Below are 57,671 nucleotides of genomic sequence, written 5' to 3'. Positions count from 1 at the left end.
ACGGACAACGCCCGGGCAATGCACAGACGCTGCTGCTGTCCGCCTGAGAGAGACAAGGCCGAGGTGTGGAGCCGGTCCTTCACTTCATCCCACAGAGCCGCTTTGCGCAGGCTGTCTTCCACGATATTGTCCAGCTCGGCTTTGTTTCTGACGCCATGATATTTCGGGCCGAAAGCGATATTGGCATAAATGGATTTATAGAATGGGTTGGGGCGCTGCCAGACCATGCCGATATTTTGCCGGAGGACGGTCACATCCGTATCCGGGGCGTTGATATTTTTGCCGTCGATCCAGATGTTCCCTGTCATGCGCGAGCCGGGAATCTCGTCGTTCATCCGGTTCAGGGCTCGAAGGAATGTCGACTTGCCGCAGCCGGACGGACCGATCAGCGCGGTAACCGAATTTTCGGTGAAGGTCAAATCAACGCCTTTAACAGCTTCATTTTGCCCATAGTAAATTTTAAGTTCTTCGGTGCGAAGAATATCCGTCATCTGTATGATCTCCAATTCTTATTTAATGGAAGTAAACTTGCGGTACAGTAATCTTCCTGCCCAGCGGGCGAGCAGGTTGAAGATCAGAACCATCAGAACGAGCACGGCGGAGGATCCTGCTGCAATTTCGGCCGCATCCGGGGAGAGTCCTTCGCTGTTGACTTTCCAGATATGGACAGACAGCGTTTCTGCCGGACGCAGCGGGTTGATCGGCGAATGCAGGCTGGTCGGATTCCAGTCCGTAAAATCCAGCTTCGGCGTCGTCAAGCCCGCGGTGAACAGCAGGGCGGCGGCTTCGCCAAAGATCCGGCCGGCAGCAAGGATCGTGCCTGTAATAATCGCTGGCAGAGCCACAGGGAGCAGGATGGACGTTATAATTTTCCAGCGGGACAATCCCATTGCAAGCCCGGCTTCTTTCTGCTCTCTTGGCACGTTGCGGAAAGCCTGCTCGGTCACGCGGACCATGAGCGGCATATTAAAAATAGTCAGAACCAGCGCGCCCGACAATACGGAAAATCCGAAGTTAAACGTATTAACCAGCACCAGGAGACCAAACAAACCGACAACGATGGAAGGGAAGGAAGACAGCACCTCAACAACAAGGCGAATGGAAACCGTAATCCGGCCTTCCTTGGCGTATTCGGCCATATAGATCCCTGCTCCGATTCCCAGCGGAATCGTGATAATCAGGGTCAGAATCAGCAGATAAACCGAGTTGAACAGCTCAGGTCCAATCCCGCCGCCGGCTTTGATCGTTTCCGGTTCTGCCGTGAGGAAATGCCAGTCGATATGGCTGATCCCTTTGACGAGAATGTACCCCAGCATGCCGACCAGAAGTGCAATAATGAGTGCGGAGAAGGCAATAATAACAAATGTAGCGATCCGGTCTTTCAATTTTGCGCTCAAATTTTAGTCCTCCTTTCAAGCAGACGCACAACCAGAACAAAGACGAAGGTCATCAGCAGCAGAATGAGCGCCATGCTCCACAGCGCGTTATTCTGCACGGAGCCCATGACGGTATTGCTCATGTTCAGCGTAATAACGCTGGTCAGAGTGGAAGCCGATTCAAACAGCGAGCTTGGAATATGCGGGGCATTCCCGATTACCATCTGTACGGCCAGGGCTTCACCAAATGCGCGCGCCATGCCGAGCACGACCCCGGTCAGAATGGAAGGAAGCACGGTTGGAATAACTACCCCGGAAATGGTCTGCCAGCGGGTAGCGCCAAGTCCGTAGGAAGCCTCCTTCAAGTTGCGCGGCAGGGAGGCCAGTGCGTCAGTAGCGATGCTCGTGATCGTCGGCAGAATCATGATCGACAGGACGATGGAGCCGGCTGCGACGCCAATCCCCTGGCCGGGAAAAACGCTGCGCAGAAACGGAACCAGGACGCTGAGGCCGATAAAGCCGTAAACAACGGAAGGGATGCCGGCAAGCAGCTCAACTACCGGCTGAAGCACCTTCTTGCCCCAGTTTGGCGTAATTTCGGTCATAAACAACGCGGCACATACGCTGAGCGGGCTGGCGATGACGGCTGCAAGCAGAGACGTGACAAAGGAACCGAAGATAAAAGGCAGTGCGCCGAATTTATCGGAGTCAGGCTGCCAATTCTGCCCGAACAGGAACCCGGATAGACTTACGCCGTTAACGGCAAAGGTGGAAACTCCTTTACTAGCCACAAAATAAACAATAGAAACAATAATAACAATAAGCAGAGCAACGCAGAAGGTCGTATAGATGCGTCCGATCCATTCTTCAGCCCGGTGTTTGCGGAACAGAAGAGGAGTTTCTTGATTAGCTTTCATGAATGGAGGGGTCTCGTGATTAGCTTTCATGAATGGCCTTCTTTCTCATAATATTTAATAGGGAATCCAGTCCGCCCGAGACAAACGTGAAAATAGAGGTCGAAGGCTTGCGCCTTCGGCCTCCTGATGAGACGAACGGTTAACACATTATTTATTCGTGACGTTGCCGTCCTTATCGCGGGTAACGGTCATTTTGGATACAGGGATGTATCCAAGCTCAACTACGTCACCGTTTTGAACTTCATCGGATACCATGTAGTCCAGGAATGCCTGCGTAGCGGCGTCAGGATCGCCTTTTGTATACATGTGCTCGTAAGCCCAAACCGGATATTTACCGGAAGTCACGTTATCAGCAGTAGGATCTACGCCATCGTATTGAACGGATTGAACGGTGTCGTCAATGTACGAGAAGGCAAGGTAGCCGATTGCGCCGGGAGTTTCATTAACCAGCTTCTTAACAGTGCCTGAGGAATCTTCCTGGATGGAGCCTTTCAGGTCTTCCGTCTTTTGGCCCAGGGCATATTTCTCGAAAGTAGCGCGGGTACCGGAGCTGCTAGGACGATTGATAATAACGATACCTTGATCTTTCCCGCCTACGTCTTTCCAGTTTGTTACTTTGCCGGTGAAGATATCGACCAGCTGCTGTTTCGTCAGGTTTGTAACGCCAACTTCTTTATTAACTACGGCTGCCATAGCTACTACGGCAACTTGATGATCCTTAAGTTCTGCAGCTTTAGCCGCATCGTCGATCTTCTCTTCAGCGAATACGTCGGAGTTGCCGATTTGAACCTGGCCTTCGGATACCTGAGTCAGGCCGGTACCGCTGCCGCCGCCTTGTACTTGAATGGACACATCGCTGTTTGTTTCAGAGAACTTCTTGGCTGCCTGGTCAACAAGCGGCTGCAAAGCTGTGGAGCCGGAAGCGATAATGGAACCGCTCAGCGTAGATTCGGCAGAGGCAGGAGCAGATGAAGCTGTGTTGGCAGAACCGGAAGCGTTGTTAGAAGAGCTGCTGCCGGAAGAGCTGTTATTGTTATTGCCGCAAGCTGCCAGAGAAACGCTGAATGCAAGTGTAAGTGCAAGGACTGCGGATTTACCAAATTTCATGACTTAGGATTCCCCCATACTTGTATTTATTTTCTCGATAGAGTTCTCTTGTCCTCATCGATATTTTCATTATAGAAATCGTTCGTTTGACAGAAGTCAGCTAAATGTAAAATCAATAATAAAAATACTTCTATTTTATCTATGGGATTATAGAAAAAATGTATACTATAGAAAGAGCCGTAGAGGAAGAGGATAAAGAGAGGGGTGGATTCCTTGAATTTAATAAAATTGCAAATTCTAGTGTACATAGAGAAGTTTAAGAAGGTTACGGAGGTTGCCCATGAACTGCAAATGAAGCAGCCGACGGTCACTTTTCATATGAAAAGCCTGGAGGAGGAGCTCGGAGTCACCCTCTACCAAACCAGAGGCGGGCGGGTCTGGCTGAGTGAAGCCGGGAAAGCCCTCTACCCGTACGCGCAGAAAATGACCGCTCTTCTTGGGGAAGCCGAAAGAATGCTGGAGCAGTTTAAGAAGCCGGGGGCCGGCCTGATCAGGCTGGGAGCTGAGGATGCTTATGCGCCGCTGCTGCTGCGCGGTGTCCGGAGACTTGAACAGGCTTATCCGGAGCTGCGGATTGAGGTCCGCTTTGGAGCGGAATCCGAATTGGCTTCCCTGTTCAGCGAAGGTCTGCTCGACGCAGTCCTGATGGAGCAGAGCGCAGCGGGCAGGCTGCAGGGCCGGTTCGAAGCCCTGTTTGAGGATGAGCTTGTCATCATCTGCAGCAGGCATCATAAATGGGCCGGGGGGGGCGGCTTGACCGCTGACGAGATCAGGCAGGAAAGGTTTATCAGCTATGAGGGCTCCGCCTGCCTGAAGGCGGCTGTTTCGTCCTGGACGAAGGAGCACCGGATCGGGCTGCTGAGCATGACGGCCGTATCTTCCTTCACAGCCGCGGTGCAGGCCGTCAAGCTGGGTATGGGCGCCGCTTTCGCTGCCAAGAGGGCAGCCGAGGGTCTGGACCTGGACTTGGATCTGAACTTGGACTTGAATCTAGACTTTGACTCAGAAAGGGCAGACAAAGAAATAGCAGTGCTCCCGCTTGGGGAGACACTGCCTGTTCAATCTTTTACTATGGGATTATTGGCGCATGCCGGAGAGCCGGGGGCCGGGATTACAGCAGAGCTGTCCGAATGGATAAGAAGCTTGGCTTGAACAAGTTCAATTTCAGCTTCAGCCGGCGCCGGGGCGGCGCGCTTTTCTTATTCAGCGTAGACGCCGATCGTGCTGAGCATGATTTTCCCCGGTCCTCCGTTCAGGTAGAAGGTAATTGAAGATAATTTCGAAGGCTGAAACGCCGGGTTCTGCTCCGTGAATCTGTCAAAATCGAGCCGGTAGGTCTGAAAAATCGTCTCCGTATGCTGCTGGTATTTGCCGTCTTCAATTTTGTCGTCCAGCCACGGATTTATCGTAAATTTGCTGACCGGCAGAGGCTCGGCCGTCATAAATTCTGATAATGGAAGGCGGGCTTTGGCGCCGTCAGAGCTTTCGAGCTCCAGGGTAAGATCGGGGACTTTGGCCGCCGCTGTATCTTTGTCCTCCTCAAGCTGATAGTTCAAGTTGGCCATGGAGAAAGACAGTCCCGCCGCATGGGACAGCGCATAGTTAAACTGGCTGCTGTTGCCGGAGGTGCGCAGCGTCAGCTTGTATGCCGGCACTTCTGTATCCGTGCTGTCCGCACCGGAAGGTGCCTGCCACTCCAGGACGGCTCCGCGTTCTGTTTTGACACTGTTCTCCCGGTCACGGACCTGCTCCTCGCTCAGTTTAACACCGCTGGCTTCTGCAGTTCCCCCGCCCCGGATCGTGTTTACGTTGTAATCCTCTTCATAGTCAGCCAGGAGCGTGAGATGCCCGTCTTCATAACGGCTGAAGTAAGACGTAGCCGGCAGCCAATCGAGTCCTGAGCGGTAATCCCGGAACAGTTCGGTATATTCAGTCTTGCCGTGCAGGGTAGCTTCCATAAAGGCGGATACATAAACCTTGGCGATCTGGCGCTGGCTCTCCTCATTCATAATCCGGCTTCTGCTGAGCAGAATTCCGGTCGGGAAGCTTGCATCATAATGGCCCCAGCTTGTATTAAACTGGCTGTGATTCGCTCCGTCGACGTATAAAGTCGCCTTAAAGGCGGAGCTGCCTTTATCGAAGGTGGCCCGGCTGTACTGCCGGTCGCCGTAGAAATCACTGACATCCCCATCCTGGGCGCCCTGCAGGGAGAAATAATTGACGTTGCTGAGACGCGCCAGGTTATTGTCCACCTTCTTATCGGTAGGCGCTATCGCAGCCACGCTGACGATATGGTATTTGTCGAGATCTTCGAGCGAGTCCCCGCGCTGAAACCAGCGGAGCGGGTCCGCCGCCATCGCCACAGCCTGGCCGCCGCGCGAATGGCCGATCAGGCCGATCCGGTCAAAATCGACTTTATTGTAAAAAGGTGTGCTGCTGTCCGCGGCAAACTGGCTGATCTGCTGAAGATGCTTCAGCAGCAGCCAGGCCCGGGCTTTCATGTCATTGCCGGGGATGCCGGTCCAGGCGGAGTAATTGAAGAAATTCTCATCGACGGAGATAGCGATAAATCCCCGGCTGGCAAGCAGCTCGCCCAGATAAGCGTATCCTTCATCGGAGTAATCCTCCATTAAATGATTGCCGTGGACGATGAGAATAAGCGGAAAAGGGCCGCTGCCTTCCGGCATCCAGACTCTGCCGTTCAGGGGCAGCGATTTGGAGTCAAAGCCCCAGAACGAGGTCCGGGCATCGGACCAGTTCGTAAGGATCTTCGAGCCGTCCACTGAGACGGACCGAAGACCGGCATCCTCGCCGAACTCGCTCCGGTGCAGATCGGTGCCGCTGCCATAAGTGAAGGAGCGGTAAGAGACGGCACCGGGCAGCCCGGGATTGCCGGCGCTGATGGCCGCCGCCGGGCCTGCCGCCGGCTTTGCCGCCAGCGGCTCGCTGCCGCCGCTGTGCAGCGGCAGATACACAAGCGCTGCGCAGGCGGCCGCCGGCAGCAGAAAGCCGGCAAGCCTGCGCGACCACGCCGCGCGCGGCTTGAAGAGAAAGCCGGCGGCCAGGCCGGCTAAAGTGCCTGCGCAGGCGGCGAATACAGCCGCCGCAGCCGAAACGTCCCATCTTGCGCCTGAGTAGCGGAAGATGGTCAAGACGGCGCCGGCCGAATAGAGCCATGCCCCGGTGAACAGCCGGGGCAGCTTCAGGCCGGCCAGCGCCAGCAGCACGGCCAGCACATTGGCCGACAGGGCCATGGCCAGCGTGCCGCCGGCCGCAAAGACCAGCACGTCAAAGCCCGTTCCGCGGCCGGTAGGCAGCCCGAGCGCGGTTAACGTAAATGCGGCCAGCACCACGGCCCAAAGGCCGAATAATGCAGCCTGCCAGATGAAGGTATCATAGCGGTAGGTTGCGGCAATGCGGGTCCTCAGCCGCTGTCTGAGCGGCGGTTTAATAAGGGGGATTTCTGGGTATAAGGGTTCAAATTGAATGTCCATAATTTCTCCTGCTTCTAGGCCATTTCTGCTTCTAGGCCATCTCTGGTTCAATGACTTCTATGTTTCTATGCTTATATGCTTCTTCTGCTGATGAACAGCAGGCTGGTTAGCCTAACATCTATTGTAACATGAAACAAATCGTCCGCTGACAGGAAATCATGGGATATGCTTATGGAGAGGACAGTCTGGGCCGCAGCGTCCGCGACATCCGCTCTTCCGGATTAGTCTCGGCGGGGGCGGTTCTGTTTTTTTTCATTTTCTTCTTATATAATAGAAGAGCCGATGGGTGCACAGAATAACAGGGGCTTGCCGCAGGTTTCAACAAGGCCTGGGTATCCTGGTCTTCATGCTCTCATAAGGCCCAGCCGGGTATCCGATCACGTGATTCCGGCCATTATTTATTTTACGAGCAAAAGGAGATCAATAAGATGAGTGTACATATCGCGGCCAAGCCGGGAGATATTGCGGAGACGATCCTGCTGCCAGGAGATCCGCTCCGCGCCAAATTTATCGCTGAAACGTATTTGACGGATGTGACCTGCTACAATGAAGTCCGCGGCATGCTTGGTTTCACGGGAACTTATCAGGGAACAAGAGTGTCTGTGCAGGGAACGGGCATGGGAACTCCATCCATTGCGATCTATGTTAACGAGCTGATCCGCGAATACGGCGTCAAGAATCTGATCCGTGTCGGTACCTGCGGCGGCATGCAGGAGCATGTCCGTGTGCGGGACGTTATTCTGGCCCAGGCCGCCTGCACGGATTCCAGCATGAACCGGCATGTGTTCGGCGGGTATGATTTTGCTCCGATTGCGAGCTTTGAGCTGCTGAAATCGGCTTACGAGCGCGGCGTGGAGAAGGGGCTCAAGATGCATGTCGGCAATATTTTCAGCTCGGACATGTTCTACCGTGATGACACCTCTGTAAGCGAGCTGCTGATGAAATACGGCGTGCTCGGCGTGGAGATGGAGACAACCGCGCTCTATACGCTGGCTGCCAAATATGGCGTTAAGGCGTTGACGATCCTGACGGTCAGCGACCATTTGATTACAGGTGAAGAAACCACCTCCGAGGAACGCCAGACTACTTTTAAAGAGATGATGGAAGTGGCGCTGGACACGGCCGTTCATCTGTAGGCGGGACGGAGTAATTTAAGAAAGCGGGGACAGGCGCGATGAGAATGGTGGATTTAATTGAGAAGAAACGGGATGGCGGCGAGCTGCTGACGGAAGAAATCAACTATATTATTGAAGGCTACACCCGGGGAGAGATCCCGGATTACCAGGTTAGCGCGCTGGCCATGGCGATCTTCTTCCAGGACATGAACGAGCGGGAGCGCGCCGATCTGACCATGGCGATGGTCAATTCCGGTGATGTGATCGACCTTTCATCGATCGAGGGCATTAAGGTGGATAAGCATTCCACCGGTGGCGTAGGAGATACAACCACCCTGGTGCTGGCGCCCCTGGTGGCGGCGCTGGATATTCCGGTTGCCAAAATGTCCGGGCGCGGCCTTGGCCATACCGGCGGAACCATTGATAAGCTGGAGTCCATCCCGGGCTTCCATACGGAGATCAGCACGCAGGAATTTGCGGATCTGGTCAACCGGTTTAAAATTGCTGTCGTCGGCCAGTCAGGCAACCTTACCCCTGCGGATAAAAAGCTGTACGCGCTGCGGGACGTAACGGCAACCGTGAACTCGATTCCGCTGATCGCAAGCTCTATCATGAGCAAGAAGATTGCCGCAGGCTCCGACGCAATTGTGCTGGATGTCAAAACCGGCTCAGGCGCCTTTATGAAGACGGCGGAGGATGCTGCAGAGCTTGCGCAGGCGATGGTGCGGATCGGCAACAATGTCGGCCGCAAGACGATGGCAGTTATCTCCGACATGAGCCAGCCGCTGGGCTGCGCAATCGGCAACGCGCTTGAGGTGCAGGAAGCCATTGACGCGCTGAAAGGGCAGGGGCCGGCGGACCTGGAGGAGCTGTGCCTGGCTTTGGGACGCCAAATGGTATACTTGGCGGGCAAGGCTTCATCGCTTGAAGAAGCGGAGGAGAAGCTGCGCGAAGCGATCCGCAGCGGCGCGGCGCTGGAGAAGTTCAAGCAGTTTATCGCCAACCAGGGCGGCGATCCGTCGGTTGTCGACCATCCGGAGAAGCTGCCGCAGGCCGCATACAAGATTGAGGTGCCGGCCAAAACGGACGGCGTCGTGGCCGAGATTATTGCGGACGGAATCGGAACGGCTGCGATGTGGCTTGGGGCAGGCCGGGCAACGAAGGAATCGGAGATTGATCTCGCGGTAGGCCTGATGCTGAACAAGAAGATCGGCGACCCCGTCAAAGCGGGCGATTCGCTGGTGACGATTCATGCCAATAACGAGGATGTTGAAGCCGTAACAGCGAAAATCTACGAATGCATCCGCATCGCAGACCATGCCGAGGCTCCTGTGCTGGTGCATGGCATCGTGATTGAATAATCAAAGACTGAATAATCAAAGATTGAATAATCAAAGACGGAATAAAAATGAAAGAGGCTGCGGCCCTGGCGGGAAGCAGCCCTGTATCTTAAACCTTCAAGAGCGTACAATGCCCGGCGGGCAGAGCGGTCTTGGAGGTTTTTTTAGGGATCAGAAGAGAATAATTCCGGCACAGGCGGAAAGGAACAGGATTTTTAAGGGGTGAATCTTATATTTGGTGACGGCGGCAAAGGAAGCGGCCCCGATCAGCAGCGTTGCAAAGGTCGTCCAGTTAAAAATAGCGCCCGCACTGCGGTCCGGAAAACCGAAATGGATGGCCGCATAGACGATAAGCCCTGTGATGATCGGCCGTAAGCCGTAGAAGGAGGACTTCACCCAGAAGCTGGAATGGAGCCTGTAGAAGCAGGCCGCAATGAGGATAACCACGATCAGCGATGGCAGAACGATGCCGGTCGTGGCCGCAATCGCTCCAGGCAGCCCGGCTGCCCGGTAACCGATCAGCGTCGCGCTGTTGGTTGCAATCGAACCCGGCGACATGCCGGACAGCGACACTGCTTGGCGGAGCTCCTCCCCGCTGACCCAGCCGAACCGGTTCGTTTCATATTGAATCATGGAAATGACGGCATAACCGCCGCCGAAGGACATAAATCCGATTTTGAGGAAGGATACAAACAGCTGCCACAATAACACAATGTCCACCCCTAGATGTAATATTCAATCACGCCGGTTTCAGCCTGGCCGGACGATGAGGTTTTCTCCGTTACCACCTTTAAGCCGAGCCATTTCTTGGCCCGCACAATGATGATTCCAAGGCCAAGCCCCGCCAGGATCATAAAGATGGGATTCCAGCCGGTCAGAAGGAGGACGGCAAGTGACCCGGCCGCAGCGGCCAGGGTGCTCCAGTCAACCAGAGCCGATTTGGCCATTCTGTAGGCAGCCGCACCAATAAAACCAAGCACAGCACCGTTAATGCCCTTCATGGCGGCTTGCACCTTGGGCACCTCCTGCAGGTAGCTGTAGAAGAAGCTAAGTACATATACAATCAAGAAGGTCGGAAGAGTGATGCCGAGCACGGCAGCAGCCGCACCGGGGATTTTACCGAGCCGGTAGCCGATAAAAGCGGAAGCATTTACGCCGACGCCTCCCGGGGCTGAACCGGCGATAGACAGCAGATCGCTCATTTCCGATTCGTCCATCCACTTTCGTTTGCCGGCCACTTCCTGTTCGATGACGGCCATCATGGCGTATCCACCGCCAAAGGTGGAAGGGCCGATTTTGAAGAAGACCCAGAATAACTCACCCAGCAGAAGCAGCTTCTGCGTTATTTTATTCTCCATGCTGTTCACCTCAGGCTGTTTTGTCCACGGCTTTCAGTATATCACCTTTCTGCCATTATGGTATTAACTTTCGCCCAGCAGCTGTAGTTTGGGTTCGGAACCTGCGCCCAAGTAGAAAATAATTGCGCTTTATCGGGGTTCTAGCATCGGAATTGGCGCAATTAACGGCGCGGGAATCTTCTTTTTGTTATTTTGATATTAAGGAGAATATGGCAAATTAGAATTCAACCTTCTATAATGGTGTTATCCGACAAGAATAATAAGAATAATGGAGCAGTGTATGAACAAAACAGGCCCTTTCATGTCTTCAGTCAAAAGAGCGGTGTATGACCGGATTGCGGTGCAGAAAGATATTTCCAAAGCCGAGCTGCTGGAGAGGTTCAAGCTGACGGGAAGCAGCCTCACAAGACTGCTCGAGGAGCTTATCCGCGAAGGCTGGATTATCGAAGCAGGCCTGGGGCAGTCAACCGGCGGCAGGAAGCCGATTCTTTACCGGATCAATCCGCTGAGGAGAGTTATTTTTGGTCTTGAAATATCAAGGCTTTATTCCTCGCTGGGCCTGTATGACCTGAATATGAACCCGCTTGCCTTCAGCAGATGGACGATGGACGAAACGATGACGCCGGAGCATCTCCTGGAACGGATTGCAGCGCGTATCGGCTCCATGCTCCTGGAGCAGGGGATAGACAAGAGCAGGGTTGAAGGCATCGGAATCGGGGCGGTTGGGCCGCTGGACAGGCAGAAGGGGATCCTTATCAATCCGCAGCATTTTCCGGCTGAGGGATGGCAGAACCTGCCGGTATGCGGCTGGCTGGAGCAGAGAACGGGGATTAAGGCTGTGCTGGAAAATGGGGCAAATACCGCCCTGATCGGCGAGCACTGGGCGCTGCGCGATGAGCGCATCCAGGATATGCTTTATGTGCATGCCGGTACCGGCCTTCGTTCGGCCATGATGTCCAGCGGCCAGATTGTCCATGGCGCCGTCGACAGGGAAGGCTCGATCGGGCAGATGGTCATTCAGACAGACGGCCACCGGCTGCACGATTCAGGCAACTACGGCGCGCTTGAGGCTTACGCTTCGGTTCAGGCATTGGAGAAGCAGGTGCGGGCCCAGCGCAGGCTGGGCCTGAACCGGCTGGACGGCCCGGAGAAGAAGGAGATGCCGGCGGACAAAATAAACTTCGACACTCTGACAGAAGCGCTCCGGCAGGGGAACAGGTTTGTAGAGGAGCTCTTTCTGCAATCTGCTGTCTATTTGGGCATCGGACTAGCCAATCTGATTAATATTCTCCATCCGGAAGCGGTAATATTGGGCGGGCCGCTGATTCACGCGCATCCCGGTTACTATGACAAGGTGATCTCGGCTGCAAAGGACAAAATCTATTATTATCCCGAATATCAGCCTTTGTTCGTTAACGAAATGCTGCAGGAGAACGCGGTATCGACCGGAGCGGCGCTTCTCGTGTTTAAGCAGATGTCTCTGGAATAAACGGCTTACTGCAGAACCACACCGAGCCGCTCATACAGCTGATTGCGCTGCTGAACCGCCCAGGGCTGGCCGGGCTGCGATTCCAGCAGGTCAAGCAGCAGGTCGTGAAAATCCTGAATCATAAAGCCCTCCGGCAGCGCCGGCTGCTGCAGCAGCTTTGGAAAATCATACTCCGGCAGGGCAGCCCCGCCGTCCGCCGCCTGCTCCATCCAGCTGATCCAATCCTCCAGCTTCAATAGCCCTGCCCTCCACAAATCCAGCTGCAGGCTGAGACAATCCTGAAGCGTCCCATATCCGGCTTCGTCCTGAAATCTCCGGCAGAGCCGGACCGCAAGCTCGTAGAACGCCCGGACAGCGGCCAGTTCAGCGCCTTCAAGGCTGCTGATGCCGAATTCCAGCCGGGAGAGAAAATCCTCCGCCGTAATTGCCGACCCGTCATCATACAGCAGCAGTCCATTTGCCAAGGTTTCCAGTATTTGATCAAGCTGCCGGCCGGTAATCCTCCCCGACGCACAAGCTTCTATAAGCTGTTCTTTCAATTAAATTCCTCCATCCTGATGGAACTTCCGAAGTCCCTCTTTATTCCCGGTCATGAATCCAAGTTTACCAGAAAGCAGGAAAAAGGTCTTGCAGAAGAGGGCCTGCCGGCCCCGGAAGCTTTCGTTCCGGTTAGCCATTTATTCCTGTTTTTTGGAAAAAGGGTTTGGCTGGCTGTCTGGCCGGGTAATAACGGGGACAAACAGAAGGGAGAGAAGACAAAGTGAATTTAAGTGTCCACGCCTCAGCGCCTTATCATCACCAATTCTTTAAGTCCCCGAGCAGCAGCATTCCCAAGAAGGAAACCTCCAATGACAAATCGTCCAGCTTCGCGGAAATTTTGAATGAAAAATTAAAGCAGGCTGAACGGCGTTAATCCGCCTATTTTCCCGATTTTGCCATGAAAATTTGAAAACTGTATGAAATGTTAAAATTATTATTTTCTGAAAAGCCGCCTCCGGTTACAATGAAGCCGATGGACGGCTTTTTGCATTTTTTTATGGGCAATTTGAGAGCCGACAGCGCCGAGTTAAGGATAGATGAATTAGAAGCTGACACGGAAAGAAGGGTTCCAAATGCGCTCATACAGACATACAGCTGAGGGATTTATTGAAACCTCGTTACGGGGGAAAGAACTGCTTGCCAATCCGCTGCTGAATAAAGGGGTAGCCTTTACGAAGGAAGAACGGCTGGAGCTGGGCCTTGACGGGCTGCTGCCGCCGACGGTAATGACGATTGAAGAGCAGACGCAAAGGGTATACGAGCAGCTGCAGAACCAGCCGGATGATCTGCACAAGAACATTGCGCTTAACGATTTGTTCCACCGGAATGTGGTTCTGTTCTATCGTCTGCTTGGTGAGCATTTGAGCGAAATCCTGCCGCTTGTATACACGCCGACGGTAAGCGAGGCTATCCAGCAGTACAGCCATGAATATCACCGGCCGGGCGGGGTGTATTTGTCCATTAATGATCCTGAAGGGATCGAACAGGCCTTCTTGAACGTGGTGGATTCTGTGGAAGCGATTGATCTGATTGTGGTGACGGATTCAGAGAGCATTTTGGGAATCGGGGACTGGGGAGTGGGCGGCATCCATATCTCGATCGGCAAGCTGGCCGTTTATACGGCTGCGGCCGGGATTGATCCCAGCCGGGTGCTGGCCGTTGTGCTGGACGTCGGAACCGACAACCGGAGGCTGCTCGAGGATCCTTTATATATGGGCAACCGCCATGCGCGGGTGCGGGGAGAGCGGTATGAGCAGTTTATCGACCGTTTTGTAGAGAATGCTGTCCGGATTTTTCCTGATGCCCTGCTGCATTGGGAGGATCTGGGGAGTGTCAATGCGCGGAACATTTTGAATAAATACGCGGCAGCGCTGCCTACCTTCAACGACGATATCCAGGGCACGGGAGCGGTCACGCTGGCCGCCGTGCAGTCGGCCTGCCGGATCACAGGCATTCCGCTTGCAGAGCAGCGGGTGCTGGTATTCGGGCCGGGCTCCGCAGGAATCGGGAATGCCGATCAGATGTGTGCGGCAATGGTGAAGGAGGGGCTGTCCGAAGCGGAAGCGCGGAGCCGCTTCTGGGCGTATGACCAGCGCGGCCTGCTGACGGAGAGCACAGCGGATGTGCTGGACTACCAGCGGCCTTATGTGCGTCAGGATGCAGAATGCCGCGGCTGGCTCCGGAATGAGGCAGGGACGATCCCGCTGCTGGAGGTGGTCCGCCGCGTGAAGCCGACCATCCTGATCGGAACCTCAGGTTCGGCTGGAGCTTTTACCGAGGAAGTGGTAAGGGAAATGGCCCGGCATACGGAGCGGCCGGTCATTCTGCCGATGTCCAATCCGACAGCGCTTGCCGAAGCCGTGCCGGCTGATCTCTTGGCCTGGACGGACGGCAGAGCGCTGATTGCGACCGGCAGCCCCTTCGAGCCTGCCGAATGGAACGGAGTCCGGCACGAAATCGCCCAGTCCAATAACGCGCTGGTGTTCCCGGGGCTGGGGCTTGGCGCCATCGTCGTCAAGGCTCAAACCCTGTCCCCCGGCATGTTCAGCGCTGCGGCCGAAGCGATCGCCTCCTTTGTGCCGTGGGACGGGCCGGGAAGCCCGCTGCTGCCGCGCGTCAATGAGCTGCGGGCGGTATCCGTCGCTGTTGCCGCCGCTGCTGCGAAGCAGGCGATTGCAGAAGGCATCGCCGGCTGTGTGCCGGAGGATGTCGAGGAAGCGGTGCGCTGCGCGGTTTGGCAGAGTGAGTACAAGCCAGTCAAAGCGGTGCAGGAGCTCGTAATCGCGTAGGCAGGGGTACAACGGCGGGGATATAATGGCAGCGATGTACAACGGCAGGAGTCAATGACTGTTACAAAGAAAAAGCCAGCTCCGCAAGCTGGGGACCGGAAGAGGCTCCCTGTTTGCGGGACTGGCTTTTTATGGTTTATTTTTCAGGTGATAAACGTCTTAATCTTCATCCACAACAGGATCCGCGCTGCGGTCGCCGAGGCGGCCGTCTTTGGCATCCTGGTATAATCTTTTTACCCATTTCAGCTCGGTTTTGGCATGCTCATAATTAGCCGCCATCAGATGCAGAACGCTCCGCGGAACGACGCCAATGTGCTCCGTATAGACCTCGTACAGGTAATTGACCTGATGCTCGGCTTCCTGCACACGATTCTTGAGCACATCGGCCATTTTGGACTGATCGCCCTTCCAGGCAAAGGACAGCGCCATCTTGATCGGGGTATGAATCGGCTCGATTTCCTCAAGCATGCTGAGCAGCATGTTATCAAAACAGGCCTTGCCTTTATCGGTAATATGATAGACGGTCTTATCCGGACGATTCTCACTCTTGATAACCTCAACCGCCTCGATCAGGCCCTGCTTGCACAGCTGCTCAACGGCATAATAGAGGGAGCCGATCTGGATTTTGGTGTTCTGATCCAGCGAGCGGTCCTTCATGATCGTGCGGATCTCATAAGGGTGCATGTCCTTCTCCATCAACAGACCCAAAATCGCCAGTTTGATGGGCATGACGTTACTCCCCGGACACGGTCGCCGCAGGCTGCCCGGCTGGAGCCTGTTTGTTGACCAGCACCCGGTCGTTTGGCATCAGCAGAATAAACAAAGCGGCTGCGCCAGCTGCGATAAGCGACCATAAGAAGGTGTGGGCGATGGAAGTCGCCATGGCATCCGAAATTTTATGCAGCACGGCCTCCGGAATCTGCTTGCGGTTCTCCGGCGTCAGCGCGTTCTGAGGATTGCCGATGGAAGCCGCACTTTGGCCGCTGCCGGCAAACGCCTTCGTCATTTGATCGGACAGCAGGTTGCGCTGGATGATGCCGAAGATGGTAATTCCGAGCGTCATGCCCAGGGACCGCATGAACGTAATCGTAGAGGTTGCCGATCCGCGCTGGCGCGTATCAAAATGATGAATGCCGGAAAGGTTCAGCGTGGAGAAGGAGAAGCCGACCCCGATTCCCGTCACAACACTGTAGATGGTCAGCAGCGTCCGCGGAGAATCCGAATTGAGCGTTCCGAGCAGCAGAATACCGGCCAGGAAAAAGATAATGGACATCAGCATAATGCGGCGGAACGATGTCCGGGTAGACAGCAGGCCGCCGGACTGGGCGCCGATCACAGAGCCGATCATCATCGGCATCAGAATCAGGCCGGAGTTGGTGGCTGTGCCCCCGTATACGCCCTGCACAAAGATCGGAATATAAACGGTAGCCACGATAAATACGGCTCCATAGAACAGGGCTACGCCGTTGCTAGTGGCAAACAGCCGCACCTTAAACATATCGAAGGAAATGACCGGCTCAGCCACTTTGCGTTCGATAAGCAGGAAGGCGATCAGCAATACGGCAAACCCGGCGAACAAGCCGAGAATCTGCGCGGAATCCCAGGCATAGGTTTCTCCGCCCAGCTCCAGGGCGAACATGAGGCAGACGATTGCCCCGACAAGCGTGATAGCCCCAAACCAGTCGATTCGCTGCTTCAAGTGATTCGGGGATTCCTTGTAGAACGCCATAATCAGAATAAACGAAACGATCCCGACCGGTACATTGATGTAAAATACCCAGTTCCAGCCAAGATGATCGGTAATAAAGGCGCCGAGAAGCGGCCCCACAATGCTGGAGAGCCCGAATACGGCTCCGAACAGGCCGGTGGCTTTGCCGCGGGACTTCGGCGGGAAAATATCAAAAATAATTGTAAAGGCAATTGGCATCAAAGCGCCGCCCCCGATGCCCTGAATGACACGGAACAGGCTGAGCTGCGTGATGCTGCCGGCAAGCCCGCACAGAATCGAGCCCAGCAGGAACACAACAATGCCGAAAATGTAAAATCTCTTGCGGCCGTACATATCCGACAGCTTGCCGAATATCGGCGTGCCGGCCATTACGGCGACCATATAAGCCGAGGTGACCCAGACAAACTGGTCCATTCCTCCAAGATCGGACACGATGGTGCCCATAGCGGTGGTTACGATCGTATTGTCCATCGCGGACATCAAAATGCCCAGCAGCAAGCCGGCTACGATAAACCGGAGGCTTCTTGAATTACTTTGAATCATGAGTGAACTCCTTTATTCAAATTTGAATACTTTCTCATTATATTCAAATTTGAATAGAAATCAATTGCAAAAAAGCTGCTCTCCCCATGTACGGAGAAAGCAGCTTTTATATCGGTGCCGGGCCTGGCGCCGGTGCAAGTTACAGTTATCCCTGCTGGTCAGCCGGAAAAACAAGTCCAAGCTGTCTGCGGGCTTCGTCCATAATTTCAGCCGCCGCCAAAGTGCGCTCATGGCTGTTAACGGCAGATTCACCGGAGCCCTGGCGGATGACCTTCATAAATTCAACCGTCTCGTAAGTCATGCTCGGCAGGGCGGTTGGGATGGAGATATCCTCCTCACGCCCGTCCCGGTAGCGGATATAAACATGGTGAGGCTGGCTCAGCTTATCAATGACAATGGAACCGAGTTCCCCTTGAATTTCGGACGGGAGGGCCGAGTCCGTAATTTTGGAATACATAACGACGGCATCCATTTCGGGATAAGCGGCAATCAGCATTCCTTCGCCGTCAACGCCGGATTCCAGCATGTAGCCCGTCGCTTTGACGGCAGACGGTTTGCCGAATAAGGCCACCATCGGGTAAATGCCGTAGATGCCGAGATCCATCAGCGCCCCATTGGAGAATTCCGGTTTGAAGGCATTCAAAATTTCCCCCTGCTTGTAGGCATCGTAGCGGGAGGAGTATTGGCAGAAGTTAGCGATATAGCGGCGGATCGGGCCGATCTTGTTCAAATTGTCGCGGATCGTCCGGAAGTTGGGAAGCAGGGTCGTCTTTAAAGCTTCCATAAAGACTACATTGTTAGCTTTGGCTGCTTCGATGACCGCCTTCACTTCGCGGGCATTGGAAGCTGCCGGCTTCTCGCACAGCACATGGATGCCGTGATTCATGGCTTCGATAGCCTGGCTGGCATGCAGGGAATTTGGGCTTGCAATATATACAGCATCTACGGTGCCGCTTTCGAACATCGCAGTCAGATTGGTATACGTATTGGGAATTTTATGCTTGTCGGCAAAGGCCTGCGCCTGCTCTGTTGTGCGGGAATACACGGACGAAAGAACAAATCCTTCTGCCTCGATCGCCGCCTCAATGAACCGGTCGGTAATCCAGTTGGTTCCAATGATGCCGAAACGAATCATGCTTTATGCCTCCTTAGGGGTAGCTTGCCGCCAGGACACGTCTTACGGCCGCAAGTATTCATCATTGTCAGTTATAATAGAACGGACAAAGAAATGCAACCCCGCCAGCCTGCTGGTTAACCGGACATTCCTGCAATTTTATGCTGAAGCAGCGGGGTGTAATAAGCTTTAATTGAATCAAACTCGGATGTAATCCGGTCCATATGGCGGACGGTTCCCATGCCGGAGTGCCGGCGGTAATGGGTGAGCGGCTGGTTCAGATAAGCCATGCGGACACCGTTTAAAGCGATGCGGACCCAAAGATCATAGTCATGCGTGTAGGGCAGCTGCTTATTAAACCAGCCGAGCGACTCTGCCAGATTCCGGAGCATCATCACCGTACAGCCGTTAATCGGACAATAATGGAGCAGGGACGATATCAGCGCTTTTTCATTCTCGAAAGAGCTTTGACTGTTATAGCCGGTTATCCGGTTCTGCTCGTCGGTCGTATGGTAATCGGTAAAGCTGAACTGGAGATGATGCGTCTCCATAAAGGCGACTTGGTTCGTAATTTTATCCGGATGAAAATAATCGTCCGAACTGAGCCAGGCGATATATTTGCCGCTTGCTTGCTGCATGCCGTAATTGAGAGCGCTGGCTGTGCCGCCGTTGCTTTTGCCGAGGTAGACGATCCGGGAACGGAAGGGATCCAGCTTGTGCTGATGCTGGGTGGACCCGTCATCCACAACGATAATCTCAAGCTTTTCATAGGTTTGATTCAGCACGCTGGATAGGGCCTGGTCGATATATGGACAGTTGTAAAAGGGAATTACGACCGTAACAGTCGGGTGCATAGCTCCAACACCTTTCTCAGAAATCCACACATTATGTACCAGTGTATGAAAGAAAGAAGAAGCGAGACTGGATAAACGTGGATTTTGAGCAGATTGATGAACAGAGCCTGCCTCCGTCAGCTGTAAAAAAATAAGCACATCCCCAGCAGGGAGCTGCGGGATGTGTTTATAGAAGTGCAGGTGACTACAGCCGCCGGCGTTTGTAGAAGATCACAAACACGCTGGCAAGCAGGAGGATCACCAATGCAGCGCCGGCTGTCCAGGCGTCCTTGACAGAGCCCTGAGACTGTGCGGTAGTTTGCCCGCCGCCGTCCTGGCCGCCAAAGCCTCCGCCGCCGTCCATGCCTCCGCCCGGCCCGCCGCCGAAGCCGCCGCCAAAGCCGTCCGGCGGAGTGTTGCCGTTAGGAGCGGCGCCGCCGTTCTGCTGGGCGTTGCCATTCTGTTGAGTATTGCCAGTCTGCTGGGCATCGCCAGTCTGCTGAGCGTCGCCTGCAGCGGCAGCTCCGCCTGCTGTGCTGTCACCCTGCTGGGCAGCAGCATTCGTGCCGGCAGCGTCATTGGCATTGCCGAAGTTCGGCATATTGCCGCCACCGCCGCCCATGCCGCCGCTGCCGGAGCCGTCACCCGAGGAAGGGGACGTTCCGTCAAGCTGCTGCTGGATGGTGCTGACAGCTGTCGCGTTGGTTTGGATCAGCGATTGTACGCCCGCTTCGTATTCCTCATAAGTGTAGAAGGGACGCGGGTCTGCTTGAACGTGCGAGGAGATCATGGTTTGCAGCTCCTCAACCTTAGCTGTGAAGGTATCGTTGGCCAGCAGGCCGTCGATCGCATTCTGAATGATTTCGTGATACAGCGTTTTGTATTTATCTACCGCAAGCAGCTTGGCAACCAGCGGCCGTTCGTCCAAAGAGCCCTGCGTAGGCTCGTCGATCAGCAGGCTGTAGCCTGCACCGCCGCCGGCTTGATTGCCGGCAGCTGCCTGATCGTTCCCGCCTGCTGCTGCATTGCCCGCCGCCGCATTGCCCGCCGCCGCATTGCCCGCTGCGTCGTCCGCTGCGGCACCGCCGTCCGTCTGCGCCGCCGTGCTTTGCCCGGCTGACTGCGCCTGTGCGCCGCCAGCTGCGGCCTGAGCCTGCCCGGCACCGGCTGTGTCAGCCGCATCCTCGGCGGGATCATCCGGGTCGCCCATACCGCCGCCCATGCCTCCGCCCATGCCGCTGAAGGCCATATTATAGTCCCATGGCAGCACAGAGAAGACGCCGTCTTTTTCATACAGATAATAGTTCTGCTTGTTGCCTCCGATATAGCTGTCCGTATTGTTGGTGACAACCTGAAGGGCGATGTATTTCAGCGCCTCCTCGACATCAAGCACGCTTTCGTAATCCGTTCCGTTATTCAGCTCTTTGATCATATTGACCAGAACGCCGCCGTCCGTGGATTCCGATTTCTGCACAAGTCCGGAATAGGAATCGGCATCGTCATCAATGTACAGCAGGTCGCTGCCGGTGCCCATGGTGCCTTTGTAAAGTGCGCCGTAGGAATTGCCGAAATAGCGCTCCAGATAAGCGTCTCCAATCTGCTCAACCGCGAGATAGAAGCCCCAGAGCTCGCCGTTGACATACACATCCACAAAGGAATGCTTCGGCACCGGAAGGCCCATTTGCTCGGCCAGCTCATAAGCGAGGAATTCACGCATGTAAGAGGCGTCGCTGTACTGGTTGTTCAGGTTGATTTTGCTGATCCCGTCGATCGTCTGGTTCACATATTCGTCGAAAGAAAGCTTGAAGCTGTAGCGGTCCGAGTCCGAGCTGACCACGCTCCGCAGGCTCAAATTGCCCTTCGTCCGGATGCCGACATTGTCGTAGGTAACGCCGTTATATTCGACCGTTGCCGTTTTGTATTCTTCTGCGCTGGCGTTGTCCAGCATATCCTGAAAATCATTTTCATCCACTGTAATCTTAACGTCTACTACTTTATCTTCAGGAAAAACCTCTTCATCCAGCTTCTTCTCATCTGCAGAGATGGTGCGGGTGCTGGCTGTTCCGGCAGACGAGTCCGAATCCGAATTCGTGCTGCTGGTTGTGCTTGTTCCGGAGCCGGCCCAGCTGCAGCCAGCCAGACCGAAGACCAGGACAAGGGAGCTGAGGACCAGAAGAAATGAAGTAAGTCTGGACTTCATCTTGCCTCCACCTCCATGATTTTAGGATACATAATCTCCGCTGTAGCTGAGCAGTACGGCATTTCTGACGCCGCTGATCGCCGTAATCTGGTTGACAAACGCAGTCTCCTGCCCGCGCAGGCGGATTTCCAGCGTCATCTCGATGTTGCTGCTTGTTACGGTCTTCTGCTTCACGTTGAAGCGTTTGACCAGGGAGCCTAATTGACCGATTACCGCCTGCTCGGTTTCATCGTCCGCTACGTTCACAACAACGAGGTAAGGCGTTTCGAGTGAAGATTTTTTGATGAAGAAGAACAGGATCAAGCCGACAATAACGGTACCGATAGCTGCCAGCGTAAAGAATCCGGCGCCTGTTACGATGCCTGCCGCAGCAGCCCAGAACAGGAAGATCAGGTCAGTCGGGTCTTTAATAGGCGTTCTGAAACGAACGATGGACAAGGCGCCGACCATACCGAGCGACAGGACGAGGTTGGAGTTGATTGCGATGATGACCATCGCTGTTACCATGGTCATGCCGATCAGCGAGATATTGAAGCTCTTGGAGTACAGTACGCCGCTGAATACCCGCTTATAAAGCGTGTAGATAAAGAATCCGATCAGGAAAGCAACGGCGAATGTAATCAGCATTTTGGATAAAGAAACATCGGATGAGAAATTGCTCAGCACCGAATTTTTGATAATATCGGAGAAAGTGTTGGATGTCTCCGCAGTTGTGTTTGTGTTCATAAATCAATAGTCCTCCCAGGTGTTGGTTTTTGAATATTTGCGGCAGATCACATATTTGGATGCCGACTGACGGTTAAGGCCGTCCAGCTGGAGCCCGGCTTTGATAAATTCCGGAATATACTCGTCATATTTGACCTCCAGAATGATCAGATCATCGTCCAGTGCGCTCACTGTCGCCAGCTCCGGATCAAAGATATCCAGGTTGTTCAGACCCGTCCGCAGCTGTTTGTCGAAGGTAATCCTTACATTGCCGTATCGGAAGACATAAGGCTCCCGCACATAATCGACGATGACCTTGGGCCGCAGCAGATTCACTTTGGTTTCATGGTAAATCTCCATCAGGAGCGGCTTGTCCGGAACATTCAGCACCTCGTAATTTCCGGCTAGGATCTGGTTGTACATCTCCCGGGTCAGCGAAGCGTTCACCTTGGAGATGAGATCTCTGTACTTGATCTTCTTCTCAAAGTGAATGACCTTGTCCTGAACGTTGTAGATGCGGATCCGGTATTTCGCCCGGTCGCGGAGCCCGCCCAGCTTCTCATGCAGTGCCGTATTGTCGATATCATCAAAATACAGGCTGCGAATGTGATATTCGCCTGTCGGCCCTACGTTGGGATCGTGGGCCATCAAATGTTTGAGCCGCTGCTTGATCACAAAGTACTGGTGCTGGTTGATCAGAAATTTGAGCTCGTTGCGGTACTTCAGTTTTTTCTGCATAGTCCCCTCTTCCTTGCTATGGAGTGCTGTCAGCGCTGCTTGACGCAGTCGTCTGCCTTTCACGTAGTTTATATTAAAGCGCTCCGCTGATAGCTCGCTTAATGCTGACTGAAGAGTTCCTGAAAATTTTACACTGCGTTAACAAAAGTGCAGATCGGATTTAACAAAGCCGGAATTTGACAATATTGAATTTTACAAAGCCGGAATTTGACATGCCTGCTGACAGCGGGTAAGGTGTTAGCAACACTTTTTTGAAGAGAACGGAGAATTGGAGAATGGGAAAAATGAAAGACTTCTGGTGGATCGCAGTCGCCGGGCTGCTTATCATAGGCGTTGTTCTATATCTGGGCAGGATAGCGGGAAGAACAGAGAACACAGCCGGAGGAACGGAGAGCAAGAACGGGGGACCCTACGACATCGTAACGACATTCAAGAGCGATCCGCAGACAAGCCGGGCTTTCACCTGGTATACGGATGATGCCGGAGAGGAAACGGTGGTTCAGCTGCTTAAAGGGGAGGGGACACCGGATTTCAGCTCTGCGGATCTGATCAGCGTTCAAGGTGAAACGACCGTTTACGAGGGTAGCAGCGGGCAGCAGAAAGGGGTTCATAAAGCCGAAGCATCGGGGCTTGAGCCGGGAACCGCTTATACGTACCGGGTTGGCAGCCCGGCGAGCGGAAAGTGGAGTGAACCCGCCTCCTTCACGACCGAGGAGCAGGATTTGACGGCGTTCAGCTTCATTAATATAACGGATTCCCAGGGAGTGAATGAGGCGGATTTTGCAAAATGGGGCCAGACGTTAAGTGCGGCCTTTAAGACTTTTTCCGGGGCACGGTTTGTCATTCATAACGGCGATTTGACGGAGGATCCGGCGGATGAAGCGGGGTGGAAGGCTTTCTTTGCAGATGCCCAGCCCTGGATTTCTGAGGTTCCGCTGATGCCGGTGACCGGTAATCATGACGAGGTGGACAAGCAGGCGGACGCCTACGTTTCCCATTTCAACCTGCCTGATAATGGTGCCGAGGGCTCTAATCCGGGGACCAGCTATTCCTTCGATTATGGAAATGCCCACTTCGTTGTGCTGAATACCGAATCCAACATCAAGAAGCAGACGGATTGGCTGAAGCAGGATTTGAAGAACACCGATAAAGAATGGATTATCGCCGCCCTGCACCGGCCCCCGTATGGAGGAAGCATGTACGATAAAGTGGACGATTGGGTGGAGCTGTTTGACCAATACCACGTCGACCTTGTGCTGCAGGGTCACAATCATGAGTATTCCAGATCGTATCCTTTAAAGGGTGGAAAAATAACGGACGAAGGCAACGGCACCGTCTATGTGGTAACCAACGCCTCCGGCTCCAAGTTCAATGAGAAGAAGAGCGACAAGTTTTATCATGCGGTGCATTTTCAGAACAACAAGCAGATGTTTGCCGGGATCCAGATCAGCGGCAGCACGCTTACCTATTCCGCATACGACGTTGACGGGAACAAGCTGGACGAGTTTGTGCTGAAGCACTAAGGGATGTCCCGGCGAAAAATCAGGCGGGCGGCGGAATCCTTGCAGCGGGCTTGAGCGCCGCGCCTTTACAGTGCCCAGCGCAGCAGCAGGCCGGCCTGGGACAAGCCGCCGCCAAAGCCGTAGAGCATCAGCAGCTGCCCGCTGCGGATCCGGCCGTCCCGGACGGCCTGGTGCAGGGCAATCGGGATGGAGGCTGCCGAGGTGTTGCCGGTGTATGCCAAGGTGCTGACCGTCTTCTCCAGCGGAATGCCGGTGCGCTCGCAGACCGCCTCCAGAATCCGCATGTTCGGATTATGCGGCACCAGCCAGTCGACGTCCTCCGCCGTAATGCCGGCCTGCTTCATGAACTGCCGGATGCCCTCCGGCACCCGGCTGATCGCCCAGCGGTAGACAGCGCGGCCGTTCTGGACGATAAAGCCGTTCTGCTCCAGCGCCATATCCCCGATATTCGGAGCCAGGCTGGAGCGGTACAGGTGATGGCCTTCCGCCCCGTCCGTCAAGGCGATGGAGCTGAGCCAGGAGGGAGCTTCCTCCGGCGATCCGGCTTCAACCAGCACTGCACCCGCGCCGTCGCCGAACAGAATACACGTTGTCCGGTCGGTATAATCCGTAATTTTGGACAGGGCTTCTGCTCCGATAACCAGTATTTTGCGGTGCATGCCCGTGGCGATCAGGCCGCCTGCCAATTGGAGCGCAGCTGCAAACCCGGCGCAGGCCGCCTGCACGTCAACCGCGCCGCAATGGGCGATGCCGAATTCCGCCTGGACACGGGCGGCCATCTGCGGGAAGAAGGTATCCGGCGTCGTGGTGGCGACGATGATATAGTCCACATCCCCAAGCTCCACCTGATATTCCTCCGCCATATTGCGAACGGCAGCAAAGCACAGATCGCTCGTAAATTCCTTGTCTGCAGCAATCCTCCGCTCACTGATCCCTGTACGCTGGACGATCCATTCGTCCGTTGTCTCGACCATTTTCTCCAAATCCGCGTTGCTCAGCACTTTCTCGGGCAAATAAGATCCGACTGCCGTAATTTGTGCAGAAGTGTTATAGGTGAAAGCTCCCTCTATCCGGCTCATACGCCATCTGCCTCCTTGAATTTAGTACCAGATACTAATACTTAGTGCCAATCATATCGGATGAAAGAGGCGCAGTCAACGGCCTCCACCCTATATTTTACAAATTCCACAAATGGGATACCCTCCACAGCCCCAGAATACCCGCGCACTGCGAGCATATTGCCCCCTGAAAATTTCATCATAAGAACAACCCGGCTGCGGCGTGGCAAAAGTCACTGACGCTCCGGTTTATACGGCTCTACAATAAATATTGTAATCTTCAAAGATTTGAAGATAAGAGGAATAAGAATAGACAACACAAGACAAAGGGTGGGTGCGATGGAGATGCAGATTCCCCGCTTTAAAGCGGAATTTTTTAAAGCCTTGGCTCATCCGCTGCGGATTCGGATATTGGAGGTGCTGTGCGAAGGCGAACGGAATGTGAACGAAATTCAGGGAATTGTGGGGGCGGAAGGCTCGGCGGTTTCCCAGCAGCTCGCTGTGCTCCGCGCCAAGAGCCTGGTGAATACCGTGAAGACCGGGACAACCGTGACTTATTCGCTCCGGGATCCGCTGCTCAAGGAGCTGCTCGCGGTGGCGAAGCAGATTTTTAACAACCATCTGGTTGAAACGATTTCCGTATTGGAAGAAATGAAGCAGCAACCATAAAGAGAGAAAAGAAGGTTAGATGATGAAGTGGAGAGGTCGTTATCAGCATTATAACGGCGAAGCGCTGCGGCGTGATTTGGTCGCAGGCTGCATCGTCGGGATTGTCGCCATCCCGCTGGGCATGGCGTTTGCGATTGCATCGGGCGTGAAGCCGGAGTATGGGTTATACACCACAATTGTAGCCGGTATTCTCATTTCGCTGCTCGGCGGCTCGAAGTTCCAGATCGGAGGCCCGACGGGCGCGTTTATCCCCGTCCTGCTGGGCATCGTACTCCAGTACGGGTACCAGGATCTGCTCATTGCCGGATTTCTTGGCGGTGTCATTCTGGTGCTGATGGGGCTGCTCAGATTAGGCTTTCTGATCCGGTACATCCCGAAGCCTGTAACGATTGGATTTACGGCTGGAATTGCGGTTACTATCTTTTCCGGCCAGATCGGGAATTTTCTGGGGCTGACGGGGGTCAAGCGGCATGAATATTTTCTCGGCAGCATGAAGGAGCTGGGGCTGCGGCTCTCAACCTGGAACGTGTACAGCGTGGTTACTGCCTGTATTTGTCTGGCGGCGCTGCTTCTCACTCCAAAACTAGCGCCAAAAATTCCGGCCTCCATTGTAGGCCTGCTGTTATCCACGCTCGCTTCGCTGTGGCTCTTTCCGGGAAAGGTAGCCACAATCGGCTCGGCATACGGCTCGATCACCGGCGGTCTCCCGGCTCTGCACGGACTTGACCTGTCAGCCGGGCATCTGCTGACAATGCTGCAGCCCGCTTTGGTCATCGCCATGCTGGGCAGCATCGAATCGCTGCTCTCAGCGGTAGTGGCCGACGGGATGAGCGATACCCGCCATAACAGCAACCGGGAGCTGCTGGGGCAGGGCATTGCCAATATGGTGACGCCGTTCTTTGGCGGCATTCCCGCTACAGGAGCCATTGCCCGGACGGCAACCAACATCCGCAGCGGCGCCGCTTCGCCTGTGTCGGGGGTTGTTCATGGACTGGCCGTTCTTGCGATCGTGGCCCTGTTCGCGCCTTACGCCTCGCATATTCCGCTGGCCAGCATGGCGCCTGTGCTGATGGTGGTCGCCTGGAATATGAGCGAACGGACAGCCTTTATGAAAATGCTCAAGACCCGGACCGGGGACTCCGTCATTCTGGTTGTCACGTTTCTGCTAACCGTGCTTACGACACTTACCACCGCGGTGGAGATCGGCCTTCTGCTGGCTGCGGCCTTGTTTATTTGGGGGATGAGCCGGTCCATTGTCATGCACAAAGCGCTTCCCGAGCAGCCAACCGGACAGGGAAAAATACTTGAGCACCGCGCGGACCGCCATCCCGGCTGCCCGCAGGTCTCGATCTTTAGCGTGAACGGCGCTTTGTTCTTTGGCGCCGCCGCCGCTTTCGAGCAGGAAGCCGGTGTGCTCGCCCGGCAGAAGCCCGGCTGGCTCATCCTACGCATGAGCCGGGTGCCCTTCATGGATACAACGGGCGAGGCCCAGTTTACGGCCTTTGTCCGCAAGCTGCAGGAACAAGGGACCACTGTCCTGGCAGCCGGACTGAACCGCCAGCCGAAGGAGATGCTGCTCCGCACAGGCGGATATCAGCAGATCGGCGAATCCCGCTGCTTCAAACACACCGGTGAAGCGTTGGACTACGCGCTTGCCCATGTGAACCGGCCGCAGTGCCAGGGCTGCCGCCAGTTTGCCTTTAGGGAGTGCCCGTCGCTGTGCCGGGCGGCAGGGGAAGAAGCCCCGGCTTATGCGCCGGGTGCAAATTCTGCGTTAGCGCCGGCCCCAAGATCTGCTTCAATGCCTGCTTCAATTCCTTCTTCAGTGTCTGCTTCGTCAGGGAAAATGGTTCGGTCTTAACCGGCCTGATGCTCAAACCAAATAAGACGGCTGTCATCCGCAAAGGGGATGGACAGCCGTCTTTGTTCATGTGTGTGTCAGGTTTCAGCCTGAAGCCTAATGGGCTCAGCATGGAGCCTAATAGCTTCGGCAGGCTGAGCTTCCGGGCTTAAAATTGATGCGGAACTTCGATTTCCGGATCGGTGTCGGCTTCATAGTCAACGCCGGTCGTTTCAAAGCCGAACAGCTGGAAGAATTCCTTCCGGTAGCCTTCCAGATCGGTGAGCTGCCAGATGTTCTCTGTGGTCACGCTGTTCCAGATGTCTTCCACTTCCTGCTGGACGTCCTCGCGCATTTCCCAGTCATCAATACGGATGCGGTCCTGCTCATCAACAGGCACCTCGCCGCCGCTGTACAGGCGTTCGGCAAACAAACGGTACATCTGCTCAATTGTGCCCTCGTGAATGCCTTTCTCTTTCATTACTTTATATAGGGCGGAAATATACAGCGGCACAATCGGAATGGCCGAGGAAGACTGGGTGACAAGCGCTTTGCCGACCACCACATAGGCATGGCCGTTCTTGGCGGCAAACTGTTGGTTCATCCGGCGGGCCGTCGCTTCCAGATGCTCTTTGGCTTGGCCGATCGAGCCGTCGCGGTAAATAGCCTGAGTAATAGCAGGTCCAATGTAGGAGTAAGCCAGCGTAATGACGCCGTCTGCAAGGACGCCGGCAGACTCAAGCTGATCCATCCAGTCCTGCCAGTCGCTGCCGCCCATAACCTCGACGGTCGCCTGAATCTCTTCATCCGTGGCGGGCTCCAGGGATACTTCTGTCACTGTGCCGTTATGAAAATCAACGGTCTTGTTCGTATAAGGCTGGCCAATCGGCTTCAATACGGAGTTAAACGCCTCTCCCGTAGCCGGATTGGTCTTCCGAGCGGTGGCTACACTGTAAATAACCATATCGACCTGGCCAAGCTCCTGCTTGATCAGCTCAATCGTGCGTGATTTGGTATCTTCGGCAAAAGCATCGCCTGTCACGCTGAACGATTTCAGCCCGGCAGCTTCGGCAGCCTTCTCGAAAGCGGCGGAATTGTACCAGCCGGCGGATGCGGTGCGGGTTGGAGTGCTTTTGCTGGGACGGTACACGCCCACTGTGTTCGCTCCGGCTCCAAAGGCGGCCACGATGCGGGCGGCCAGCCCGTAGCCGGTTGATGCGCCGATGACCAGCACATTGCGCGGCCCCTTAACGGCCGGCTTGGATTTTACATAGCTGATCTGCTCCTGGACCTGGGCTTCACAGCCTGCCGGATGAGAGGTAGTGCAGATAAAGCCGCGTGTTCTTGGTTTAATAATCATCAGTTTAATTCCTTTCTTGTATAGAGATTTTCAGTTGTGCAGGTTATCCGCTCAATAATCGTATGTAAGGCGTACCTTTCTATTTTAGCAATAATTGCCCGCCTGTAACCAGTGGCAGCAGGAATAGCGCAAGGATTTTTTAACAGGCCTGCGGTCATCCCGAATTTTATCCGGCCTTAATGACATTCTCCAGAATCTGAATAACGCCGGCATCCACATTCAAATCAAATTTCCGGGCAAAGAAGGCAGGAGATTTATACATCTCGATAATCTCATTTGCCGTCAGGACGGAAGGACTTAGCAGAACCTCATGGTGCTTCACCATTTTAAAATAACGGTGGTTTTCATCTATAGCCGTTTGCTTAAAAGGGCTGTTCATGATTAAGGTAGGAAAAAAGCACTCGTCAGGAATCAAGGTATAGCGGAAATAGTCCTGCATTTCAAACGAAAGATAAGAGCTTGCGGCATATTCGGCAAAAGAACGGTGAAGGATTTTCCATTGGGAGCCGTAGTAAGGAACAATATGGTCAGCAAAATAATGCTCAAAGGGTTCCCGGGGCCCCAGCTCTTTTAATACCCCGCAATCCTCGATGAAATAATGAGCCTGCTGGTTGGATTTTAATACCGGATTATCAGTCAGCAATTTGTACCTTACATAATTATTGCGGTTGCCCTCAAGGAAGCTTTCAATAAAAGACTGCTTAACCAAAGGAAAATCCTGGCCGCTCAGATTAATAAAATGGGTCCAGCTCTTGTCAGTGTGAAGTAAATAGGTAAGGGCATCGAGTTCGCACTGGACAAGCGACCAAAGCCCCCAGGTCAATGACCGTGACGGGAGAACATGAATATTTGGATGATGCTGTACCAGTTCCCCGGCAAAGGTATGGAGCTGGCTGTCGGCTTTAGAGTCTATGTGAATCAGATAGATATGATCCGGTGTGTAAATAGAGTTCAGCATGCGCTGAAGCAGCTCGATCTGTTGATGCGCCATAATAAAATAAGCAATCTTAACCATTTGCAAGTCTCCAGTTTGTTTTAGTTCAGCACTCCTCTCCTTAATTTATCATAAGATTCCCTCCTATGTTACACTTAAAGTGAAATCATAACAGTCATATGTGCAGGGAGATTTATACAATGAAGCTTGTATCATGGAACGTCAACGGCCTGCGGGCCGCGGTAAGCAAAGGCTTTCAGGATTATTTCAACCGGGTGGACGCCGACATCTTCTGCGTGCAGGAAACGAAGCTCCAGGAAGGCCAGATCACGATGGAGCACGGCGCTGAATATGAGCAGTACTGGAATTATGCCGTGAAGAAGGGATATTCGGGAACGGCTGTGTTTACAAAAATAAAACCTCTGTCCGTCTGGTACGGACTGGAGGAGAATGCCGAAGCCGAGGGCCGCACGATTACGCTCGAATTCGAAGCTTTTTATCTGGTCAATGTGTATACGCCCAATGCGAAGCGGGATTTGTCGCGCCTGCCGTACCGCCTGGAATGGGAGGACCGGTTCCGCCAATATCTGCTGGACCTGGACAGCCGCAAGCCTGTCATCGTCTGCGGGGATCTGAATGTCGCACACCAGGATATTGATTTGAAAAATGCCGCCACCAACCGGGGCAACTCCGGATTTACGGATGAGGAACGCGGGAAGCTGAGCGAGCTGCTGTCCTCCGGGTTTGTGGATACCTTCCGCTATTTCTATCCGGATCAGACGGATACATACAGCTGGTGGTCGTACATGATGAAGGTGCGGGAGCGGAATATCGGCTGGCGCATCGATTATTTTCTGGCCTCCGAGCGGCTTGGACCGCTGCTCCGCGACGCCAGGATCGACACGGACATTTTGGGCAGCGACCATTGCCCGGTTATTCTAGAGATGGAGGATTTTGAATGATGAACAACTTTAACGTCATGCTCGAAAAATATGCCGGGCTGGTGATCAAGGTAGGCGTGAATATCCAGCCCGGACAGGTGCTGCTCGTTAACGCGCCGCTGGATACGGCCGAGTTTACAAGGCTTATTGTCGCCAAAGCCTATGAAGCCGGCGCCAAATTTGTGCAGGTGGATTGGGACGACGAGCAGGTTACACGGCTCCGGTATGAGAAAGCGCCGGACGATTCCTTCGGCTACTACCCGAAATGGCAGGCCGATACGATGGAGCAGCTGGCGGAAAGCGGGGGAGCCGTGCTGCATATTAAAGTGCCTAACCCTGAGCTGTTCAAGGGCATTGATTCCTCGAAGGTTGCAGCAGCGGTCAAAGCGGCGGCCGTAGCCCGGGAGAAATATCAGTCTTATGTGCGCAGCAACAAAGTCGTCTGGTCGCTGATCAAAGCGCCGACCCGGGACTGGGCGGATAAAGTGTTCGCCGATCTGCCGGAGGAGCAGCGGGTGTCGGCGATGTGGGAAGCCGTGTTCAAGATGAACCGGGTGGAAGCGGACAATGATCCGGTCCAGGCCTGGAAAGAGCACATTGCTGCGCTTAAGGAAACACAGAACCGGATGAACAGCAAGCGCTACAAAGCGCTGCATTACCGCGCACCGGGGACCGATCTCCGGGTCGAGCTGCCGGAAGGCCATTTGTGGCTGGGCGGCGGCGACTATGCCGAGTCCGGCACTTATTTCGTGGCGAATATGCCGACCGAAGAGATTTATACGATGCCGAAGCGGACCGGCGTGAACGGAACGGTGAGCAGCACGATGCCGCTGAACCTGAACGGCCGGCTCGTTGAAGGCATTAAGCTGACCTTTAAGGACGGCAGGGTTGTGTCCTATGAAGCCGAATCCGGACGCGAACATCTCACCTCGCTGCTGGAGACGGATGAAGGAGCGTCCTACTTAGGCGAAGCGGCGCTTGTGCCTCATAACTCGCCGATTTCGCAGATGAACCGGATCTTCTACAACACGGGCATTGATGAAAATGCCTCCTGCCATTTTGCTCTGGGCAGCTGCTATCCGGTTAATATCGAGGGCGGCACCAAGCTGACCAAAGAGGAGCTGCTGGCCAAAGGCGGCAACGTGAGCCTGACGCATGTGGACTTTATGATCGGCTCGGCTGAGCTTGAAATCGACGGCGAGCTGGAGGACGGCACCGTGGAAGCCGTGTTCCGCGCAGGGAACTGGGCATAAGGGTTAACCCGATTTGAGAGCAGGTAACGAGAGCAGGTGACGGTTGTTGTTTACCCTATTATTGATTGAGGATGATCAGACCCTGTTTCAGGAGATCAGGGAGCGGCTGACGCAGTGGTCTTATGAGGTGCATGGCATCCGGGATTTCAGCCAGGTGCTTCAGGAATTTACGGAGATCAAGCCGGATCTGGTGCTGATTGACATCCAGCTGCCTAAATTTGACGGCTTTCATTGGTGCCGGATGATTCGGGCGCACTCCAATGTGCCGATTATTTTTCTGTCCTCGCGGGATCACCCGACGGATATGGTCATGTCCATGCAGCTGGGTGCGGACGACTATATCCAGAAGCCGTTTCATTTTGACGTATTGATCGCGAAGATCCAGGCGATTCTCCGGCGGGCCTACAATTACAGCAGCGACAGCGCTTCGTTCAAGACGTGGTGCAAAGCGGCAGTAGATTATGAGAAAAATATCGTCACCGCTGAAGCTGGCAGCGTCGAGCTGACCCGGAATGAAATCCTGATCCTGAAGCAGCTGATCGAGCACAAGAACAAGGTGGTTACCCGGGAGCAGCTGATCAGAAGCTTATGGGATGACGAGCGGTTTGTGAGCGATAATACGCTGACCGTCAATCTGAACCGGCTGCGCAAGAAGCTGGATGAGATCGGACTGGGCCAATATATTGAAACCAAAGTCGGCTTGGGGTATATGGCCGTGGAAGAGGTTCAGCCGTGATGGGCAGATTTCTGCGGGAGCGGAGCGGCTGGATCGCGTTTATCCTGCTGCAGCAGGTGCTGATCCTGTTCATCGCCTATATTGATGCTGCTATTCCGTTCTGGCCGGCGGCTTATATTGTGTTTCTGTCTTTGGTGATCTTCGGGATATTCCTGGTGCTGAGATTCTTTAAGGAGACCCGGTTCTACCGCGGCCTGGAGGAGTGGAACAACAGCCTCGACCTGGGCAGCCTCCGCGAGCCGGACAGCCCTTTCGAGCATCTCATCGACAAGAGTATTACCGAACAGACCGAACGCCTGCGCAGGATTGCCTCGCATAACCAGATGCTGCTGGAGAGCGAGAAGGATGACCTGCTGGCCTGGATTCATGAGGTGAAGACGCCTCTGACCGCCATGCATCTTATGATCGAGCGGCTGGAGGACTCCTCTCTGAAGTCTAATCTTACTTATGAATGGCTCCGGATTCATCTGCTGCTTGACCAGCAGCTGCACAGCAAGCGGATCTCCTTTCTTGAGAACGACCTGTATATTGAGAAAATAAACCTGAAGGCGCTGATTGTGAATGAAATCAAGGCCCTGCAGTCCTGGTGCATGCAGAAGGGGATCGGCTTCGATCTGCAGCTCCAGGCTCCCGAGGTATACAGCGATGCCAAATGGCTCTCATTCATCCTTCGCCAGCTGCTGACCAATGCGATCAAATACAGCGATAACAGCGACATTACGATTGTCAGCTCGCTGCAGGAGGGACAAGTCATTGTAGAAGTACAGGATGAAGGCCGGGGCATCGAGGCCCAGGACCTTCCTCGGATCTTCGACAAAGGCTTCACTTCAACGACCCGGCACCAGGACCAGGCCTCGACCGGAATGGGCCTTTACCTGTCGCGCCGGGCGGCCGAAGCGCTGTCCATCCGGATGGAGGTGGACTCGAGGCCTGGCAGCGGGACACGGATGATCCTTCGTTTTCCGCGGCGGAACGAGTTTGTGGATACGATAGGCATGTGACAGAAGCGTGTGAATAAGCGAGATAAGCATGTGACGTTATTGTCACATGCTTATCTTGTTTTGTTAGACGAATCAAACGCCGGGCTCCCCTTCGTTTCGATATACTGGGAACAGATCAAGGCCGCAGCATAATGACTTCCAGAAATCCGGCCAATTCAGAGGATAGAGGGGAATCAAGAGAAAATGAGCATATTGGAAGCACGCAAAATCCATAAAATTTACGGCACGAAGCAGAACAGCCAGGAGGTTCTGAAAGGGATTGATTTGACGATTGAGGAAGGAGAGTTCGTCAGCATCATGGGGCCGTCCGGCTCGGGCAAAACGACGCTGCTTAACGTGCTGTCCTCCATCGACAAGCTGACGCACGGCTCCATCATCATCAACCAAGTGGAGATGACCGGCATGAAGGAGAAGCAGCTGGCTGAATTCCGCAAGCGGCATTTGGGGTTTATTTTTCAGGAGTATAATCTGCTCGACACCCTGACCGTCAAAGAAAATATTCTGCTCCCGCTGTCGATTGCGAAGATTTCCCGCAGGGAAGCCAGTCAGAGGTTTGAATCGCTGGCCGCTGAGCTCGGGATTCTGGAGCTGAAGGACAAGTATCCGAACGAAATCTCCGGTGGCCAGAAGCAGCGCACCTCGGCCGCCCGGGCATTTATCCATGAGCCGAGTCTTATCTTTGCGGATGAGCCGACCGGAGCGCTGGATTCCAAGGCGGCCTCCGACCTGCTGAACAAGCTCAGCGACCTCAATCAGCGCCGCCGTTCAACCATCATCATGGTGACGCATGATCCGGTGGCTGCGAGCTACTGCAGCCGGGTTATTTTTATCAAGGACGGACAGGTGTATACCCAGCTGAACCGCGGTGCGCAGGACCGGCAGGTATTCTTCCAGGACATCATGAAGACCCAAGGGGTGCTCGGCGGGGTGCAGCATGAACATTAATCATCTGATCTGGAGGAATCTCCGCAAGAATCTGAACAATTATTACCTGTACGTATTCGCGCTTATCTTCAGTTCAGCCCTGTATTTCGCCTTCGTCACCCTGCAGTATGATCCGGCCATGGACGAATTGAAGGGCTCGATCAAAGGGGCTGCCTCCCTGCGGGCGGCTTCCATTCTGCTGGTGGTTATCGTGGCGGTGTTCCTTCTGTATGCGAACAGCATCTTTATCAAGCGGCGCAGCAGGGAGATCGGCCTGTTCCAGCTAATCGGCATGACCAAGCAGCGGATCTTCGGCATGCTGAGTGCAGAGAATTTGATGCTTTACTTTGGTTCGCTCGCAGTCGGCATTCTGATCGGCTTCTCCTTCTCACGGCTGATGCTGATGATTCTGTTTCAAATTGTTGGGGCGGAGACGGGGGCGGCGATGAATTTTTCGGTCCAGGCCCTGATTCAGACCCTCCTTATCTTCTGCGGAATTTATATCCTGATCATGATCATGAACTACCTCTTTATCCTGAGACAGAGCATTTTGTCCCTGTTTAGGGTCCGCTCTTCTTCGGAGGGCAAGGTAGGCAGGCTGTCCTTCTGGGAAGTGGTGACAGGGCTGATCGGCCTCGTCCTTATGATCTCGGGCTATTCCATTTCGTCTGAACTGTTCGGTGGAAAATTTACCACCATGGCGCAGCTGTTTCTGGCCATGATTTATATTCTGGGGGCCGTCATCCTCGGCACCTATCTATTTTATAAAGGGTCGGTCAGCTTTGTCTCCAAACTGATCCGCAGAAGCAAAGGCGGCTATCTGGGAATCACCGACGTTATGTCGCTGTCGTCCATCATGTTCCGCATGAAGTCCAGCGCGCTGATGCTTACGATTATTACAACGGTTTCGGCGCTGGCGATCGGGCTGCTGTCGCTGTCTTATATCTCGTATTATTCTGCGGAGAAGTCTGCCGCCGATTCGGTGCCGCTGGATTTTGCGCTGACCAGGACGGAGGATGCCGGACTGCTCGGGAAGTCCCTGGCTGCTGAGGGGATTGCTTATACGGTGAAAGAGGTGGATGTCATTCATGTGCCTGCGGATGTGACCCAAATTCAGACGGGCGGTGCGAGTGAGCTGATCTCAAGCGGGGACGAGTATATGGATTTGGCTGTGATTGGTGATAAAGCCGCGGGCCAGCTCGATCTCAAGGCCGATGAGGCGATCTTTACAGGCAGCAACGATATGCTCCAGAAGTTTCTTCCGCTGAAGAAATCCGGGGAGATCGGACTGGTTACCAAGAAGGGGAGCATCTCTCTGCACTATCTGGGCCTGCACCGGGAGCATATTATCTCTTCGCAATACTCGATAGGAACGATGCCAGTCTTGGTCGTAGACCAGGCTTTGTTTGACCAGCTGAAGCAGAGCAGTGACAAGGTATTTCATTATAACGGGATACAAATTACAGACCCGGCACAGCTGAAGCAGGCGAATGAAATTTATGAGGGCCTCATCAATCGGATGACAGGCGACCCTCTTTCCCGCCAGGAGCTGGTGGATAACCAGAAGCAGAATATGGGGCTGATTATGTTTATTGTCGGCTTTCTGGGCCTAACCTTCCTGATTACCTCCGGCTGCATCCTGTATTTCAAGCAGACCGGGGAGAGCGAGGATGAGAAGGACAGCTATACGATTCTCCGCAAGCTTGGATTCACCCGGGGAGACCTGCAGAAGGGCATCCGGGTGAAGCAGGTGTTCAACTTCGGCATCCCGCTTGTTGTGGGGCTTTGTCACAGCTATTTCGCGGTGCAGTCCGGCTGGTTTCTGTTCGGCACAGAGGTCTGGACGCCGATGGTGATCGTCATGGTGCTTTATACGGGGCTGTATTCGGTCTTCGGCATTTTATCCGTCCAGTATTACAAGAAGGTTATTAAAGAGGCCCTCTGAATAGATGGACCAAAGAAGCTATCGGCCCTGCAACCTTTTGATGACTCCCTCTGTCTGAAGGATAGAAGAAAATCATTCCAATCCACTTAACAGAAGAGGTGTCTATCCATGATCCAACAATCAGCCGGGCAGAAGCTTGCAGCCGGCCTCGCTGCCTTGTGTCTGACCGCAGCCCTTGGCAGCCAGGTGCTTGCTGCAGACGGAGCTTTTACAGACTTAAACAGTGTGAACGGCCAGGACAAAATCCTGTCCCTGCAGGAGCAGGGCGTGCTAAAGGGAACAGGCAATGATGAATTTCATCCAGCGGCAGCCCTGACCGCAGCCGAAGCGGTTCAGATGCTTGCGAACGGTCTGGCTGTCATTCCGGCAGCTGAAGCCGCAGGCTCGGCGGCAGAGGAGAACGGCGGGTTTCTGAACGTGACAGATTCGGCCTGGTATGCAGAGGCGTTTCTGAAGGCTTCGAGCAAAGGGCTGGAGATCGACAGCACTATTGACCCTTCGCAGGCGGTGACGCGCGAGCAGTACACCGCTTATCTGGTGCAGCTCATCGAGAAGTGGGCAGCCCTGCCTATGATCAAGCTGGTGCCTGCAGAAATCACCGATGCTGCCGACATCACTCCGGATTACCAGGGCGCCATTCAGCGCGCATTGACATGGAACATCGCTGCGCTGGACGACAAAGGCAGCTTTAACCCGAAAGGAAACATCACCCGGGCTGAAGCGGCGGTCATGCTGTACAACGCCATCGAATTCGTGAACGGCCATCCTTATCAAGCTCCCGCAGGGGTATGAGACCGGAAAAGCTTTGGGCAAGCTGCGCTGATGCGCGGCTTTTTTCTATTTCAGAACCAGTCCGTATACATATGAAGCCTTGACTCCATAACAAAAAAAAGGCACCCTTCCGGATCTCGGATAAGGATGCCTGGATGCCTGATTGCCTGGATGCTTTGGTGCTTGGATGCCTGGATGCCTGATTGCGCGATGCCGCTTAGATTTCTAGTGATCCGCCCGGCTTCAGCACTTTGCCTTTAAGGCCTTTGGCTTCCAGCTTGGCTGCAAAGGCTTCAGCGTCTTGTTTGATTGGCGGGAAAGTATCGTAGTGCACCGGAACCACCAGCTTGGCGTTGTACCATACAGCGGCCTGGAGCGCGTCTTCAGGTCCCATTGTAAAATGGTCGCCGATCGGCAGGAACACGACGTCGATGTCATTCATCTCGCCGATCAGCTTCATATCGCTGAACAGGCCGGTGTCGCCGGTGTGAACGATAGTTTTGCCTTCCGCTTTAATAATGAACCCGGCCGGCATACCGCCGTAAATAACCGTTTTATTGGCTTCGTCGACGATGCCGGAGCTGTGAAAGGCATGGATCATCTTAACGGATGCAAAGCCGAGATCCACGGTGCCGCCGATGTTCATGCCGATTGCACGTTCAACACCCTGCCAGCTTATATAAGCCGCCAGCTCCGGGTTCGCGATGACCGGCGCGTTGTTGGCCTTGGCAATGGGAGCCGCATCGAGGATATGGTCGGCGTGGGCATGCGTCAGCAGTACGGCATCAGTCTTGATATCCTCCGGTTTAGCCGCTGCATGCGGATTACCGCTGAGAAACGGATCGACAATCAGCGATTTGCCGCCGGTATTTAATTGAATCGTGGAATGTCCATGATAAATGAGCTGCATCTGTGCTTGTCCTCCTTCAGAAATCGTTGAGAAAAAAAGTAAGGGCTGAGAGCCGCCTTCAGCAGCTCCAGCCCTTATTATATTCTCTTCCAAGCATAAATCCAAAATTTGCATCACCACTGCCGGATGTGAAGTGAAGATGGGAAGATGTGAAGCGAATGTGCGGGAATTATCTTTTTAACAGCAGATACAGGAAATAAGGCGCCCCGATAAAAGCCACGACGATTCCGGCAGGAATGCCGTCCGGGTCCGCCAGATTCCGCCCGATTGTATCTGCCAGAAGCAGCAGCCAGCCGCCCGTCAGACACGAGATCGGAACGAACAGCTGATGTCTCGGGCCAACTAATGCCCGGGCGATATGCGGCGCCATAAGGCCGATAAAGGCAATACCCCCGGTAACGGAGACGGCGGAAGCCGCCAGCGCAACAGCTGAGAGGGTCAGCAGAATCCGGTCTCTTTGCATATGAACCCCGGCTCCTACGGCAACCTCCTCATTCAGCGCGAGCAGGTTCAAGGTCTTGGACTTATACAGCGTATAAGGGAGAAGCACGGCCAGCCAGGGCAGCAGAGCGATAATAAACGGCCAGTCCGTACCCCACACATTACCGGCAAGCCATTTGGAGATAAAGTCGACCTTAGTCCGCTCCGAATGGGAGATCAGCACAATCATGATGCCGGACATCGCCATGGAGAAACCGACACCGCTGATCACCAGCTTCATCGGCTGCAGGCCTTCCTGCCGGCTGTACGAGAAAGAATAGATGAGCACTGCTGTGACCAAAGCGCCGGCAAAAGCGACGAGGGGCAGCACATAGGCGAAGGTTCCGGCATCTATAGGCGCAAAGAGGAAGAAGACCGTAACGCCAACGCCGGCGCCCGAGTTGATGCCCACAATGCCGGGATCGGCAAGCTCATTGCGCGTTATTCCCTGCAAAATGGAACCGGACAAGGCAAGTGCCATGCCGGCCAGAAGAGTTACCAGCATTCGCGGCAGCCGGATGGAGAAGAGCACAAACTCATCCTTGAAGGTTCCGTGACCGAGCAGGGTCGGAATCAGACGATCATAAGAAACGGAGGAAGCGCCAATTCCCATGCCGATTCCGATTGTAGCCAGTGTCAGGAGCAGCAGGGCGACAAACGTGATTTGCTGTCTGCGCTGCAGTTGAAGTTGTAGTTGGTTCATCAGAGTGACTTGACTCCTTTACGCACGATTAAGAGGAAGAAAGGCAATCCCATAATCGCAATAATGGCCGCCACCGGCGTTTCATAGGGGGCATTGATCATCCGTCCTAGCAAATCTGCAAACAGCATAAACACCGCGCCCAGTATGGCGGAGATCGGCAATATCGTCCGGTAATCCGTCCCGACCAAAGCTCTTACAATATGCGGAATCATAAGACCGATAAAGGCGAAGTTGCCGACTAATGCTACAGAAGCGCCGGCGAGCAGCGTGATCAGAATATACAAGGCGATTTTGACCTGGGTGCTCTTTAGTCCGAGTCCTACGGCAGCCTCTTCATTCAGACTCAGAATGGTAAGCTGGCGGGATAGCATGACCGAAGCAGCAATGCTGAGAAGGATAACGGGAGCAATGGTTTGGATTTGGCCCCAAGTTGCACCTGCAAGGCCTCCGGAGGTCCACATGGATACATTTTTGGAGATTTTGAACATCAGGCTGATGCCGTCAGCAACGGCGGCGAGCAGAGCGGAGACCGCCGAACCGGCCAGCACCATGCGGAGCGGGGATAGACCGCGCTTTCTCAGGGAGCCGAGCCCGAATACCAGCAGCACGCCAAAGGCCGCGCCGATAAAGCACGCTGTCATCGTGCCGAAGTAGCCGGCAGCCGGGATAAAAGCAAAGGTGAAGGCCAGTGCCGCATTTGCGCCGGCGGTCAGCCCGAGCAGACCGGGGTCAGCGAGCGGATTCCGCGTCAGACCCTGCATGATTGCTCCGGAGATCGCCAGAGCTGAACCGACGAGGACAGCGCCAACCTCACGCGGCAGCCGGATATCGCGGATAATGGAGATATTTTCCCCTTGTGCCCCGGGATCAACAATCGCGCTCCAGACCTCCTGCAGGGCGATATTCTTAGCACCGATCATGATGGCTGCGGCGAACATGACGGCAAAGAGCACAAGACTAAGCAGAAGCTTTAGCCCAAACGCGCGCGAACGGTTTGAACCGGTTAGGGCTGTGGGTTGAGTTTTCATATTCGCTCATCAGTTCCTTATAAAATGATAGAAGAAAGAACTCCGTGAGGAGCCCTTCTTCAGTGAATGGATGGATGAATTAGCTGCCCAGGAAAGACTTCTTGAGGAAGTCAAGCTGGTAATCAAGCGACAGCATGTCGTTGAAATAGAAGGCTTTGGCTTCGACTTCAAACACATGATTATTTTTGACAGCCGGAATGTTCTTGTAAGTATCTGTGGACTGGAACGAATTGTCGCCGCTGAAGTCTTTACTAAAAATAAGGTAGTCGCCAATATAGTCAGGCAATACTTCCATAGACAGGCTGTAGTAACCGTCCTTGGCGGTCATTTCTTTGACCTTATCCGGCATTTTCAGGCCCATTGCCTGGTAGATGATCTCCGTTGCGCGTCCCCATGCGTCGCCGAATATGTAGAGCTGCTTGGAGTCGCCTTCCATGACGGTTACCGTCTTGTCTTCGCCGATTTTCGCTTTGATATCATCGCCTGTCTGTTTGGCGCGTTCTTTGAAGTCGGCGATCCAGTCTGCAGCCTTCTGCTCCTGGTTCACGGCTTTGCCGATTTCCAGAATTTGATTGAGATAATCCACCTTGTTGTATGTATAGGCCACGACCGGAGCAATCTGCTTCATTTTGTCGAGGTTCTTGGAATCAGAAGAGGTTATAATCAAATCCGGTTTCAGTTCAATGATTTTCTCCAGATTGTCTTCGGACACTTCAGGGATGTCTTTCAGCTGTTCCTGAAAATTAGGGTCGGATTTCGTCCAGGAATCCACGCCAACGAGAGGTACGTCAAGACCCAGGAGATTGCCTGCATAACCTGCAAGGGCAATGACACGCTGAGGATGAGCAGGAAGCTCAATAGGTCCCGTTTCTGATTGATAGGTGATGGTGCCGGAGTCGCTTTCACTTGCAGATGTATTAGCGCTGGAACTCGCGTTTGCTGAGCTTGCTGCTTCCGAGCTGGCGCTTGGCGCAGAGCTGTTTGCGCTGTTGTTTTGATTGTTGCCGCAGGCGCTTAAAGTGAGCGAGATAAGAAATAATAACGGCAGAACGAGCTTTTTCATTAATGAATCTCCCTTTCGAATTTTCTATTTTTTTTGATATTGATAATCATTATCAATAAACTATTAAAAACTTTAAATTGTGAAGGTTTATTTGTCAATATTTATTTTAGGCAAAAACATATGTTCCCGTTTTGGTTGACATCGTGCAGGGAGAGGATTATAGTAAAAGAAATCAAAACAGGTTAGCGGGAGAAGCACCCCGCAGGTTAGGCTTTAGGCCTTTCTTGCGGGGTGCTTTTTTGCGTTTGCGCCGGAATAGGGCTAGAGGCATATTACCAGCCTGTTTTGAAAAATAGCAGAAGAGGAGATGAGCATATGAATTATAAATTGCCTGATAGCAGGTGGAGGAAGAGGTTTGTCAGTTTGCTGCTGGCTGCCGCTGTGGGCCTGGGGTTCGTAACTCCGCGCGCCTATGCCGACAGCTGGGGTTCAGCTTTATCGAGTCTGGATGCAGTTCACGACAGCTTCAGCGCATTGGAGGCTATTGTCAAAGCGGAGAAAGCCGAGATTACTGCCATTAACAAGAAAAATAATACTCAGCTGTCGCAGATCAATGCCAGCATACAAGTAATCGACAAAACCAAAATCGACCAGCTGAAGAGCGCGGCGGAGGCTGCGGCGAAGAAGTATGCACCGCTGCTTGAGGAATACGCTTCGCTTGGCAAGCAGTCAGCTGCAGCTCGGAAGAATAAGGATAAGAAGACGGCGGATTTGCTTGATCTGAAGCGCAACAAGCTCAAGGCGTCTGTCGATGCAGCTAAGCTGGAGATCAAAACGAAGAAAGAAGCTTTGGCATCCGCGAGGAAGCTGGCAGCAGCCAAGAAGAAGACGGTTCAGGATGCCTTGCTGCCGGTCAAGACGCTGAAGCAGCAGATCACGGCAGAGAATAAGCTGGTTTCGGCAGCGAGCAAAAATATTACCGCAGCGGACAAGCTTTACCGCGCAGCAGTCAAGCAGGGAAACGCGGTAACTGCTGCGGCAGAAATGACTTTGATGTACAGCGAGCTTGGCAAGATACATGCCTCCCAGAAGAAGATCAGAACGTGGGCGGATAAAATTACGGCCACGCTTAATGCGGCTCAGGCCAAGCTTCCGAAGTAAGGCTGTTTCAGTTTCTGCATAAAACGATTGAGCCGACCTCAACCGAATTGACAATGAGAATCATTATCAATTATAATCCCGGTAGAAATAATCTCTGCTGAAGGGAGAGGAATCAAGTGAGCAAGGTGCTTATCGTTTATGCCAGTCTGACGGGCAATACGGAGGAAATTGCAGAGCTGATCGCAGAGGGGATACGAGCTGCGGGTTCAGAAGCGGTATTAAAGATGGTGGAGGACTGCAATGCTGCTGAATTCCTGAATTATGACGCATTGATGCTTGGCGCTTATACATGGGGAGACGGGGAGCTGCCGGATGAATTTATAGATTTTATTGAGGAAATGGAAGAGCTCGACTTGAAAGGCAGGACGGCCGCGGCATTTGGAAGCGGGGATACCGGCTACAGGATTTATTGCGGGGCGGTGGACCAGCTGGAGAGCAAGCTGGAGGAGCTGGGCGCTGTCCTTGCACAGCCAAGCTTGAAGATCGAATACGGGCCGAACCAGGAAGAGAAAGGATTATGCCGGGAGTTTGGGGTGATGTTTATCCAAAGTCTGGGCGTGGCTACTTGACCTATGGCGCGGACAATTGTGGATTATGAGCTTGAGGCCTGGATTCGCTCCAGCATTCTCTCACCTGCCTTGAATCTAAATTCCAAAATGACCTGGCAGGAGAGGGTTCAATATTCGGTTGGCCATGCGATTAACGATTTCTTCTCGCTGGACCCCTATGTCCGAATGCACACCCCAATCCAGGTGATGCTGAACAGACGCTGGCCCCGAAGCAAAGAGAGCTTCCGGAGCTCACTCCATTATTGGGAAATTTATAACCGTGTTGTATCAACGCTGACACATCTGGCTTCGGCTTATCTGAATGAATCTCCTATGATCATGTACGAACAGCTGGAGACAAACGTTCGGGAGTTTGACCTGGATTTATCTGTGATTTTTCATACAGTTTGGCAGCAGACTCAGGGACACGGGTTCAAAATTCAGAAGTTTCTGGTTGAAGATCATCCGGAGCTGGTCAGAGCGTTTCTTCATTTGGCGAATGTGTTCTGGAACAGCGCTTACGGCTGCCCGCCGGATGAGGTGGAGATTGTCTTGTTGTTAAGCGGAGATAGATACACGTATACCAAAGAGATGCCGGATCTGCAGCAGTCGCTGGACTACGTCTATCTGCTGTATGAGACCGTAGAGCTGGATAAGATGTCCGGACATTTGGAGACAAAGGAAGAGCACAGAGATTCGGCTTGTTTTGTCCAATAAGAAAGCAGATTAGCGATCTAATTAGCGGAGTAGAAGCAAGAAGCAAGAAAAGCATGAGGCTTTATCAGCGCTCATGCTTTTCAGCATGCTTTAGATTCTAGTTGATAGAGATGCTTTCAATCGAATCCGAGGATTCAGGATCCAGGTTATAGATGAAGTATCCACTTTCATAATCGATTGCACCGTAAATGAAATTGTAATATACGGTGTATCCGCTGCTGTCCGAGGTTATGGAAGAGGCAGGAAAGGATGAAGGATAGCTGCTGAAATGGCTGTATAAGTCCAAACCGATGAAGGCATTGGTTATTCCTTTCTCATCATGTAATTCAGTCAGAACGTAATAAAGCATTGCCGGCATGGAAGAACTGTCTTCTGCCTGATATTTGGCCCAGTCCGACCATTGCGTCCCGTCATACATCGTACCTGAAATCAGGTAGGTCTTATTGTCATCTGACATGAAGACGCTCCAGTCAAAGTCTAGAGTCAAGTCTTTGAAGGTTAGGGAACCATAATTGTTATTCAGATAGGACTGCAGTTCGGATGCCGTCATCGTTGAGGAAGACGATGATGAAGAACTGGCGGATACAGCGGGAGATAAAGCAGACATGGCTGTTGTCACCCTGGTTTGTTGAAGGAAGGTCTTTACATCATTCGATGGGATAGCCAGGTTAATCTCTGCATTGCTCACGATTGCAGCCGAAGTAATGCCGACAAGCTCCCCATGCATATTAAAGAGAGCGCCGCCGCTGCTTCCGTGGTCAATTGGAGCTGTGAACTGAATATACGTGCTGCCTTCAACGGTCCGGCTCGTTGCACTTACATTGCCTGTCGATAACGTATTGGTGAAACCGAGCGGAGAACCGATCGCTACAACGGTCTGACCCAATTTAAGCGCGGACGAATCTCCGATTGAAACAGCAGGAAGTCCGCTTGTATTAATCTGGAGCAGGGCCAGGTCCCGGTCTTTGTCTACGAGCGTAACATAGGACGTCGTAAAGGACTGAGTTTCGTTAATGTATACTTTGGCGCTTGCCGCGCCTTCGATGACGTGGTAGTTCGTCAGGATTTCTCCGCTGCTTCCTACAATGACCCCGCTTCCGGAGGCAAAGGCGGTGCCGCTGCTATCCAAAGCCTCTATGTACACAACACGGTCGCTAAATTCACCGATTTGCTCAACGGTTAGATTATCCGACGCTCCGGTGGTTGTGCCGGATTGGGAGCTTTGGACTGTGGAACTTGATCCGGACGCAGCTGCTGTACTCGAAGAGACAGGAGAAATGATATAAATTTCGTTGCCGCTTAATTCAAGCCCGTAATTAAAGGATTGGCTGACAAAACGCAGAGGTACGTAGGTGACGCCTTTAATCCCTTGCGGCGGAACGCTGAGTTTCATTACTTTCCCGTTCTTGTACACATTGGTCTGCCCAATTGTCAAAATAACGGTCGTGCTTTGCTTGGTTGCAGTAATCGTTTTGGTAGACTGGTCATACTGGATGGAAATCCCAAGCGCTTCGAACAGATTTCGAAAAGGAACCAGTGTTGTCCCGTTCTGGACAATTGGTTTGTTAGGGAAATTCATTTTCTGTCCGTCCAGGAACACTTGCATTTGGGCCTGATTAGCTGCCGCAAAGGCAGCCGATGGAAACAGCAGAGTTAATAGACATAGGAGCACAGCCACTTTCTTCATAATCAACTTCCCTTTCTGTATAATTTCGCAGAGGTATACCGAATTATACCATTTTTAGATGTGAATCTACTTGTTTTTTTCTACTCTGCCAGCAATTTTGATAGTTTAAAGAACGTTTGTAATTTCACAACCTTTTTCTTCCATTTCCCTTTGCGGAAGAGTTATAATGAACTCGGTTGATGATCCATATGAAGGGAGAGACAAAGTTATGATCAGTTCTACGCAAAAGTCACTTCCAAGAAAAAGTCTGAAGGATTTAGGCATTTCCGCACAAAAGGTCATTGATTTTCTAACGTATCTGAAAGCGCATTCAATCGAAACACACAGCCTGATGCTTCTCCGGCATGGACATGTTGCCGCGGAGGGCTGGTGGGAGCCTTACCGTCCTGAACTTCCGCATATGCTGTTCTCGCTGAGTAAGAGCTTCACCTCTACAGCAATCGGGATGGCCGTACATGAAGGATATTTAAGTGTGGACGATGCAGTGATTTCCTTCTTCCCGGATGATCAGCCTGAGGAGGTGCCGGATAATCTGGCTGCGATGAAGGTTAGACATTTGCTTACGATGGGCACCGGTCAAGCTGCCGATCCAATGGAAGCCATGCACCGGCAGGAAGACGGGAATTGGGTACGGGGGTTTCTGGAGATGCCCGTTGAGCATGAACCCGGAACTTTCTTTGTATACAATACGGGTGCTACTTATATGCTGTCAGCCATTTTGCAGAAGGTTACCGGCCAGACGCTGCTGGAGTTCTTGCAGCCCCGGCTCTTTGAACCGCTGGGAATTGAACACCCGGCCTGGGAGAGCGATCCGCGAGGAATTAATACAGGAGGATATGGATTAAGAGTTACAACAGAAGATATCGCTAAATTTGGGCAGCTGTATCTGCAGAAAGGCGTCTGGGACGGAAAGAGGCTGCTGGAGGAAAGCTGGATCGAAACGGCCACCACGAAACAGATTTCGAATGGCGACGGCGGCGACAGCGACTGGACGCAGGGCTACGGCTATCAGTTTTGGCGTTGCCGGCATGGCGCATACCGCGGGGACGGGGCGTTTGGCCAATTCTGTATCGTTCTGGAGCAATACGATGCCGTCATCGCCTTGACCTCTGGAACGAACGATTTGCAGGGTGTACTCGATGGCGTATGGCAGCATCTGCTGGGAGCATTTGAAGGAACTGCTGATCTATTTGAAGAAACTTCCGATTCAGAGGAAGCTTCGGATCAGCAGGGCGGTTTCGGGCAGGAAGGAGCTGCTGCTTTGGAGGAGTCAGCTGAGCTGCAGCGCTGTCTTCAAGAGCTCCGGCTGGCACCGCCGCAATTGCAGGCAGGTTCCGAACTGGAAGAGGCCGTGGAAGGCCGGATCTACAGTTTGGCAGACAATGGTCTTGGAATCGAACATACTCGTGTTCAGTTTGACGATGAAACTGCAGTGCTGAGCATACAGCATGCGCTTGGCGAAGAGAAGCTTGAGTTTGGACGGGGAACATGGAGGCACGGACAGCTGACTCTGCTGGAAAGGGAGCAGGTCGCCGGGTCCTTCACCTGGCAGACGCCTGAGCAGCTGATCCTCACGCTCCGCGGAATAGAAACGCCGTTCTGCTATACAGTAGAAGTCCAATTCCAGCAGGAGGAAATTGAGCTGCGCAGCCGGGTGAACGTCTCGTTTGGAGACACGGAAGGAGAAGTGCTGCGCGGGAGGATTAAGGCATAGCGGCATAACCGCATAATGGCAGATTAGCGCAAAAGATTGCGGCAGCGGCAGATTACAGGTTATCGCTTCATCCAGCATCATTCGAATGAGCATCACTCGATTCTGCATCACTCGATTGAGCATTACTCCATCCGGCATCATAATATCTGGTATCATTCCGTCCAGTAGCCAGGCGCTTCACCAAATACACCCCCGGCTGTCCGGCCGGGGGTAGTTCTGCGTGCCCATGGCTGCTTTATTGAGCGCGTACTTATCCCAAGAATTCTGGCTGATTCTGGTACAATGGAAAGAATAATGAGCTTTTGGCACTGCCAAGTAAGGAGTGAAGATAGATGTCGGGTCCTGTTGAGAATTTTAGGCTTGATAGAGAGTTAGAAGATAAGCATTCGCTGCTGAAGCTGCGGTCAAGCCTGAAGGCCGATTGTGAAAAATGCTTCGGCTTGTGCTGTGCAGCACTGCCGTTCGCAGCGTCTGCGGATTTTGCGGCGGACAAGCCGGGCGGGAAGGCCTGCCATCACCTCGGTGAGGACTTTAGGTGCAGCATTCACGGCTCGCTGCGGGAGCGGGGATACCGGGGCTGCACGGTTTATGACTGTTTTGGCGCCGGACAGAAGGTATCCCAAGAGACCTTTGGGGGAAGAAGCTGGAGGGAGCAGACGGGCGCCGCGCAGCAGATGTTTGATGTTTTTCCGGTCATGTGGCAGCTCCATGAGCTGCTCTGGTATCTAAGCGAAGCCTTAACGCTAAGGGCGGCTGAACCTCTGCATCTTCAACTGGAAGAAGCGCAGCGGGAGACGGAACGGATAACAGCGCTGGGTGCCGATGAACTTGCCGGCTTCAACGCAGGCGCAGGCTTCAATGTTGGCGCATACCGGGCCGAAATCAGCGCATTGCTGCTTCAAGTGAGCGAGCTTGTACGAAAGGAAGCGGCCCTCCGGCTGCAGAATGCTGTCCCAAGGCCGAAAAAGGCGGGGCGAGGGGCGGATCTGATGGGCGCTGACCTACGGAAGGCGAATCTCAGCTGCACCAGCCTGCGGGGAGCTTATTTGATCGCCGCGGATTTGCGGGGAGCAGACCTGAGATCGGCCGATCTGATAGGCGCCGACCTTCGGGATGCCGACCTGCGGGGAGCGGACTTGACGGGAAGCCTGTTCGTGACCCAGGCGCAGCTGAATGCCGCAAGAGGAGATGCTGCGACGAAGCTGCCTGTAGGAGTCAGCCGTCCCGCACATTGGACGGCATGAAGGAGGCCATGCCGCCCAGCCCAGCCGCAGACAGTCTGTCCGGCGCTGAAGCCTGAGCTGAAGCTGGAGCTGGAGCTGGAGCAAGAGCCGGTACCATCCCCATAAATGGAGCGGTTGTTCTAAAAGCCTCCAGCTTAACGCTTCACAGCTGCCACCCTGATTCTGCGGTAATCCATTATCCAGCGGCCATCGCGGAACAGAACAGGCTTTAAGGCCGTATCCAGGTAATCCAGAACGGTGTCCCTTTCGGAGGGGGAGAGCACGCTGAGTATGCCGTTTGCAAATACGTCCACCCACATCCGCAGGCCCTGCTCGCCGCCTTCTAATGGAGTCGGACGATCGAAGCAGTGGGCGAGTTCAACGGTGAACCCGTGCGTTTCGAGCAGGGAGGCATATTGGCCGATGCTTGGAAAATACCAGGGCAGCTGCAGCTGTCCGCTTAAGCCTGCAGCTTCAAAGGCGCCCGGCAGAGCGGCCGTAACGGAGGCGATATTGCCGTGCCCGCCGAATTCGGCGATGAATCTGCCGCCCGGGCGCAGGCTTGCGGCGATGGAGGCGGCAGCGCCGTCTGCATCCTGCAGCCAATGCAGCGCTGCATTGCTGAAGACGGCGTCGGCCGGCTGCTCGGCGGTATACGACTGGCCGTCAGCCAGAATAAACCTCAGTTGCGGATATTTGGCCCGCGCAGCTTCAATCATCGCCGGCGAAGCGTCGATTCCGGTCACTTCAGCTCCGCTTTGGGCAATAATGGAGGCCAGGTCCCCGGAGCCGCAGCCCCAGTCCAGGATCCGTTCGCCGTGCTGCGGCTTGAGCAGGCCAATGAGAGATTCTCCATACTGTGAAACAAATGACATGGCTGAATCATAAGTGCCAGTGTTCCATTGCTGATTCATTTGCATACCCCTTTCGGATGCGCTGTTCTTTGTCTGATATTTTACGCGGGATTGCAGAATTAGAGAAATATTTAAAGTGAATCAGCTTAAGCGGTTTTACCTATATATAAGAAAAGCACCGAAGGCTGGTCAGCCTTCAGGTGCCTGGATACGCATTTTGAAAATGTTAAAATGTTGAAATATTGAAATGTTGAAATGTATTTCAGCGTGCAGCGTTTATTACTGATTGGTATCTTTATAGAGTTTAAATGTATTAGTCAGAGTCTGGAGCTCCTCAGCCATATGGGACAAAGCGCCGGCTGAAGAAGCGATTTCTTCCATGGAAGCAAGCGTCTGCTGGGCTGCAGCAGCCACATTTTGGGTGGAAGAGGAGGCTTCTGCCGACACGGAAGAAATATTTTGCAGCGATTCAGCCATCTGGACGGTTCCCTGTGAGATTGAACTGGAGTGTTCGGATACCGTTTGGATCTGCTCTGTAATCTGCTCAATTGCCTGCCGGATTCCATCAAATCTTGCCCCGGTATGATGGATGACCGCAATGCCGTCATTGACCTCATTGGTTGCAGAATGAACGGAGCTGATGACTTGGGTGATTTCGGCTTGAATGGCCTGGATTAATCCGGTGATTTGTTTCGTTGCGGCTTCAGATTGATCCGCCAGCTTGCGGACTTCATCTGCGACTACGGCAAATCCCCGGCCCTGCTCGCCGGCTCTTGCCGCTTCAATAGCGGCATTCAGCGCCAGCAGACCGGTTTGTCCCGAAATATCCTGAATAACACTGACAATACTGCCGATTTCAGCAGAACGGTCGCCCAGATTTTGAATTACAGTAGACAGGGAAGAGACCTTGCTCTGAATCGAATTCATCTGCTCAACCGCTGTCTTTACAGCTCTTCCGCCTTCTTGAGTTTGAAGGGAAGTATTGGAGGCTGTACTCTCCAAAGCGCTGACACTGGCAACAATCTCATGGGAACGTTCAGCGACTTGATCGCCGGTTTCAGCCGAAGCTTCTACGTGTCTGACCTGGACCTCGGCGCCTTCGGCCATCTGCTGTGCATACTGGGCAATTTGCTCGGTTGCTTTCGTGGTTTGCTCCGAGCTGGCAGTGAGCTCCTCCGAGGAAGCTGCGACCTGGGTGGCTGTTTCAATTACGTTCGAGAGAATCATCCGGATGGAATTCTGCATCTGATTGAAGCTGGCCCCTAGTTCCCCAAGCTCATTACGCTTCGTATAGTGAAATTCCTCAGTCAAATCTCCGCTGCCCATCTTCTTCGTTGCGGCAATAAGGTTCTTAAGCGGTTTGGTAATGGAACGTGTGATGGCATACGCCAGTATCGTGCCCAACACCACGAAGAGAATTATGACATACAGAGTGGTTCTTAGAATCGGTGCTGCACTGTCGGAGAATTCGGACGTATAGAAGGTTCCGGCAATTTTCCAGTCGGTTAGTTCGTTCGTTGTAAACACCATTTCCTTGTAATCCTGATTGTTATACAGATACTGGAAGGTGCCGCTCGTGCTCTTGAAAAGGTTTGCGTTCTGGGCATTGTCCGGTGCTGTGGTGCCGGCGGCTTTTTCCGGGTGATAGATGAAGGTCTTCTCGCCGTCCAGAATATAGACATAACCTTTGTTGCCGATCGTAACGGATTTCGCGCTTTCTTTGATTTTATCCAGATTTACATCTATGGCCGTTACCCCTTTGCCGTCCGGAGTGGTTCTGGCAATGGTGATAACCAGATTCCCGGTTGCCTGAGAGGTGTTCACGGGGGAGATGACGATTTTACCTTTGTTGTCCATAGCCTGCTTATACCACGGCCGTTCTCTCGGATCATAATCCGCCGGGTTCTTGATGTCGGAAGGAGCGTTAATATAAACACCGTCTTCCGTACCTATGTAGGCCAATTCAATTTCGGGATGGGCATTCTTAAAAATATCCAGGACACGGGATGCTTCAGGACTGACCCCGATATTAGAGCCTTCCTGTGTGTCAACCGTGCTGGCGTTCAGGGATTGTGCGAGCGTCTCTGCTTCTCTTTCTTTGGACTGGATGAACTGATTAATGACCGCATTGATCATGTTAACGCTTGTGGATGCTTTATCCATCATCTGCTGCTGAACCTGGTCTTTAGCGGTATCATAAGCAAAATATCCGATCAAAAGGCTCGGAATGAGCAGTACAGCTAAAAAGGAGATCGTCAGCCGTGAGCGGACGCTTAATAGTGATGTCCAAAGTTTCTTCCAGTTGATGTTGATTGTTCTGATTCTGTTCTGTCTGTCCATAGCTGCTGTTTCTTCCTCTCTGATGTAAATGATTCGTAGTTGGCAGCGGATGCACTTCGATCAATTCTGTTTTTGTGCAAATAGATTATCGGATACCGAAGATCGAATAATTGTTAAAGAGCCTTCCTGGTCCTCCACAGCACTTCCTTCCTCAGCTGCTCGGAGACAATATGCTTCTCAAGGAATTTTGCCATGGGGCGGTTGTCCGCCTCCACAAAGAAGACAAATTCCTCATACACCGGATCCTGCATCATTCGGCGGCTGATCTCTGCCATTAAGGCAACCCCGCGGGCCATTCTCTGATATTCCTTGCGGACAAACATCGTTTTGTACAAAATGGTTCTCGCATCAAAGGGTTCAAGAATCATCCAGCCTGCCAGCCTTCCTTGATGGCGCAAAATGACGCTCCGCTCCCGGTCGATGAGCTCCTCTTCAGCGAAGGGGTCCAGAATCGGCGGATACCAGAGACCGAGTCCCTGCCGGATTTCCTCGCTTTCTTCACTCGTAAGAGAGTTGAAAGGGCTGCAGCTAAACGGCTCAGGGAGCTTCAATGTGGTTACCCATGGCGCGTGAACGGAGTATTCCAGCCGGCAGCCGCAGATGTAAATGCCGGGGGCTGGTGTCTGAAACCCGCAGGCCTGTAGAAAAAGAGATTCGGCAGCGTCAGGCCGCAAGCCGCTCAAATACTCGGTGTTTAAGGTGCTGAACCCCGACCTGCGCAGAAGCGCACTGAGCTCTGCGATCAGTCCGCGGCCGATTCCTGAGCGGCGCCTTTCAACGGCTACTCCTATACCAAGCAGATGAGCACCGGCATCCGGTGGATGGTCATACCGGGCGAGGGCAATGCCGGCAGGCTCACCGTCCAAGTAAGCTCCAATCGCTAAAAAAGACTGCGGAAGCCGCCCCAGAAGAGGGCGGAGTTCCGCAGACAGATTGTTATGGAAGCCGGTTGGCACAGATTCTTGAAATAACGCATAGGTGATTTTTCCAAAATCCTTATTTCCAAATTCCTTATTCATAATCAGCCTTGAGAAGCGGAAACCGGCACGATCAGGTTGTTAATTTGAAGTAGATTTCTCGCCCGATCTTCATAATAGCCGTTTATAGTTATGCGGAAGCTTCCGGAACTAAAGCCGTAGGTTTGGATAGCTTGATCATCTAAAGTGAAAATAAGCCGGCTGGAGTCTGTATTGTCAAAATTAATCCCATAACCATCAGAACTTTTTTCCAGGGTAATGCTGTCCGAATCGAAATTACCGGAAGGGGAATATTCCAGCTGTACCGCACTGCTAACGGAGCCACTAATTGGAAAACTAAGCGGCTCACTCAAGTCGAGAGTAATCTTGCCGTCCTCATAAGTAGAATCCGTAACGGTTGGTGCGATTTGATCGATTGTTACAGGAAGAGAAATTTCAGTCGGCTCCTCCCCTGTCTCGTAGAGAGTGAATAGGAGTGCAGCCGCATCTTCTTCAGTAAGCCCAGACAAAGCCGTTATGTTCAAGCCCCCCGGATTCCCCTCGGCCGGGTTAACGGTAAGGTTGTCTGAATTCGAGCTCACCTCTACGGTTCCAAGCACTTGATTGTTACCAGCATCTTTAATTTCAAAATCATGATCAGTTGAATTATAACTAATCGTTTCCTCCGTTTGTCCCCATTTCACTTTAATGAGGCTCGTGATGCTGCGCTTATTATAGGTCCCCGGATTGTTAGTGGAGAGATTGATATCTCCATCTGTACTCAATAGAGTCGGATTGACAACAAAGGAAGCCGAATCCGCCAAAGAAATCGTTAAGTGGGGAGCCGTTACATCTTGCACAAAGGATACAGCCTCCTTGCCGGTAGACAGGGAGCGGAGAGCATGTTCCTCGGTTAGAGGCTGATAGACTACACGCAGCTGGTCCCCCGGCTGAACGGCATTCACAAGAGTGAGGGTCACTTTGCTGCCCGAGATACTCACCGGATTGCTTAACTGAACCGGATAAGACTCCTCCCCGTCAAAAGCCTGCACGACCAGATCATAGGGGTCTGATTCCGCTTCGGAATTATAAGCTGTCGGCACGTAGGCAGGATCGAGCTCTTGGCTATAGCTCAGGACAACGGTAGTGGAACTCGCAATGTCAACAGAAGTTAACGTGGGGACGGATTCTGTCAGCTCAACGCTTTCTGCCGAAGGAGCGGAGATATTGCCTGCCGTATCGACAGCCACGGCGCGGTAAGTTCCGGCTGGAAGTCCGGTGGTAGACAGGAACGTCTGCGCGTTGGCGGTGGCAACAGCGGCTTTAGCCGCTTGATTGGCGGTCACCAAGTTATTAAGTCCGGTAATAGTAGTTGGAATAGCGTCATCTGCTGGAACGAGGTAGACGTATCCCTTTTCATTACTGAGGGCGATTACGCTGTCTCCAATGGTTACAGGAGAAAGGGACGACAGCATGACAGTTGGAGCGGTTGTATCACGGGAAGACCCGCTGCTGCTTCCGGAAGAACTGCTGCCTGAGCTGACAGATGTGCCGGCAGAAGCCGTTTCCGTTGTTTCAGCCGGTGCAGGTGTTTCTGCTGGTTCTTCACTTTCGGTCTCTCCGGTTGGCTCTTCCGCGATTTGATCTTCAATCTGTTTCTTCGTATCCAGAAATTTGTTAGCAACGAGAGCAACCTGTTCACGCGTAGCGCTGCCCGTAGGGTTGAAAGTGCCGCTGCCGGTGCCGTTAATCAAACCTAATTCAACAGCAGCTCCAACCGCATCCTTGGCATAGTCAGCGATCGAAGAGGAATCCGTGAACGTGAGGTACTGCGCGCCGCCAGTAGTAACATCTTTGCCGGCAGTTTGGTTTAAAGCCCGGGTAAACAGAACGGCCATATCCTGCCTGGACAGGTTCTGCCCATAACCGAAGCTTCCGCTGCCTGTTCCTTTAATCAATCCCGCCTTAACGGCTGCCTCGACATATTTGTAAGAATAGTTGTCCGCAGGAACGTCTGTGAACGAAGAGGTGGTATTAGAAGATTCTTCCGTAACATTTAAATCAAGAGCTTTGGCCAGAACGATAGCAAAATCCTGTCTGGAGATGGTAGCTGTCGGATTAAAATTCCCGCTGCCTGTTCCATTGATAATCCCTGCTTCCGCAAGTTTTAAAATGGCATCTTTGGCATAAGAGCCTTCGATGTCGTTTAGTGCGGTAACATCTGCAAATGCTGGCTGTACACAAGCACTAAGGAGCGCGGTTGTGGTCATTACTTTAACTAAAAGCTGTTTCTTCAACAAATTTTCCCCCATTATCCCTCTTATTTAAGCATCTCTGCAGGCAGAGCATGCCAATATATTAAGTTTGAAAGGATAAATTTGCAATAAAAAGTTAATAGGCATTCTCCTTCTGCAGCAATGCAGCAAGGGCCTCTGAACAAGGCCCCTGCAAGTAAGAAGTATAAGAGGTTAAATCTGGAAACGTTTGATCAATTCCTCCAGCTTCTCCGCCATAAATGAGAGCTCTTTCGTTGAGGAAGTGATTTCTTCAATCATCGCCATCTGCTGTTCAATAGCAGCTGATGTGGTATGCGCGTTGTCCGAGGTCTGTTTGGACATGCCGGCAAGTTCTGTTACCGTCGCGGAGACCTCTTCCGTGCTCGCCGAGATCTGCTCGGATGCTGCGGATACCCCCTGGATTTGCTCGACGATGTTCATGGTAGAAGTCTTGATGCTTGAGAATGCCGTCTGGGCTTCCACACTTACGCGAAGGCCTTCTTCCGCCTGCTGGCGAAGGTGCTGGTTCATTGTAGTGGTCGAAAGCTTAATTAGCGACAGCATCTGGCTGATCACCGAATCAATCTCGGCTGCCGTACTGCCGGTTTGTTCAGCCAGCTTGCGGATCTCTCCGGCAACTACTGAGAATCCACGGCCGGCCTCTCCGGCGCGGGCGGCTTCAATGGAAGCGTTGAGGGAGAGAAGATTGGTCTGCTTGGCAATGTCGGCAATGCTCGCATTCATTTGATTGGCGTTCCCCGAAAGCTTGGATAATTCATTCATCAGCCCTGAGGTATCCTGTACAGACTGCAGAATCCGGTCCATTTGCGAACGTACATTATCAATTGTCTCACTGCCGTGCAGAACTTCCTGCTCGGTCTTTGCCGTTTCGTCCGCAATAGAAGCAGCAGATACTGCAATGGAGCCGACCCCGCGTGCCATTTCTTCAACAGCCGTAGCTGTCTGCTCGGAGGCTTCGGCACTTGTGGCCGCCGTGTCTGCCGCCTGCATCATCGTTTCAGCAACATGCTGGATGGACTGCGCCGTCTGCCCCGTGCTCTCCTGGATAACCTCTGACGATGAGGCGAGCAGGGCAGAGGTTTGTTTGACTTCGGTTACCATGCTTTGCAGGGACTCGGTCATGGAGTCGAAATCCCGGGCCAGCTCGCCGAATTCATTGGTGCTGGCAAGTCTGATTCTTTCGGTCAGATTGCCTTCCCTGATGCTGCGCGTAACGGTTCGGAGCTTGTTCATCGGAACGATAAAGCTGCGGATCATCAGCACGATCAGAATGGACGCAAGGACAAAGGAAATACAGAGAACGATGATGCCGTTGATCAAGATCGGCTTGGCCGCATCCGCGTATTCCTGCATGACGTAAGATGCGGTAATATTCCACCCGGTGGCGTGGTCAACAAGGTTGTACACCTGCACCTTAACAGGGCCAAAATGATCATCCTGTACGGTAGGAGTATCCGAATCGCCCGTGTCCTGCTTCTGTTTGCCCAGCAGAGCCTCCAGGCCTTCAATGACTTCGCCGGGTTTCTTGTCGCCATTCGCAAACAGGGGACCAACGGCAGTGATCAGCTTATAGCTGTCATCAGTGATCACAAGGCCGCCGCCTTTGCCGACGGTTACATTTTCCAGGCTTTCACTAAGCTTATCGAGGCTGACACTGAGCATCAGCGCTCCGCTGCCGTCCGGCAGGACTTTGCCGATGGCTACGCCGACTTTCCCGGTTGAAGGGCTGGTCGCCGGTTCGCCGATATAAATGTTCTCCTTGTCGGCCAGTGCCCCCTTGAACCATGGACGCTCACGCGGATCATATTGGGTATCATTTTTTGGAGACCGCACATACTCGCCTTTATCATTTGCCACGATGATCTCGTTCAGCTCGGGATGCGTGCTTATGATTTGATCAATTTTTGCCTGGATTTCGGCCTGGTTATCTGCTATGTCAGCCGAATTGAATTCCGTAGCAAACAAATTCGTATTGCTTAGAACAGGGGAAATATACTGGGCAATATTGCTGCGCACCAGACTGAGACTCGTTGTGACAGCTGACTGCATTTCCTTCTTCAGCTGAATTTGAGAGCTGTTATAAGCGAAGAAGCCAATCACCAGGGAAGGGATCAGCAGCACAGCAAGCAAGGAGGCAATCATCTTGGTTCGGATCAGGCTGAAGCTTCGGACTACATTTTTCCATGTAATACCTTTAAAGGTCTTAACT

General features: G+C 53.3%; 50 protein-coding genes (2 of these 50 cut by a window edge). 21 read left to right on the top strand and 29 right to left on the bottom strand.

Annotated elements, in window-relative coordinates; translation table 11 throughout:
• From pstB to FCN15_RS06900, 4 genes are all read right to left on the bottom strand, one after another.
• Nucleotides 1-491: the 5' portion of a phosphate ABC transporter ATP-binding protein PstB gene (gene pstB / locus FCN15_RS06915; RefSeq protein WP_138494264.1), read on the bottom strand. 265 nt of this gene lie to the left of the window's left edge; 491 of the gene's 756 nt are visible here — the first part of the coding sequence; the start codon lies at nt 489-491; its stop codon lies beyond the left edge, outside the window.
• Nucleotides 492-509: 18 nt separating this feature from the next.
• On the bottom strand, nt 510-1,397 hold the full coding sequence (pstA, locus tag FCN15_RS06910) for a phosphate ABC transporter permease PstA (protein WP_138494263.1): 888 nt from the start codon (nt 1,395-1,397) through the stop codon (nt 510-512).
• Entirely contained in the window at nt 1,394-2,293 is a 900-nt protein-coding gene (pstC, locus tag FCN15_RS06905) for a phosphate ABC transporter permease subunit PstC (RefSeq protein ID WP_138494262.1), read from the bottom strand. Before pstC ends, pstA begins: the two co-directional genes overlap by 4 nt.
• Before the next feature lie 147 nt (nt 2,294-2,440).
• Nucleotides 2,441-3,400: a phosphate ABC transporter substrate-binding protein gene (locus tag FCN15_RS06900; RefSeq protein WP_138494261.1), complete on the bottom strand. Its 960-nt coding sequence runs from the start codon at nt 3,398-3,400 to the stop codon at nt 2,441-2,443.
• A gap of 213 nt (nt 3,401-3,613) precedes the next feature.
• On the opposite strand from FCN15_RS06900, the gene FCN15_RS06895 reads away from it, so the two are divergent.
• Nucleotides 3,614-4,552, top strand: coding sequence for a LysR family transcriptional regulator (locus FCN15_RS06895; RefSeq protein ID WP_138494260.1), 939 nt, complete (start codon nt 3,614-3,616; stop codon nt 4,550-4,552).
• Nucleotides 4,553-4,599: 47 nt separating this feature from the next.
• Here the strand turns inward: FCN15_RS06895 and FCN15_RS06890 are convergent, their stop codons facing one another.
• A complete protein-coding gene (locus FCN15_RS06890) occupies nt 4,600-6,945 on the bottom strand; it encodes an alpha/beta hydrolase family protein (RefSeq protein WP_238996542.1) in 2,346 nt (781 codons plus the stop codon).
• A 377-nt stretch (nt 6,946-7,322) separates the two neighbouring features.
• On the opposite strand from FCN15_RS06890, the gene deoD reads away from it, so the two are divergent.
• Nucleotides 7,323-8,030 (top strand): purine-nucleoside phosphorylase, encoded by a 708-nt coding sequence (gene deoD / locus FCN15_RS06885; protein WP_138494258.1) that lies wholly within the window; start codon nt 7,323-7,325, stop codon nt 8,028-8,030.
• Nucleotides 8,031-8,068: 38 nt separating this feature from the next.
• Nucleotides 8,069-9,370, top strand: a complete 1,302-nt coding sequence (locus FCN15_RS06880; protein WP_138494257.1) for a pyrimidine-nucleoside phosphorylase — start codon at nt 8,069-8,071, stop codon at nt 9,368-9,370.
• Nucleotides 9,371-9,520: 150 nt separating this feature from the next.
• Here the strand turns inward: FCN15_RS06880 and FCN15_RS06875 are convergent, their stop codons facing one another.
• A complete protein-coding gene (locus FCN15_RS06875; protein ID WP_138494256.1) occupies nt 9,521-10,060 on the bottom strand; it encodes a chromate transporter in 540 nt (179 codons plus the stop codon).
• A gap of 11 nt (nt 10,061-10,071) precedes the next feature.
• Nucleotides 10,072-10,707 carry a chromate transporter gene (locus FCN15_RS06870; RefSeq protein ID WP_138494255.1) on the bottom strand — a complete coding sequence of 212 codons (636 nt, stop codon included), beginning with the start codon at nt 10,705-10,707 and terminating at the stop codon, nt 10,072-10,074.
• Between the two features lie 301 nt (nt 10,708-11,008).
• On the opposite strand from FCN15_RS06870, the gene FCN15_RS06865 reads away from it, so the two are divergent.
• Complete coding sequence (locus tag FCN15_RS06865; protein WP_238996541.1) at nt 11,009-12,196, top strand: ROK family transcriptional regulator; 1,188 nt, start codon at nt 11,009-11,011, stop codon at nt 12,194-12,196.
• Nucleotides 12,197-12,201: 5 nt separating this feature from the next.
• Here the strand turns inward: FCN15_RS06865 and FCN15_RS06860 are convergent, their stop codons facing one another.
• On the bottom strand, nt 12,202-12,735 hold the full coding sequence (locus FCN15_RS06860; RefSeq protein ID WP_138494253.1) for a hypothetical protein: 534 nt from the start codon (nt 12,733-12,735) through the stop codon (nt 12,202-12,204).
• 221 nt (nt 12,736-12,956) lie between these two features.
• On the opposite strand from FCN15_RS06860, the gene FCN15_RS19140 reads away from it, so the two are divergent.
• Entirely contained in the window at nt 12,957-13,109 is a 153-nt protein-coding gene (locus FCN15_RS19140) for a hypothetical protein (protein ID WP_162515304.1), read from the top strand.
• Between the two features lie 199 nt (nt 13,110-13,308).
• Complete coding sequence (locus FCN15_RS06855) at nt 13,309-15,024, top strand: NAD-dependent malic enzyme (RefSeq protein ID WP_138494252.1); 1,716 nt, start codon at nt 13,309-13,311, stop codon at nt 15,022-15,024.
• A 159-nt stretch (nt 15,025-15,183) separates the two neighbouring features.
• Here the strand turns inward: FCN15_RS06855 and FCN15_RS06850 are convergent, their stop codons facing one another.
• From FCN15_RS06850 to FCN15_RS06820, 7 genes are all read right to left on the bottom strand, one after another.
• Nucleotides 15,184-15,753, bottom strand: a complete 570-nt coding sequence (locus FCN15_RS06850) for a PadR family transcriptional regulator (protein WP_138494251.1) — start codon at nt 15,751-15,753, stop codon at nt 15,184-15,186.
• A 4-nt stretch (nt 15,754-15,757) separates the two neighbouring features.
• On the bottom strand, nt 15,758-17,296 hold the full coding sequence (locus tag FCN15_RS06845; RefSeq protein WP_138494250.1) for an MDR family MFS transporter: 1,539 nt from the start codon (nt 17,294-17,296) through the stop codon (nt 15,758-15,760).
• Nucleotides 17,297-17,441: 145 nt separating this feature from the next.
• Nucleotides 17,442-18,431 (bottom strand): Gfo/Idh/MocA family protein, encoded by a 990-nt coding sequence (locus FCN15_RS06840; protein ID WP_138494249.1) that lies wholly within the window; start codon nt 18,429-18,431, stop codon nt 17,442-17,444.
• A gap of 116 nt (nt 18,432-18,547) precedes the next feature.
• On the bottom strand, nt 18,548-19,264 hold the full coding sequence (locus FCN15_RS06835) for a glycosyltransferase family 2 protein (RefSeq protein WP_138494248.1): 717 nt from the start codon (nt 19,262-19,264) through the stop codon (nt 18,548-18,550).
• Nucleotides 19,265-19,448: 184 nt separating this feature from the next.
• Nucleotides 19,449-21,443 (bottom strand): CotH kinase family protein, encoded by a 1,995-nt coding sequence (locus tag FCN15_RS06830; RefSeq protein ID WP_138494247.1) that lies wholly within the window; start codon nt 21,441-21,443, stop codon nt 19,449-19,451.
• Between the two features lie 21 nt (nt 21,444-21,464).
• Nucleotides 21,465-22,169, bottom strand: a complete 705-nt coding sequence (locus tag FCN15_RS06825; RefSeq protein ID WP_138494246.1) for a DUF4956 domain-containing protein — start codon at nt 22,167-22,169, stop codon at nt 21,465-21,467.
• Nucleotides 22,170-22,172: 3 nt separating this feature from the next.
• Nucleotides 22,173-22,886, bottom strand: a complete 714-nt coding sequence (locus FCN15_RS06820; RefSeq protein ID WP_138494245.1) for a polyphosphate polymerase domain-containing protein — start codon at nt 22,884-22,886, stop codon at nt 22,173-22,175.
• A gap of 275 nt (nt 22,887-23,161) precedes the next feature.
• Between FCN15_RS06820 and FCN15_RS06815 the strand changes: the two genes are divergently transcribed.
• Nucleotides 23,162-24,409 carry a purple acid phosphatase family protein gene (locus tag FCN15_RS06815; RefSeq protein ID WP_238996540.1) on the top strand — a complete coding sequence of 416 codons (1,248 nt, stop codon included), beginning with the start codon at nt 23,162-23,164 and terminating at the stop codon, nt 24,407-24,409.
• A gap of 65 nt (nt 24,410-24,474) precedes the next feature.
• Here the strand turns inward: FCN15_RS06815 and FCN15_RS06810 are convergent, their stop codons facing one another.
• The gene (locus tag FCN15_RS06810; RefSeq protein ID WP_138494244.1) at nt 24,475-25,488 is read right to left on the bottom strand and encodes a ketoacyl-ACP synthase III; all 1,014 of its coding nucleotides are present in this window, start codon (nt 25,486-25,488) and stop codon (nt 24,475-24,477) included.
• 318 nt (nt 25,489-25,806) lie between these two features.
• On the opposite strand from FCN15_RS06810, the gene FCN15_RS06805 reads away from it, so the two are divergent.
• Nucleotides 25,807-26,136, top strand: a complete 330-nt coding sequence (locus tag FCN15_RS06805; protein ID WP_138494243.1) for an ArsR/SmtB family transcription factor — start codon at nt 25,807-25,809, stop codon at nt 26,134-26,136.
• 22 nt (nt 26,137-26,158) lie between these two features.
• On the top strand, nt 26,159-27,997 hold the full coding sequence (locus FCN15_RS06800) for a SulP family inorganic anion transporter (protein WP_138494242.1): 1,839 nt from the start codon (nt 26,159-26,161) through the stop codon (nt 27,995-27,997).
• A 148-nt stretch (nt 27,998-28,145) separates the two neighbouring features.
• On the opposite strand, the gene fabV is transcribed toward FCN15_RS06800, so the two are convergent.
• The gene (fabV, locus tag FCN15_RS06795) at nt 28,146-29,336 is read right to left on the bottom strand and encodes an enoyl-ACP reductase FabV (RefSeq protein WP_138494241.1); all 1,191 of its coding nucleotides are present in this window, start codon (nt 29,334-29,336) and stop codon (nt 28,146-28,148) included.
• 166 nt (nt 29,337-29,502) lie between these two features.
• Nucleotides 29,503-30,351, bottom strand: coding sequence for a beta-1,6-N-acetylglucosaminyltransferase (locus FCN15_RS06790; RefSeq protein ID WP_138494240.1), 849 nt, complete (start codon nt 30,349-30,351; stop codon nt 29,503-29,505).
• Nucleotides 30,352-30,470: 119 nt separating this feature from the next.
• Here FCN15_RS06790 and FCN15_RS06785 point away from each other — a divergent pair, with 119 nt between their 5' ends.
• The 7 genes from FCN15_RS06785 (at nt 30,471) to FCN15_RS06755 (ending at nt 37,862) form a co-directional block, all read left to right on the top strand.
• Nucleotides 30,471-31,232 carry an exodeoxyribonuclease III gene (locus FCN15_RS06785; RefSeq protein WP_138494239.1) on the top strand — a complete coding sequence of 254 codons (762 nt, stop codon included), beginning with the start codon at nt 30,471-30,473 and terminating at the stop codon, nt 31,230-31,232.
• On the top strand, nt 31,232-32,464 hold the full coding sequence (locus tag FCN15_RS06780) for an aminopeptidase (protein WP_138494296.1): 1,233 nt from the start codon (nt 31,232-31,234) through the stop codon (nt 32,462-32,464). Before FCN15_RS06785 ends, FCN15_RS06780 begins: the two co-directional genes overlap by 1 nt.
• Nucleotides 32,465-32,510: 46 nt before the next feature.
• Nucleotides 32,511-33,200, top strand: a complete 690-nt coding sequence (locus FCN15_RS06775) for a response regulator transcription factor (protein ID WP_138494238.1) — start codon at nt 32,511-32,513, stop codon at nt 33,198-33,200.
• The gene (locus tag FCN15_RS06770) at nt 33,197-34,201 is read left to right on the top strand and encodes a sensor histidine kinase (protein WP_138494237.1); all 1,005 of its coding nucleotides are present in this window, start codon (nt 33,197-33,199) and stop codon (nt 34,199-34,201) included. Before FCN15_RS06775 ends, FCN15_RS06770 begins: the two co-directional genes overlap by 4 nt.
• A gap of 183 nt (nt 34,202-34,384) precedes the next feature.
• Complete coding sequence (locus tag FCN15_RS06765) at nt 34,385-35,146, top strand: ABC transporter ATP-binding protein (RefSeq protein WP_138494236.1); 762 nt, start codon at nt 34,385-34,387, stop codon at nt 35,144-35,146.
• The gene (locus tag FCN15_RS06760) at nt 35,136-37,070 is read left to right on the top strand and encodes an FtsX-like permease family protein (RefSeq protein WP_138494235.1); all 1,935 of its coding nucleotides are present in this window, start codon (nt 35,136-35,138) and stop codon (nt 37,068-37,070) included. Before FCN15_RS06765 ends, FCN15_RS06760 begins: the two co-directional genes overlap by 11 nt.
• A 108-nt stretch (nt 37,071-37,178) precedes the next feature.
• On the top strand, nt 37,179-37,862 hold the full coding sequence (locus FCN15_RS06755; protein ID WP_138494234.1) for an S-layer homology domain-containing protein: 684 nt from the start codon (nt 37,179-37,181) through the stop codon (nt 37,860-37,862).
• Between the two features lie 196 nt (nt 37,863-38,058).
• Here the strand turns inward: FCN15_RS06755 and FCN15_RS06750 are convergent, their stop codons facing one another.
• The 4 genes from FCN15_RS06750 to FCN15_RS06735 form a co-directional block, all read right to left on the bottom strand.
• Nucleotides 38,059-38,751 (bottom strand): metal-dependent hydrolase, encoded by a 693-nt coding sequence (locus FCN15_RS06750; protein WP_138494233.1) that lies wholly within the window; start codon nt 38,749-38,751, stop codon nt 38,059-38,061.
• 169 nt (nt 38,752-38,920) lie between these two features.
• Complete coding sequence (locus tag FCN15_RS06745; protein WP_138494232.1) at nt 38,921-39,934, bottom strand: FecCD family ABC transporter permease; 1,014 nt, start codon at nt 39,932-39,934, stop codon at nt 38,921-38,923.
• Nucleotides 39,934-40,962 (bottom strand): FecCD family ABC transporter permease, encoded by a 1,029-nt coding sequence (locus tag FCN15_RS06740; RefSeq protein WP_138494231.1) that lies wholly within the window; start codon nt 40,960-40,962, stop codon nt 39,934-39,936. The genes FCN15_RS06745 and FCN15_RS06740 overlap by 1 nt, the downstream gene beginning before the upstream one ends.
• Nucleotides 40,963-41,041: 79 nt before the next feature.
• Complete coding sequence (locus tag FCN15_RS06735) at nt 41,042-42,025, bottom strand: iron-hydroxamate ABC transporter substrate-binding protein (RefSeq protein ID WP_138494230.1); 984 nt, start codon at nt 42,023-42,025, stop codon at nt 41,042-41,044.
• A gap of 315 nt (nt 42,026-42,340) precedes the next feature.
• On the opposite strand from FCN15_RS06735, the gene FCN15_RS06730 reads away from it, so the two are divergent.
• From FCN15_RS06730 to FCN15_RS06720, 3 genes are all read left to right on the top strand, one after another.
• Nucleotides 42,341-43,126, top strand: a complete 786-nt coding sequence (locus tag FCN15_RS06730; RefSeq protein ID WP_138494229.1) for a hypothetical protein — start codon at nt 42,341-42,343, stop codon at nt 43,124-43,126.
• A 116-nt stretch (nt 43,127-43,242) separates the two neighbouring features.
• Nucleotides 43,243-43,695 (top strand): flavodoxin, encoded by a 453-nt coding sequence (locus FCN15_RS06725; RefSeq protein WP_138494228.1) that lies wholly within the window; start codon nt 43,243-43,245, stop codon nt 43,693-43,695.
• A 3-nt stretch (nt 43,696-43,698) separates the two neighbouring features.
• The gene (locus FCN15_RS06720; RefSeq protein WP_138494227.1) at nt 43,699-44,391 is read left to right on the top strand and encodes a hypothetical protein; all 693 of its coding nucleotides are present in this window, start codon (nt 43,699-43,701) and stop codon (nt 44,389-44,391) included.
• A 97-nt stretch (nt 44,392-44,488) separates the two neighbouring features.
• Here the strand turns inward: FCN15_RS06720 and FCN15_RS06715 are convergent, their stop codons facing one another.
• On the bottom strand, nt 44,489-46,078 hold the full coding sequence (locus tag FCN15_RS06715) for a stalk domain-containing protein (RefSeq protein ID WP_138494226.1): 1,590 nt from the start codon (nt 46,076-46,078) through the stop codon (nt 44,489-44,491).
• A gap of 208 nt (nt 46,079-46,286) precedes the next feature.
• Here FCN15_RS06715 and FCN15_RS06710 point away from each other — a divergent pair, with 208 nt between their 5' ends.
• Both FCN15_RS06710 and FCN15_RS06705 read left to right on the top strand, forming a co-directional pair.
• Complete coding sequence (locus tag FCN15_RS06710; RefSeq protein WP_138494225.1) at nt 46,287-47,792, top strand: serine hydrolase domain-containing protein; 1,506 nt, start codon at nt 46,287-46,289, stop codon at nt 47,790-47,792.
• 332 nt (nt 47,793-48,124) lie between these two features.
• Nucleotides 48,125-49,036, top strand: coding sequence for a pentapeptide repeat-containing protein (locus FCN15_RS06705; protein ID WP_138494224.1), 912 nt, complete (start codon nt 48,125-48,127; stop codon nt 49,034-49,036).
• Here the strand turns inward: FCN15_RS06705 and FCN15_RS19595 are convergent.
• The 6 genes from FCN15_RS19595 to FCN15_RS06680 form a co-directional block, all read right to left on the bottom strand.
• Nucleotides 49,008-49,139, bottom strand: coding sequence for a hypothetical protein (locus FCN15_RS19595; RefSeq protein WP_275259477.1), 132 nt, complete (start codon nt 49,137-49,139; stop codon nt 49,008-49,010). The genes FCN15_RS06705 and FCN15_RS19595 overlap by 29 nt on opposite strands.
• Before the next feature lie 31 nt (nt 49,140-49,170).
• Nucleotides 49,171-49,929, bottom strand: coding sequence for a class I SAM-dependent methyltransferase (locus FCN15_RS06700; protein ID WP_138494223.1), 759 nt, complete (start codon nt 49,927-49,929; stop codon nt 49,171-49,173).
• Between the two features lie 219 nt (nt 49,930-50,148).
• Entirely contained in the window at nt 50,149-52,209 is a 2,061-nt protein-coding gene (locus FCN15_RS06695) for a methyl-accepting chemotaxis protein (RefSeq protein ID WP_138494222.1), read from the bottom strand.
• A gap of 113 nt (nt 52,210-52,322) precedes the next feature.
• A complete protein-coding gene (locus FCN15_RS06690; RefSeq protein WP_138494221.1) occupies nt 52,323-53,228 on the bottom strand; it encodes a GNAT family N-acetyltransferase in 906 nt (301 codons plus the stop codon).
• A 2-nt stretch (nt 53,229-53,230) separates the two neighbouring features.
• Nucleotides 53,231-55,462 carry an S-layer homology domain-containing protein gene (locus FCN15_RS06685; RefSeq protein WP_162515303.1) on the bottom strand — a complete coding sequence of 744 codons (2,232 nt, stop codon included), beginning with the start codon at nt 55,460-55,462 and terminating at the stop codon, nt 53,231-53,233.
• A gap of 171 nt (nt 55,463-55,633) precedes the next feature.
• A protein-coding gene (locus FCN15_RS06680) for a methyl-accepting chemotaxis protein (RefSeq protein WP_138494219.1) crosses the window boundary here: on the bottom strand, nt 55,634-57,671 show its 3' portion. It continues 5 nt past the right edge of the window; only the last 2,038 of its 2,043 coding nucleotides appear in the window; its start codon lies off the right edge, out of view — the gene reads right to left on this strand; its stop codon occupies nt 55,634-55,636.

The sequence above is a fragment of the Paenibacillus pinistramenti genome, assembly GCF_005869875.1.
GTDB classification, from domain to species: domain Bacteria; phylum Bacillota; class Bacilli; order Paenibacillales; family Paenibacillaceae; genus Fontibacillus; species Fontibacillus pinistramenti.
This window is presented reverse-complemented; position numbering and strand designations above follow the sequence as displayed.

Bases quoted from the DNA above. Each gene is read 5' to 3' on its own strand.
- FCN15_RS06785 (WP_138494239.1), top strand. From the start codon at position 30,471: ATGAAGCTTGTATCATGGAACGTCAACGGCCTGCGGGCCGCGGTAAGC.
- FCN15_RS06760 (WP_138494235.1), top strand. From the start codon at position 35,136: ATGAACATTAATCATCTGATCTGGAGGAATCTCCGCAAGAATCTGAAC.
- FCN15_RS06690 (WP_138494221.1), bottom strand. From the start codon at position 53,228: ATGAATAAGGAATTTGGAAATAAGGATTTTGGAAAAATCACCTATGCG.
- FCN15_RS06870 (WP_138494255.1), bottom strand. From the start codon at position 10,707: ATGGAGAATAAAATAACGCAGAAGCTGCTTCTGCTGGGTGAGTTATTC.
- FCN15_RS06695 (WP_138494222.1), bottom strand. From the start codon at position 52,209: ATGGACAGACAGAACAGAATCAGAACAATCAACATCAACTGGAAGAAA.
- FCN15_RS06790 (WP_138494240.1), bottom strand. From the start codon at position 30,351: ATGGTTAAGATTGCTTATTTTATTATGGCGCATCAACAGATCGAGCTG.
- FCN15_RS06765 (WP_138494236.1), top strand. From the start codon at position 34,385: ATGAGCATATTGGAAGCACGCAAAATCCATAAAATTTACGGCACGAAG.
- FCN15_RS06855 (WP_138494252.1), top strand. From the start codon at position 13,309: ATGCGCTCATACAGACATACAGCTGAGGGATTTATTGAAACCTCGTTA.
- FCN15_RS06805 (WP_138494243.1), top strand. From the start codon at position 25,807: ATGGAGATGCAGATTCCCCGCTTTAAAGCGGAATTTTTTAAAGCCTTG.
- FCN15_RS06900 (WP_138494261.1), bottom strand. From the start codon at position 3,400: ATGAAATTTGGTAAATCCGCAGTCCTTGCACTTACACTTGCATTCAGC.
- fabV (WP_138494241.1), bottom strand. From the start codon at position 29,336: ATGATTATTAAACCAAGAACACGCGGCTTTATCTGCACTACCTCTCAT.
- FCN15_RS06845 (WP_138494250.1), bottom strand. From the start codon at position 17,296: ATGATTCAAAGTAATTCAAGAAGCCTCCGGTTTATCGTAGCCGGCTTG.
- FCN15_RS06800 (WP_138494242.1), top strand. From the start codon at position 26,159: ATGAAGTGGAGAGGTCGTTATCAGCATTATAACGGCGAAGCGCTGCGG.
- FCN15_RS06745 (WP_138494232.1), bottom strand. From the start codon at position 39,934: ATGAACCAACTACAACTTCAACTGCAGCGCAGACAGCAAATCACGTTT.
- deoD (WP_138494258.1), top strand. From the start codon at position 7,323: ATGAGTGTACATATCGCGGCCAAGCCGGGAGATATTGCGGAGACGATC.
- FCN15_RS06715 (WP_138494226.1), bottom strand. From the start codon at position 46,078: ATGAAGAAAGTGGCTGTGCTCCTATGTCTATTAACTCTGCTGTTTCCA.
- FCN15_RS06710 (WP_138494225.1), top strand. From the start codon at position 46,287: ATGATCAGTTCTACGCAAAAGTCACTTCCAAGAAAAAGTCTGAAGGAT.
- FCN15_RS06815 (WP_238996540.1), top strand. From the start codon at position 23,162: ATGGGAAAAATGAAAGACTTCTGGTGGATCGCAGTCGCCGGGCTGCTT.
- FCN15_RS19595 (WP_275259477.1), bottom strand. From the start codon at position 49,139: ATGGGGATGGTACCGGCTCTTGCTCCAGCTCCAGCTCCAGCTTCAGCT.
- FCN15_RS06840 (WP_138494249.1), bottom strand. From the start codon at position 18,431: ATGATTCGTTTCGGCATCATTGGAACCAACTGGATTACCGACCGGTTC.
- FCN15_RS06740 (WP_138494231.1), bottom strand. From the start codon at position 40,962: ATGAAAACTCAACCCACAGCCCTAACCGGTTCAAACCGTTCGCGCGCG.
- FCN15_RS06720 (WP_138494227.1), top strand. From the start codon at position 43,699: ATGGCGCGGACAATTGTGGATTATGAGCTTGAGGCCTGGATTCGCTCC.
- FCN15_RS06750 (WP_138494233.1), bottom strand. From the start codon at position 38,751: ATGCAGCTCATTTATCATGGACATTCCACGATTCAATTAAATACCGGC.
- FCN15_RS06835 (WP_138494248.1), bottom strand. From the start codon at position 19,264: ATGCACCCGACTGTTACGGTCGTAATTCCCTTTTACAACTGTCCATAT.
- FCN15_RS06850 (WP_138494251.1), bottom strand. From the start codon at position 15,753: ATGCCCATCAAACTGGCGATTTTGGGTCTGTTGATGGAGAAGGACATG.
- FCN15_RS06825 (WP_138494246.1), bottom strand. From the start codon at position 22,169: ATGAACACAAACACAACTGCGGAGACATCCAACACTTTCTCCGATATT.
- FCN15_RS06755 (WP_138494234.1), top strand. From the start codon at position 37,179: ATGATCCAACAATCAGCCGGGCAGAAGCTTGCAGCCGGCCTCGCTGCC.
- FCN15_RS06820 (WP_138494245.1), bottom strand. From the start codon at position 22,886: ATGCAGAAAAAACTGAAGTACCGCAACGAGCTCAAATTTCTGATCAAC.
- FCN15_RS06865 (WP_238996541.1), top strand. From the start codon at position 11,009: ATGTCTTCAGTCAAAAGAGCGGTGTATGACCGGATTGCGGTGCAGAAA.
- FCN15_RS06700 (WP_138494223.1), bottom strand. From the start codon at position 49,929: ATGAATCAGCAATGGAACACTGGCACTTATGATTCAGCCATGTCATTT.
- FCN15_RS06705 (WP_138494224.1), top strand. From the start codon at position 48,125: ATGTCGGGTCCTGTTGAGAATTTTAGGCTTGATAGAGAGTTAGAAGAT.
- FCN15_RS06880 (WP_138494257.1), top strand. From the start codon at position 8,069: ATGAGAATGGTGGATTTAATTGAGAAGAAACGGGATGGCGGCGAGCTG.
- FCN15_RS06810 (WP_138494244.1), bottom strand. From the start codon at position 25,488: ATGAGCCGGATAGAGGGAGCTTTCACCTATAACACTTCTGCACAAATT.
- FCN15_RS06830 (WP_138494247.1), bottom strand. From the start codon at position 21,443: ATGAAGTCCAGACTTACTTCATTTCTTCTGGTCCTCAGCTCCCTTGTC.
- FCN15_RS06735 (WP_138494230.1), bottom strand. From the start codon at position 42,025: ATGAAAAAGCTCGTTCTGCCGTTATTATTTCTTATCTCGCTCACTTTA.
- FCN15_RS06730 (WP_138494229.1), top strand. From the start codon at position 42,341: ATGAATTATAAATTGCCTGATAGCAGGTGGAGGAAGAGGTTTGTCAGT.
- pstC (WP_138494262.1), bottom strand. From the start codon at position 2,293: ATGAAAGCTAATCAAGAAACTCCTCTTCTGTTCCGCAAACACCGGGCT.
- FCN15_RS06780 (WP_138494296.1), top strand. From the start codon at position 31,232: ATGAACAACTTTAACGTCATGCTCGAAAAATATGCCGGGCTGGTGATC.